This is a genomic window from Noviherbaspirillum galbum (assembly GCF_010974945.1).
Classification (GTDB): Bacteria; Pseudomonadota; Gammaproteobacteria; order Burkholderiales; family Burkholderiaceae_D; genus Noviherbaspirillum; species Noviherbaspirillum galbum.
On sequence record NZ_JAAIVB010000012.1, the window covers coordinates 283,421 to 335,342 of the forward strand.

Annotated in this window: 60 protein-coding genes and 1 pseudogene (1 of these 61 only partly in view); 22 read left to right on the forward strand and 39 right to left on the reverse strand. The window is 65.2% G+C overall.

All coding sequences use genetic code 11. The features are described from left to right. From G3574_RS05330 to rpsP, 8 genes are all read right to left on the reverse strand, one after another. A protein-coding gene (locus G3574_RS05330; RefSeq protein ID WP_163960962.1) for an EAL domain-containing protein crosses the window boundary here: on the reverse strand, positions 1–1,786 show its 5' portion. The gene continues 1,478 nt to the left of window position 1, outside the view; only the first 1,786 of its 3,264 coding nucleotides appear in the window; the start codon lies at positions 1,784–1,786; its stop codon lies beyond the left edge, outside the window. Between the two features lie 165 nt (positions 1,787–1,951). Next, on the reverse strand, positions 1,952–2,296 hold the full coding sequence (locus G3574_RS05335; protein WP_163960963.1) for a DUF3579 domain-containing protein: 345 nt from the start codon (positions 2,294–2,296) through the stop codon (positions 1,952–1,954). Between the two features lie 223 nt (positions 2,297–2,519). After that, positions 2,520–3,470 (reverse strand): CobD/CbiB family protein, encoded by a 951-nt coding sequence (locus G3574_RS05340; protein ID WP_163960964.1) that lies wholly within the window; start codon positions 3,468–3,470, stop codon positions 2,520–2,522. Between the two features lie 99 nt (positions 3,471–3,569). Then, positions 3,570–4,238, reverse strand: coding sequence for a CoA pyrophosphatase (locus G3574_RS05345; protein ID WP_163960965.1), 669 nt, complete (start codon positions 4,236–4,238; stop codon positions 3,570–3,572). A 138-nt stretch (positions 4,239–4,376) separates the two neighbouring features. Beyond that, the gene (gene rplS / locus G3574_RS05350; protein ID WP_163960966.1) at positions 4,377–4,760 is read right to left on the reverse strand and encodes a 50S ribosomal protein L19; all 384 of its coding nucleotides are present in this window, start codon (positions 4,758–4,760) and stop codon (positions 4,377–4,379) included. A gap of 118 nt (positions 4,761–4,878) precedes the next feature. Next, a complete protein-coding gene (trmD, locus tag G3574_RS05355; protein WP_163960967.1) occupies positions 4,879–5,628 on the reverse strand; it encodes a tRNA (guanosine(37)-N1)-methyltransferase TrmD in 750 nt (249 codons plus the stop codon). 18 nt (positions 5,629–5,646) lie between these two features. Beyond that, a complete protein-coding gene (gene rimM / locus G3574_RS05360; protein WP_163960968.1) occupies positions 5,647–6,171 on the reverse strand; it encodes a ribosome maturation factor RimM in 525 nt (174 codons plus the stop codon). A gap of 49 nt (positions 6,172–6,220) precedes the next feature. Then, complete coding sequence (gene rpsP, locus G3574_RS05365; protein WP_163960969.1) at positions 6,221–6,475, reverse strand: 30S ribosomal protein S16; 255 nt, start codon at positions 6,473–6,475, stop codon at positions 6,221–6,223. A 187-nt stretch (positions 6,476–6,662) separates the two neighbouring features. Here rpsP and G3574_RS05370 point away from each other — a divergent pair, with 187 nt between their 5' ends. After that, entirely contained in the window at positions 6,663–7,085 is a 423-nt protein-coding gene (locus G3574_RS05370) for an NINE protein (RefSeq protein ID WP_163960970.1), read from the forward strand. A 20-nt stretch (positions 7,086–7,105) separates the two neighbouring features. Here the strand turns inward: G3574_RS05370 and G3574_RS05375 are convergent, their stop codons facing one another. The 10 genes from G3574_RS05375 to ugpQ form a co-directional block, all read right to left on the reverse strand. Beyond that, entirely contained in the window at positions 7,106–7,324 is a 219-nt protein-coding gene (locus G3574_RS05375) for a DUF1059 domain-containing protein (RefSeq protein ID WP_163960971.1), read from the reverse strand. Positions 7,325–7,504: 180 nt separating this feature from the next. Beyond that, positions 7,505–7,933, reverse strand: a complete 429-nt coding sequence (locus G3574_RS05380; RefSeq protein ID WP_163960972.1) for a DUF4864 domain-containing protein — start codon at positions 7,931–7,933, stop codon at positions 7,505–7,507. A 143-nt stretch (positions 7,934–8,076) separates the two neighbouring features. After that, complete coding sequence (locus G3574_RS05385; protein ID WP_163960973.1) at positions 8,077–9,867, reverse strand: acyl-CoA dehydrogenase; 1,791 nt, start codon at positions 9,865–9,867, stop codon at positions 8,077–8,079. A gap of 180 nt (positions 9,868–10,047) precedes the next feature. Further along, the gene (locus G3574_RS05390; protein WP_163960974.1) at positions 10,048–10,977 is read right to left on the reverse strand and encodes an electron transfer flavoprotein subunit alpha/FixB family protein; all 930 of its coding nucleotides are present in this window, start codon (positions 10,975–10,977) and stop codon (positions 10,048–10,050) included. Between the two features lie 24 nt (positions 10,978–11,001). Further along, a complete protein-coding gene (locus tag G3574_RS05395) occupies positions 11,002–11,751 on the reverse strand; it encodes an electron transfer flavoprotein subunit beta/FixA family protein (RefSeq protein WP_163960975.1) in 750 nt (249 codons plus the stop codon). 306 nt (positions 11,752–12,057) lie between these two features. Then, positions 12,058–12,285 (reverse strand): sulfurtransferase TusA family protein, encoded by a 228-nt coding sequence (locus G3574_RS05400; protein WP_163960976.1) that lies wholly within the window; start codon positions 12,283–12,285, stop codon positions 12,058–12,060. A gap of 109 nt (positions 12,286–12,394) precedes the next feature. After that, positions 12,395–12,904 (reverse strand): NUDIX domain-containing protein, encoded by a 510-nt coding sequence (locus tag G3574_RS05405; protein ID WP_163961043.1) that lies wholly within the window; start codon positions 12,902–12,904, stop codon positions 12,395–12,397. Between the two features lie 45 nt (positions 12,905–12,949). Further along, the gene (gene alaS, locus G3574_RS05410; RefSeq protein ID WP_163960977.1) at positions 12,950–15,577 is read right to left on the reverse strand and encodes an alanine--tRNA ligase; all 2,628 of its coding nucleotides are present in this window, start codon (positions 15,575–15,577) and stop codon (positions 12,950–12,952) included. A 183-nt stretch (positions 15,578–15,760) separates the two neighbouring features. Continuing rightward, positions 15,761–16,345: a hypothetical protein gene (locus G3574_RS05415; RefSeq protein WP_163960978.1), complete on the reverse strand. Its 585-nt coding sequence runs from the start codon at positions 16,343–16,345 to the stop codon at positions 15,761–15,763. 109 nt (positions 16,346–16,454) lie between these two features. Next, a complete protein-coding gene (ugpQ, locus tag G3574_RS05420) occupies positions 16,455–17,219 on the reverse strand; it encodes a glycerophosphodiester phosphodiesterase (protein WP_163960979.1) in 765 nt (254 codons plus the stop codon). Between the two features lie 128 nt (positions 17,220–17,347). Between ugpQ and G3574_RS05425 the strand changes: the two genes are divergently transcribed. From G3574_RS05425 to G3574_RS05445, 5 genes are all read left to right on the forward strand, one after another. Beyond that, entirely contained in the window at positions 17,348–19,600 is a 2,253-nt protein-coding gene (locus G3574_RS05425; RefSeq protein WP_163960980.1) for a sensor domain-containing protein, read from the forward strand. After that, the gene (locus tag G3574_RS05430) at positions 19,582–20,853 is read left to right on the forward strand and encodes a CaiB/BaiF CoA transferase family protein (protein WP_163960981.1); all 1,272 of its coding nucleotides are present in this window, start codon (positions 19,582–19,584) and stop codon (positions 20,851–20,853) included. Before G3574_RS05425 ends, G3574_RS05430 begins: the two co-directional genes overlap by 19 nt. A 50-nt stretch (positions 20,854–20,903) precedes the next feature. Then, the gene (locus G3574_RS05435) at positions 20,904–21,392 is read left to right on the forward strand and encodes a DUF2306 domain-containing protein (RefSeq protein ID WP_205609667.1); all 489 of its coding nucleotides are present in this window, start codon (positions 20,904–20,906) and stop codon (positions 21,390–21,392) included. A gap of 88 nt (positions 21,393–21,480) precedes the next feature. Further along, positions 21,481–22,548 (forward strand): sensor histidine kinase, encoded by a 1,068-nt coding sequence (locus G3574_RS05440; protein ID WP_163960982.1) that lies wholly within the window; start codon positions 21,481–21,483, stop codon positions 22,546–22,548. After that, entirely contained in the window at positions 22,545–23,333 is a 789-nt protein-coding gene (locus G3574_RS05445) for a LytR/AlgR family response regulator transcription factor (protein ID WP_163960983.1), read from the forward strand. The genes G3574_RS05440 and G3574_RS05445 overlap by 4 nt, the downstream gene beginning before the upstream one ends. Here the strand turns inward: G3574_RS05445 and G3574_RS05450 are convergent, their stop codons facing one another. After that, entirely contained in the window at positions 23,334–23,750 is a 417-nt protein-coding gene (locus tag G3574_RS05450; protein WP_163960984.1) for a hypothetical protein, read from the reverse strand. A gap of 518 nt (positions 23,751–24,268) precedes the next feature. Here G3574_RS05450 and G3574_RS05455 point away from each other — a divergent pair. Beyond that, a complete protein-coding gene (locus G3574_RS05455) occupies positions 24,269–26,008 on the forward strand; it encodes a glutamine--tRNA ligase/YqeY domain fusion protein (RefSeq protein ID WP_163960985.1) in 1,740 nt (579 codons plus the stop codon). A gap of 52 nt (positions 26,009–26,060) precedes the next feature. Then, complete coding sequence (locus tag G3574_RS05460; RefSeq protein ID WP_163960986.1) at positions 26,061–26,948, forward strand: HDOD domain-containing protein; 888 nt, start codon at positions 26,061–26,063, stop codon at positions 26,946–26,948. A gap of 28 nt (positions 26,949–26,976) precedes the next feature. Here the strand turns inward: G3574_RS05460 and G3574_RS05465 are convergent, their stop codons facing one another. Beyond that, complete coding sequence (locus G3574_RS05465; protein ID WP_163960987.1) at positions 26,977–27,675, reverse strand: UdgX family uracil-DNA binding protein; 699 nt, start codon at positions 27,673–27,675, stop codon at positions 26,977–26,979. A 57-nt stretch (positions 27,676–27,732) separates the two neighbouring features. Continuing rightward, positions 27,733–28,269 (reverse strand): hypothetical protein, encoded by a 537-nt coding sequence (locus tag G3574_RS05470; protein ID WP_163960988.1) that lies wholly within the window; start codon positions 28,267–28,269, stop codon positions 27,733–27,735. Between the two features lie 278 nt (positions 28,270–28,547). Here G3574_RS05470 and G3574_RS05475 point away from each other — a divergent pair, with 278 nt between their 5' ends. Next, positions 28,548–28,901, forward strand: a complete 354-nt coding sequence (locus tag G3574_RS05475; protein ID WP_163960989.1) for a HopJ type III effector protein — start codon at positions 28,548–28,550, stop codon at positions 28,899–28,901. Between the two features lie 36 nt (positions 28,902–28,937). On the opposite strand, the gene G3574_RS05480 is transcribed toward G3574_RS05475, so the two are convergent. Together G3574_RS05480 and G3574_RS05485 are read right to left on the reverse strand one after the other, a co-directional pair. After that, complete coding sequence (locus G3574_RS05480; RefSeq protein ID WP_163960990.1) at positions 28,938–29,477, reverse strand: hypothetical protein; 540 nt, start codon at positions 29,475–29,477, stop codon at positions 28,938–28,940. A gap of 4 nt (positions 29,478–29,481) precedes the next feature. Continuing rightward, positions 29,482–29,730, reverse strand: a complete 249-nt coding sequence (locus G3574_RS05485; protein ID WP_163960991.1) for a hypothetical protein — start codon at positions 29,728–29,730, stop codon at positions 29,482–29,484. 294 nt (positions 29,731–30,024) lie between these two features. Here G3574_RS05485 and G3574_RS05490 point away from each other — a divergent pair, with 294 nt between their 5' ends. After that, positions 30,025–30,438 carry a DUF2237 family protein gene (locus tag G3574_RS05490; protein WP_235953037.1) on the forward strand — a complete coding sequence of 138 codons (414 nt, stop codon included), beginning with the start codon at positions 30,025–30,027 and terminating at the stop codon, positions 30,436–30,438. Positions 30,439–30,454: 16 nt separating this feature from the next. Here G3574_RS05490 and G3574_RS05495 read toward each other — a convergent pair whose 3' ends face one another. Next, positions 30,455–31,291, reverse strand: coding sequence for an acyl-CoA thioesterase (locus G3574_RS05495; RefSeq protein ID WP_163960992.1), 837 nt, complete (start codon positions 31,289–31,291; stop codon positions 30,455–30,457). 178 nt (positions 31,292–31,469) lie between these two features. On the opposite strand from G3574_RS05495, the gene G3574_RS05500 reads away from it, so the two are divergent. Continuing rightward, the gene (locus G3574_RS05500) at positions 31,470–32,177 is read left to right on the forward strand and encodes a hypothetical protein (RefSeq protein ID WP_163960993.1); all 708 of its coding nucleotides are present in this window, start codon (positions 31,470–31,472) and stop codon (positions 32,175–32,177) included. A 328-nt stretch (positions 32,178–32,505) separates the two neighbouring features. Next, positions 32,506–32,958, forward strand: a complete 453-nt coding sequence (locus G3574_RS05505) for an Lrp/AsnC family transcriptional regulator (RefSeq protein ID WP_163960994.1) — start codon at positions 32,506–32,508, stop codon at positions 32,956–32,958. Positions 32,959–32,960: 2 nt separating this feature from the next. On the opposite strand, the gene G3574_RS05510 is transcribed toward G3574_RS05505, so the two are convergent. The 7 genes from G3574_RS05510 to G3574_RS05540 form a co-directional block, all read right to left on the reverse strand. Beyond that, complete coding sequence (locus G3574_RS05510; RefSeq protein ID WP_163960995.1) at positions 32,961–33,608, reverse strand: DsbA family oxidoreductase; 648 nt, start codon at positions 33,606–33,608, stop codon at positions 32,961–32,963. A 49-nt stretch (positions 33,609–33,657) separates the two neighbouring features. After that, the gene (locus tag G3574_RS05515) at positions 33,658–33,987 is read right to left on the reverse strand and encodes a hypothetical protein (RefSeq protein WP_163960996.1); all 330 of its coding nucleotides are present in this window, start codon (positions 33,985–33,987) and stop codon (positions 33,658–33,660) included. A 192-nt stretch (positions 33,988–34,179) separates the two neighbouring features. Continuing rightward, entirely contained in the window at positions 34,180–35,232 is a 1,053-nt protein-coding gene (locus tag G3574_RS05520) for an HDOD domain-containing protein (RefSeq protein WP_163960997.1), read from the reverse strand. A 105-nt stretch (positions 35,233–35,337) separates the two neighbouring features. Continuing rightward, a complete protein-coding gene (locus tag G3574_RS05525) occupies positions 35,338–36,186 on the reverse strand; it encodes a MipA/OmpV family protein (RefSeq protein ID WP_163960998.1) in 849 nt (282 codons plus the stop codon). 49 nt (positions 36,187–36,235) lie between these two features. Next, entirely contained in the window at positions 36,236–37,816 is a 1,581-nt protein-coding gene (locus G3574_RS05530) for a thioredoxin family protein (protein ID WP_163961046.1), read from the reverse strand. A 135-nt stretch (positions 37,817–37,951) separates the two neighbouring features. After that, on the reverse strand, positions 37,952–40,312 hold the full coding sequence (locus G3574_RS05535) for a penicillin-binding protein 1A (RefSeq protein ID WP_163961047.1): 2,361 nt from the start codon (positions 40,310–40,312) through the stop codon (positions 37,952–37,954). 169 nt (positions 40,313–40,481) lie between these two features. Then, positions 40,482–40,922 carry a hypothetical protein gene (locus G3574_RS05540; protein WP_163960999.1) on the reverse strand — a complete coding sequence of 147 codons (441 nt, stop codon included), beginning with the start codon at positions 40,920–40,922 and terminating at the stop codon, positions 40,482–40,484. A 152-nt stretch (positions 40,923–41,074) separates the two neighbouring features. On the opposite strand from G3574_RS05540, the gene G3574_RS05545 reads away from it, so the two are divergent. Beyond that, entirely contained in the window at positions 41,075–41,584 is a 510-nt protein-coding gene (locus G3574_RS05545; protein ID WP_163961000.1) for a DUF1993 domain-containing protein, read from the forward strand. A gap of 70 nt (positions 41,585–41,654) precedes the next feature. On the opposite strand, the gene G3574_RS05550 is transcribed toward G3574_RS05545, so the two are convergent. After that, the gene (locus G3574_RS05550; protein WP_163961001.1) at positions 41,655–41,840 is read right to left on the reverse strand and encodes a hypothetical protein; all 186 of its coding nucleotides are present in this window, start codon (positions 41,838–41,840) and stop codon (positions 41,655–41,657) included. Between the two features lie 111 nt (positions 41,841–41,951). On the opposite strand from G3574_RS05550, the gene G3574_RS05555 reads away from it, so the two are divergent. Then, positions 41,952–42,260: an HNH endonuclease gene (locus tag G3574_RS05555; RefSeq protein WP_163961002.1), complete on the forward strand. Its 309-nt coding sequence runs from the start codon at positions 41,952–41,954 to the stop codon at positions 42,258–42,260. A gap of 30 nt (positions 42,261–42,290) precedes the next feature. Here G3574_RS05555 and G3574_RS05560 read toward each other — a convergent pair whose 3' ends face one another. The 5 genes from G3574_RS05560 to G3574_RS05580 all read right to left on the reverse strand — a co-directional run bounded on the left by G3574_RS05560 (position 42,291) and on the right by G3574_RS05580 (position 44,447). Next, entirely contained in the window at positions 42,291–43,241 is a 951-nt protein-coding gene (locus G3574_RS05560; protein ID WP_163961003.1) for a PA2778 family cysteine peptidase, read from the reverse strand. Between the two features lie 41 nt (positions 43,242–43,282). Beyond that, the gene (locus G3574_RS05565; protein WP_235953039.1) at positions 43,283–43,696 is read right to left on the reverse strand and encodes a PA2779 family protein; all 414 of its coding nucleotides are present in this window, start codon (positions 43,694–43,696) and stop codon (positions 43,283–43,285) included. 67 nt (positions 43,697–43,763) lie between these two features. Continuing rightward, a complete protein-coding gene (locus G3574_RS05570; RefSeq protein WP_163961004.1) occupies positions 43,764–44,024 on the reverse strand; it encodes a hypothetical protein in 261 nt (86 codons plus the stop codon). A 9-nt stretch (positions 44,025–44,033) separates the two neighbouring features. Beyond that, positions 44,034–44,225 carry a hypothetical protein gene (locus G3574_RS05575; RefSeq protein ID WP_163961005.1) on the reverse strand — a complete coding sequence of 64 codons (192 nt, stop codon included), beginning with the start codon at positions 44,223–44,225 and terminating at the stop codon, positions 44,034–44,036. Positions 44,226–44,264: 39 nt separating this feature from the next. Continuing rightward, entirely contained in the window at positions 44,265–44,447 is a 183-nt protein-coding gene (locus G3574_RS05580; protein WP_163961006.1) for a hypothetical protein, read from the reverse strand. A 129-nt stretch (positions 44,448–44,576) separates the two neighbouring features. Between G3574_RS05580 and G3574_RS28295 the strand changes: the two genes are divergently transcribed. From G3574_RS28295 to thpR, 3 genes are all read left to right on the forward strand, one after another. Further along, positions 44,577–44,990 (forward strand): hypothetical protein, encoded by a 414-nt coding sequence (locus G3574_RS28295; protein ID WP_235953041.1) that lies wholly within the window; start codon positions 44,577–44,579, stop codon positions 44,988–44,990. Positions 44,991–45,107: 117 nt separating this feature from the next. Then, positions 45,108–46,034: a metallophosphoesterase family protein gene (locus tag G3574_RS05590; RefSeq protein WP_205609668.1), complete on the forward strand. Its 927-nt coding sequence runs from the start codon at positions 45,108–45,110 to the stop codon at positions 46,032–46,034. Between the two features lie 155 nt (positions 46,035–46,189). After that, positions 46,190–46,753 carry an RNA 2',3'-cyclic phosphodiesterase gene (gene thpR / locus G3574_RS05595; protein ID WP_163961007.1) on the forward strand — a complete coding sequence of 188 codons (564 nt, stop codon included), beginning with the start codon at positions 46,190–46,192 and terminating at the stop codon, positions 46,751–46,753. Between the two features lie 29 nt (positions 46,754–46,782). Here the strand turns inward: thpR and tcdA are convergent, their stop codons facing one another. Continuing rightward, a complete protein-coding gene (gene tcdA, locus G3574_RS05600) occupies positions 46,783–47,595 on the reverse strand; it encodes a tRNA cyclic N6-threonylcarbamoyladenosine(37) synthase TcdA (RefSeq protein ID WP_163961008.1) in 813 nt (270 codons plus the stop codon). 117 nt (positions 47,596–47,712) lie between these two features. On the opposite strand from tcdA, the gene G3574_RS05605 reads away from it, so the two are divergent. Further along, positions 47,713–48,885: an MFS transporter gene (locus G3574_RS05605; RefSeq protein WP_163961009.1), complete on the forward strand. Its 1,173-nt coding sequence runs from the start codon at positions 47,713–47,715 to the stop codon at positions 48,883–48,885. Positions 48,886–48,997: 112 nt separating this feature from the next. Beyond that, a complete protein-coding gene (pdxH, locus tag G3574_RS05610) occupies positions 48,998–49,633 on the forward strand; it encodes a pyridoxamine 5'-phosphate oxidase (RefSeq protein WP_163961010.1) in 636 nt (211 codons plus the stop codon). Between the two features lie 54 nt (positions 49,634–49,687). Here the strand turns inward: pdxH and msrA are convergent, their stop codons facing one another. Continuing rightward, positions 49,688–50,224 carry a peptide-methionine (S)-S-oxide reductase MsrA gene (gene msrA / locus G3574_RS05615; protein WP_163961011.1) on the reverse strand — a complete coding sequence of 179 codons (537 nt, stop codon included), beginning with the start codon at positions 50,222–50,224 and terminating at the stop codon, positions 49,688–49,690. Positions 50,225–50,366: 142 nt separating this feature from the next. On the opposite strand from msrA, the gene G3574_RS05620 reads away from it, so the two are divergent. The 3 genes and pseudogenes from G3574_RS05620 to G3574_RS28930 all read left to right on the forward strand — a co-directional run. Then, positions 50,367–51,134 carry a helix-turn-helix domain-containing protein gene (locus tag G3574_RS05620; protein ID WP_163961012.1) on the forward strand — a complete coding sequence of 256 codons (768 nt, stop codon included), beginning with the start codon at positions 50,367–50,369 and terminating at the stop codon, positions 51,132–51,134. Positions 51,135–51,203: 69 nt separating this feature from the next. After that, positions 51,204–51,749: a flavin reductase family protein gene (locus G3574_RS05625; protein ID WP_235953043.1), complete on the forward strand. Its 546-nt coding sequence runs from the start codon at positions 51,204–51,206 to the stop codon at positions 51,747–51,749. 28 nt (positions 51,750–51,777) lie between these two features. Then, positions 51,778–51,922 (forward strand): annotated as a pseudogene (locus G3574_RS28930) (acyl-CoA dehydrogenase); the annotation flags it as partial.

Genomic DNA, 51,922 nt, shown 5'->3' on the forward strand with positions numbered 1-51,922 from the left:
ACAGGCGGGCCACGGTATCGGTTTCGCGCACCGCATCCTGCATCCGCTGTGCCATCGTCTTGAGCAGCTGGTCGCCCGCCTTGTGGCCCAGGGTGTCGTTGATGAACTTGAAGCGGTCGAGGTTGATGAACAGCAGCCAGACCGGCTGGCCGTAGCGCTGGCTGAAGGCGGTCGCCTGCGCGAGGCGGTCGCGCAGCAGGTTGCGGTTGGCCAGGCCGGTGAGCGTGTCGCGGTTGGCCTGGAACTCGAGCTCCGCCTGGTAGCGCTTGGTGGCCGAAATGTCCATCAGCGAGACGACGAAGTGGCTGGGATTCCCGGTCTCGTCGCGCACCGGAGCAACGTGGATGTGGCTCCAGAACTGGTCGCCGCTCTTGGTGTAGGTCCGCAGGATGGCATGCGAGTCGCGCAGTTCGCGCACCGCCGCCCGCAATTCGGTGAGCTCCGGCTGGTCGTGGTCGTCGCCCCACAGCATGTTCATGCTGCGGCCGATGGTGTCGGCCGGCCCGTAGCCGGTGATGCGTTCGAAGGCGGGGTTGACGTATTCGATCGGGAACAGCGGCGCTTCGGCGCTGGTCAGGATGACGGCGTTCGGACTGGCTTCGATGGCGCGGTGCCGCAATTGCAGGCCCTCTTCCGCACGCTTGCGGGCCGCGATGTCGTCGATGAGCATGGCGTTCGCCTCGCTCAGCTGCGCGGTGCGCTGCTCTACCAGGTCCTGGACCTGGCGCGAACGCCGCGCGATGGCGTGCAGGTAGGCGGCGAGCAGGATGCTGATCAGGATGCCGCCGGCGAGCGCATAGCTGGAACCACGGGTCTTGACCGGGATGGCCAGGTGGTCTTCGCCGACCTGGATGGTCCACCGTCTTCCGGCGACGTCGAACTGGTGCGTCAGCAGCTGGGGCTTCCTGGCCAGCAGCTGCAGCCATTCCGCGCCCGGCGAGGCCGCCGGGCTGGCCGGACGGCTGCCCGACCGGAAGGCCAGCGCGTCTTCGTCCGGCTTGTCCGCGGCGTAGACATGCATCGTGATGGAAGGGTCGTCGAGCAGTTCGTTCTGCGCGAGGATCTTGTTGATCAGGCCGGACGCGTTAAACACGGCTGCCGTGTCGCCGACCATCGCCGCGCGCCGCTGCTCGACGGTGTCGAGCGGCATGCCGGCGCGGTAGACCGGCATCACTACCAGGAAGCCGCGCACCCGTCCGCCGCCCTGAACCAGGGTGAGCAGCCGGGTCGCGGCCGCTTCGCCGCTGTCGGTGGCGCTGCGGACCGTTTCCATGAGGGTGGCATTGTTGAAGACGTCGAGACCCAGCGCCGCCTCGTTGCCCGGCAAGGGTTCGATGTAGTCGACCACGTAATGCCGTGGCCGCGCCGGCGCGGGATTCAGGGTATCTCCGGACATTTCCATCATCCGGGCCGCCGGGATCAGGCGCTGCAGTTCCTGCTCGTAGGCGGCGCGCTGCTCTTCCGGGATATAGCGGTGAAAGTTGAATGCCTGGATGTAGGAATGCCGCTTGACCAGGGGCAGCGTGAATTCGTGGAATTGCTCTCGAGAAATGGGCTGGACGGTGTAGAAAAGCTTGTTCAGGATCTTGACGACCTGCACGGTGTCATCGAGCTGCTGCTGGACGACGCGGATCCGGGTCTCGGCGCGCTGGCGGAATTCGAAGTTCAGCCGGTCCTGCTCCAGGCTGCGCAGCCCCAGGAACACAACGGTCGTCGCAACCATGCCGCTTGCCAATGCCATCACGGCGGACAGGGAGAGAAAAAGTGGCGATCGGCGGTGATTCATTGGACTCTCGAGGCATCGGGACGCGCGGGCAGGATGCACCCTGTCACGACGAATGGTCCTAAGAGTAACGGATTTATTGCCGTGGGAAAAGCTCGATCGATTCTTCGGCGCCAGGATGTGGATGCGGGAACCACACTGCGGCTTTTCGGCCGGACGGTGCCGGGCTCAATCCTTCTTGGCGGGCGGTTCTGGAAGCAGGCAGGCGTCGACGATCTGCAGGTCGTTGTCCTTGGCGAAGTTGAGGACGAAATGGTAGGCGAGCGGCTCGAGATCCCGCAGTTCCTCGCTGACGATCACCGATTTCACCCCGCCGAGCACCGTTGGCCTGACGTAGGGCGAGTACTGGAGATGGGCATGGCGGCCGCCGCTGCCCTCGGGACGGAAGCAGGACATCACGCCGCACAGGCGCTCCGCCCAGTCGCTGGGACGGAACTGGCGGCCGTCGCTGGTCAATCCCTGGATGAAGAATTCCTTGGCGGGCGGTTTGCGATCGGAGGTGGAATCGGCCATGTGTCGGCTTGCCTATCTAGCGGTTGCTGCTCCCGTCATGCGCCTTGGTGGGGCGAACGACACCGGTGTACGGGATGAATCGGGTTCATTCCGTCACACTGTTGCTGGCCGCTATTATGCAGCGCCAAGCTTTCAGTATTCTTGCATATTATATCTTATAGAAGACTTGGCGTGAAACAATATTTCGCATTGTGAGAAACACATCATCTTTCACGGAGGAAAATCAGCCCAGCCAGACCGCCGTGGAAAGCAGCAGCAGCATGAGCATCCAGAGCAGCAAGGCGCGCCAAACTAGGCCGACCGTGCTCTGCAGGGCGCGGGTTCCAGCTTCTTCGCCGGGGAAGGGATCGAATTCGGCAACGCCGTCGATGGTGACCGCGTCCGGGGCCGACATGGTCGCGGCGGTCTTGCTGGTGTCGCCGAGGCGCAACCCCATTGCGCCGCCGCCGGCCGCGAGAATGATGCCGACGGCCTTGTCGTTCCAGCGATCCGCGAAGTTGCGCCAGGCGTAGACCGCGTCCTCGAAGTTTCCGACGACCGCGAAGGCGCTGGCCGTCAGGTGTGCGGGAATGAAGTCGATGTAGTAGAACGCCTTGGCGGCGAAGACGCCGAAGGCTTCGTTGCGCATGTGCTCCGGCTCGTTCCAGGCGCGGGCGAGGTATTCCGCCACCCGGTACATGACCGCGCAAGCCGGTCCCAGCGGCATCAGGAACCAGAAGAACACGCCGAACACGTTGCGATGGGTCGTCACCAGGGCCTTTTCCACGGCCACCCGGGCGATTTCCGAGGCATCCATGGCGGAAGTGTCCTGCTTGGTCCATTCGGCCAGCAGCTTGCGCGCCGCCGCGTCGTCGCCGCTGCTCAAGGCGATCTGGATGGAAGTGAAATAGTGCGAGTAATGCCGGAAACCGAGGGTCAGGTAGACCACCAGGATATTCCATGCGAGCGCGGCGAAGGGCAGCTTGGTGCAGAGCCAGTAGATCAGCGCGGTCGGCACCATCAGGGCCGCCATGATGACCAGCCAGGCAAGCCTGCCGTGGCTCTGCTGGCCGGCATTGAAGGAAGCCTCCATCCGCGCGGCGAATTGCTTTACCCAGGCGTAGATCATGTTGTCCGCGCGCAGGGGCTTGAGCTGCTCGATCAGCAGCGCGCAGAGAATCGAAAGGAAAGTCATCAGGAAACCCGTGGAGACGTATAGCCGATACGATAACGCAGGGCAACGCTGGAATCAAACGGCTTGCCTGCGCTTGGTGGCCTCATGGGCGGCGTTGGGTCAGGCGCGCAGGAAATGAAAGAGGTTGCGCAACATGCCGGCGGTCGCGCCCCAGATGAAGAAGCGGTCGTAGGGCATGCTGTAGAACACCCGCGTTCCGCCGCCCGGAAACTCGATGGCGCGGCGCTGGTGGTTGGCGCCATCCATCAGGAAGGACAAGGGGACCTCGAAGATTTCCGCGACCTCGAAGGGATCCGCCCTGAGTTCGAAGGGCGGTTCGACCAGGGCCACCACCGGCGTGACCTGGAATCCGGTGCCGGTAAAGTAATCCGGCAGCGTTCCGAGGATGTCGATATGGCGGCGATGCAGGCCAACCTCTTCCTCGGTTTCGCGCAAGGCCGTTTCGAAGACCGTTGTGTCGGATTCATCCACGCGTCCGCCTGGCAGGCTGACCTGGCCGGCATGGTCGTTCAGATGCGCCGTGCGCTGGGTCAGCAGGAGGGTCATGCCCTCCTCGCGCTGGACGATGGGCATCAGCACGGCCGCCGGCGTCGGCTTGACGTCGGCCTTGCGCATGCGTTGTTCGTCGGAGACTTCCGGCGTCCATGCGGGCTGCGCGGCGAAGTGGCGCCGCAGGTAGTCGGCGGCAAGGCGCTCCGGAGGCACCGCGGGCTCGCCGGCGGTCGCCATGACGGGCAAAAGTTCAGGGTCGAAATGCAGTTTGGACAAGACGGTAATCCGGGGACGCAGAGGGGGAAACCACGATTTTATCGTGTCGGGATGAATCACGCCGAGGTTGGCGCATGATGAAAAAAAGGCACCCGAGGGTGCCTTTCAATGCAATTGCCGGCGATGCGGCGAAAGCGATTACTCTGCAGCCTGCCCGGTCACGCGGCGGGTCGGCAGCTTTTCCTTGATTCGCGCGGACTTGCCCGAACGCTGGCGCAGGTAGTACAGCTTGGCGCGGCGGACATCGCCGCGACGCTTGACTTCGATCGAGGCGATCAGCGGGGAATACAGCTGGAAGGTACGCTCAACGCCTTCGCCCGAAGAGATCTTGCGGACGATGAAGTTGGAGTTGAGGCCGCGGTTGCGGCGGGAGATCACGACGCCTTCGTAAGCCTGTGCGCGCTTGCGGGTGCCTTCCACGACGTTGACGTTCACCACGACGGTGTCGCCCGGTGCGAAGTCGGGAATGTTTTTGCCCAGACGGGCGATTTCTTCTTGCTCGAGTTTCTGGATCAGATCCATGCTTGGCTCCTGGAACCATCTTGCCGGCGCGTTTTATGTAATGCCCGGTAGAGGATGGGGTTGAACATGCAGCAGGCCTCGTTGGAGACGCTGTTGCGCGATACTGCGTACTGCCTGGTTACTGCAAACTGCTCAAAAACTTTTCATCGGCCTTCGTCAGAAGACCCGCCGCGCGGGCGCTGGCGATGAGGTCCGGCCGCTTCTTCAGGGTTGCAAGCAGTGCCTGCTGGCGACGCCACTTCCCGATCTCCGCATGATTGCCGCCCATCAGGACCGGCGGCACCGCAACGCCCTCGTACACGTCCGGCCGGGTGTAGTGCGGACAATCCAGCAAGCCGTTGACGAAACTGTCCTCGACCGCGGAACCTTCATCGTTCAGCACGCCGGGCAACTGCCGGACAACTGCGTCCATCAGCGCCATCGCCGGCAACTCGCCGCCGGAAAGCACGAAATCGCCAAGGCTGATTTCCTCGTCCACGCGCCGGTCCAGCAATCGCTGGTCGACGGCTTCGTAGCGACCGCACAACAGGACCAGTCCAGACTCCTTCGTGAGCTCCATCACCCGGCGATGCGTCAACGGCGTGCCTTGCGGGGACATGTAGATCACCCTTGGCTTGCCCGGTCCTCGCTCGGCCTGGCGCTGCATGGCCGCGTCGATCGCGGCTTCCAGCGGCTTGGCCAGCATGACCATGCCGGGCCCGCCTCCGTACGGCCTGTCATCCACCGTACGGTAGTTGTCTGTGGTGAAATCCCGGGGATTCCACAACGACAAGGCGCATCTCTTCTGCTCGAACGCCCGGCGGGTGATGCCCGACTGGGTGATCGCGGCGAACATGTCGGGGAAAAGCGTGACGACGTCAAATTCCATCTCGGTCCATTTCCCGACTTAGAAGTCGAGGCCCCAGTCGACCGTGATCTTTTTCGCTTGCTGATCTACCGTCTTGACGAACTGGTCGACGAAGGGAATCAGCCATTCGCGGGCCTTCTCCTCGCCTGTCACTGCAAGCTGCACCCGGAGGATGGGATGCGCGCCGTTGTCCATGAGGTCCGCCACCGTGCCCAGCGACTCGCCCTGCAGGTTTTCGACGGCCAGGCCGAGAAGATCGATCCAGTAGAACTCGTCGTCCTCGAGCGGCGGGAAGTGGCTGCGGCGGACTTGCACGGTGGCGCCTTTCAGCGCTTCCGCGGCATCGCGGTCAGCCACGCCCATCAACTGCGCCACGACATCCTCGCCGTGAGTCTTGGCCTGCATCATGTCGACGTCCCGCAGCGCGGGTTTGTCGAGCCACCATGTCCTGGCGTGAAGCAAGGCGTCGGCATCGGAGGAATAAGGACGGATGCGTACCCAACCCTTGATGCCGTAGGCGCCGATGATATGTCCTACCAGCACCAGATCCTCAGGGATGGCCATCCCTGACATGCTATTCATGTTCGAGGGTAAACCTCAGTGAAGCGGTGAATCAGGCGGCGGCTTTCTTGCCGGCTGCCTTGACCAGGCGGGCGACCGTCGGGGAAAGCTGGGCGCCGACGCCTTGCCAGTGTGCCAGGCGGTCCTGGGCGATGCGGAACGATTCTTCGTTGCCGGCGGAAACGGGGTTGTAGAAACCAATGCGCTCGATGAAGCGGCCATCGCGGCGATTGCGGGAGTCAGCGGCAACGATGTTGTAGAAGGGGCGCTTCTTTGCACCGGCGCGGGTAAGACGGATAACGACCATAATCTGCTTCCAAAAAATTGTTCGAGGGCGGAAAAAGCCGGGAATTATAGCTTGCTTTCCGCACTTTGGGCAAGATTGGCGTTCCTTTGGTTTGGCCGGATTGCAATCGGGCACCGTGTAGGGCACACTACGCGCGCCCGTCGCCGGCGGGCAGCCGCCGCATTATTGCACGACCGGATTCCAGCCCATGCAGACCGCCCCCCGCCACAAGAACAAGACGCTCGCCACTTTCCTGGCCGCCCTGCTGGGCGGCATCGGGGCGCACCGATTCTACCTGTACGGGCCGCGTGATTTCTGGGGCTGGATCCATGCCGCCTGCCTGCCCCTGGCGACGCTGCTGGTCATCGCCTATCCCGGCCAGCCGCGGCTTTACACCGGCGCACCGCTGGTGGTGTCGGTACTGGCAGGCCTGATCGAGGCGCTGGTGATCGGCCTGACGGCGGACGACAAATGGGACTCCCGCTTCAACCCGGCGTCGGGCCGAAGTTCGCGTTCGGGCTGGCCGCTGGCCATCCTCCTGGTGCTGACGCTGGGCTTCGGGGCGATCGCCCTGATCGCGGCGATCGCCCGGGCCTTCGACCTGCTCTACACCGGGGGCGCGTACGGCTGATCCGAGGGCAGGAAAGCTTCCTAGTGGGCGTGCGCGGCTGGCGCTTCGACGGGAGGCGTGCCTTCATGGAAGAGCTGCCGTATCTGTTCGCGCAGTTCCGGCGTGTCCTGGTGCTGGTGCACCGTCACCGCATGCTGAACGGCGGCCTCGATCAATTCCTGGTCATCATCGGCGGCGATCGCGACGGTGCAATGCATGTCACTCGGAAATTCCCTGCAATCGATGTATTTGCGGTTCATGATGCCCCTCCTTCGAGAGTCGGCGCCGGGATGCCGGAACGGCGGCAGGCACCTGCCGCGCCAAGAGTGTTATAGGCGCGCGGCGGGCGAGACACAAGAGGGTTGGCGCGTCGGGACTTGACGCAGATCGAACCGCGGGCCGCATCGCTTCCCCGGAGGAAATCCAGGATGGGAGACGTCTCAGGTGGAAATGCTGCTGGTCTCGAACAGCTGGCAGCCATCGACCTTCCAGCTGCTGTCGTCTTCCTGCTGCATCCAGAAAACCGCTACCCAGACCTTGCCTTCGCTGTCGGTCACCCGGACGATCTGGATCGGCTCGCCCTCGATGACTTCCGGCCGCATGAAGATGGTGTTGCGGTAGCGGTAGATGGGGTTGTACTGCTCCTTGATGAGGCGCAGGAAGCGGTCGGCGGAGCCGAGGATCATCCGCTTTTCCGGCGTGGCGAGTTCGAAGGCGCTGTTGGCATCGTCGTTGGCGAATGCTTCGAGCTGGGACTCGACGACTTCGTGGATCGCAATGGCGTCCGCCGTGGTGATCGCATCCATCGCCCTGCAGAGCGGCGCGGCGAGCGCCGACAGCAATCCGGCCATTACCAGCAAACGTTTCATGACACCCTCCGAGACGCCAAGCAAACGCCAACATTGCGCTTACTGGAGAGAGTCTGGCGGCGGCCCGGAGTTCACTCGTTCAAGGAAAACGGGCAGCCTCGCGGCCGCCCGTTTCACCAAGTGTTGCACTTCGTCAAATCGACCTAGAACTGGTCCTCCGCCAGGGCCAGCACGCCGGCGCTGCCCTCGACGATGGCGGTGCGCAGTCCCGGTGCCTGGGTCAGGAAGTAATCGGCAAAGAAGCGCGCCGTGGCGATCTTGGCCGCGTAGAACCTGGCGTCACCCTCCCCTGCCTTGATCTTGCGTTCGGCCACGAGCGCCGCGCGCGCCATCTGCCAGCCGCCGAGCACGATGCCGGCCATCTTCAGGTAGGTGACGCTGCCGGCGAAAACGCCCTTGATGTCCGACCGCGAATGCGCGACCACGAAATCCACGACCTCTTCCAGCGACTTCGACGCGGCCGCGAGTTGGTTGCGGATCACCGCCAAATCGCCCGACGCATACGCCGACAGTTCTTCCTCGGTGCGTCGCACCTGCGCGAGGATGCCTTTCGCCGTGGCGCCGCCGTCGCGCGCCGTCTTGCGGCCGACGAGGTCGTTGGCCTGGATCGCCGTGGTGCCTTCGTAGATCGGGAGGATGCGGGCATCGCGGTAGTACTGCGCCGCGCCGGTCTCCTCGATGAAACCCATGCCTCCGTGCACCTGCACGCCGGTGGAGGTGACGTCGATGGACAGTTCGGTAGACCAGCCCTTGACGATGGGCACCATGTATTCGTAGAACGCCTGGTTGGCCTTGCGCGCGGCGTCGTCGGCGTGGTGATGGGCCGCATCGTAAGCCGCGGCCGTGACGTAGGCCAGCGCGCGGGCGGCCTCGGTCTGGGCGCGCATGGACATGAGCATGCGCCGCACGTCCGGATGATGGATGATCGCGACCGGGCCGCTCGATCCGGCGAGGTCGCGCGACTGGACGCGGTCGCGGGCATATTGCACGGCCTTCTGGTAGGCGCGTTCCGCCACGCCAACGCCCTGCATGCCGACGGCGAAGCGGGCGGCGTTCATCATGATGAACATGTACTCCAGGCCGCGGTTTTCTTCGCCCACGAGGGTGCCGATGGCGCCGCCATGGTCGCCGAACTGCAGCACGGCGGTCGGGCTGGCCTTGATGCCGAGCTTGTGCTCGATGGACACGCAGTGCACGTCGTTGCGCTCGCCCAGCGAGCCATCCTCGTTGACGAGGAACTTCGGCACGACGAAGAGCGAAATGCCCTTGACGCCTTCGGGCGCGTCGGGCGTCCGTGCCAGCACGAGATGGACGATGTTTTCCGCCATGTCGTGCTCGCCGTAGGTGATGAAAATCTTGGTGCCGAAGACTTTGTACGTGCCGTTGCCTTGGGGCACGGCGCGGGTGCGCACCAGCGCGAGGTCGGAGCCGGCCTGGGGCTCGGTGAGGTTCATCGTGCCGGTCCACTTGCCCGAGACGAGGTTGCCGAGGTAGATCCGCTTCTGCTCATCGCTGCCGGCCGTCAGCAGCGCCTCGATGGCGCCGTCGGTCAGCAGGGGGCACAGGGCGAAGGAAAGATTCGCCGAGTTGAGCATTTCGATGCAGGGGGTCGCCACCAGCTTGGGAAGGCCCTGGCCGCCGAATTCGACGGGGTGCTGCACACCCTGCCAGCCGGCTTCGGCGAAGGCCTTGTAGGCATCGCGGAAGCCCTTGGTGGTGGTGACGGTGCCATCCTTCCAGAAGCTGGGTTCCTTGTCGCCCGCGACGTTGAGTTCGCCGACCACTTCGCTGCAGTACTTGGCGTTTTCTTCGAGGACCGCTTCCACGGTTTCGGGGCTGGCGTCTTCGCAGCCAGGCAGGGCATTCACTTCGGACAGGCCGGCCAGTTCGTTGATCACGAACAGCATGTCCTTCAACGGGGCGACGTAGCTCATCGGGGTCTCCAGATAAGAGAGAGGCAGGAATACCGGGATTGTCCGGCATGATGGAAGAAATTCCTGTCAGCCTTGCGACAATCCCGGCATGCCCGCCCGGTTTTCTTGACGTATTTACTGCGGCGGGATGGCCTCGTGGCCAACCCTTTGTTGTTTGCGCGTGAAACCGCGCTCAGGTCATCAGCCCAGCTGGCTGACGAGCTGCGGCACGAGCTCGAACAGGTCGCCGACGATGCCGTAGTCGGCCACCGAGAAGATCGGCGCTTCCGGATCCTTGTTGATGGCGACGATGGTCTTCGAGTCCTTCATGCCGGCCAGGTGCTGGATCGCACCGGAGATGCCGACCGCGATGTACAGCTGCGGAGCAACGATCTTGCCGGTTTGGCCGACCTGCCAGTCGTTGGGCACGAAGCCGGCGTCGACGGCCGCGCGGGACGCGCCCATGGCGGCGCCGAGCTTGTCGGCCAGCGGTTCGAGGATCTTGAAGTTCTCGCCCGAGCCCATGCCGCGGCCGCCGGAAACGATGATCTTGGCGGCGGTCAGTTCCGGACGGTCGGACTTGGCCAGCTCGCGGTTGACGAAGGACGACTTGCCGAAGTCAGGCGCGGCGGAAATGGTTTCCACGGCGGCGTTGCCGCTGGCGGCGGCGGCGTCGAAGCCGGTGGTGCGCACGGTGATGACCTTCACCGGGTCGACCGATTGCACGGTGGCAATCGCGTTGCCGGCGTAAATCGGACGCTCGAAGGTATCGGGCGAATCGACCTTGATGATCTCGGAGATCTGGCCGACGTCCAGCTTGGCGGCTACGCGCGGCAGGATATTCTTGCCGTAGGCGGTGGCGGGCGCGAGGATGTGGCTGTAGGCGGAGGCGATCGCCAGCACCTGCTCGGCGACGTTCTCGGCGAGGCCGTCGGCGAAATGCGCGGCGTCGGCCAGCAGCACCTTGGAGACGCCGGCGATCTTGGACGCGGCTTCGGCGGCGGCGCCGGCATTGTGGCCGGCAACCAGGACATGGACGTCGCCGCCGCACTGGGCGGCCGCGGTGACGGTGTTGAGGGTGCTTCCCTTGAGCGAAGCGTTGTCGTGTTCAGCAATGACGAGTGCGGTCATGGTGGAAATCCGTATCTGAATGAGTTAGATGACTTTGGCTTCGTTCTTGAGCTTGGAGACCAGCTCGTCGACCGTCTTGACCACGATGCCGGCGGAGCGCTTGGGCGGCTCGGCGACCTTCAGGGTCTTCAGGCGCGGCGTGACGTCCACGCCCAGGTCGGCCGGCTTGACGTTTTCCAGCGGCTTCTTCTTGGCCTTCATGATGTTAGGCAGCGTGACGTAGCGCGGCTCGTTCAGGCGCAGGTCGGTGGTGACGATGGCCGGCAGCTGCAGGGCCACGGTTTCCAGGCCGCCGTCGACTTCGCGGGTCACGGTTGCCTTGTCGCCCTCGACGGTGACCTTGGAGGCGAAGGTGGCTTGCGGCCAGCCCAGCAGCGCGGCAAGCATCTGGCCGGTCTGGTTGCAGTCGTCGTCGATGGCCTGCTTGCCGAGGATGATGAGCTGGGGCTGTTCCTTGTCGGCCACGGCCTTGAGCAGCTTGGCCACGGCCAGCGGCTGCAGTTCCTCGGCGGTCTCGACCAGGATGCCGCGGTCGGCGCCGATGGCCATCGCGGTGCGCAGGGTTTCCTGCGACTGGGTCGGGCCGGCGGACACGGCGATGATCTCGGTGACCTTGCCGCCTTCCTTCAGGCGGGTAGCTTCTTCGACGGCAATTTCATCAAAGGGATTCATCGACATCTTGACGTTCGCGATGTCCACGCCGGTGCCGTCGGACTTGACGCGGACTTTGACGTTGTAGTCCACCACGCGCTTGACTGGTACCAAAACTTTCATAGCTGTGCCCTTGTAAAAAACAATTGACGTTAACGTAAACCAAACCGTGATTATAAAGAGAACTTATCCGTGCGAAAGAATTTAGCACGACCGTTCGTTTAATTGGATGAGAGTATGCCTCATATTGGGGGCGTTGGTCAAAAAAACCGAGTAGAGAATGTCCTCGGGGACCAGGATTGGCGCTGCCCGGACAGCAAAACGGCAAAGGATGGCGTAAACGAAAAAACGCGCCATGCGGCGCGTCAATGGGGAGGATTCCGGCAGGCATCCCTTGTTCGGAAGACCAAGCCTTTCCAGCGAGGAATCTTATTTTCTCTGCATGAAGAAGGTGAACTCGTCGTTGTCCTGGCTTTGTCCGACGAGGACGTTGCCGGTCTGGCGGGCGAAGGCCTGGAAATCCCTGACCGAACCGGGATCGGTGGCGATCACCCGGAGGATCTCGCCGGTCGACATGTCGGCCAGGGCTTTCTTGGCCTTCAGGATGGGCAGCGGACAATTGAGTCCGCGGGCATCCAGGTCTTTGTGAAATTCCATGTTCGTCGTTCACTGCCAAAGAGGTGGGAAAAATTCTACCCTAAATATGGGAGTGCTTGTGCGACGCAACAAGTTAGTAAGTGGAATTTATTAAGATAGTCAGTCTGGCTCAAGACCAGTCAAGGAATTCAACCGGCAATCCGCGGGCTTCCATCCAGTCGGCGACGGCATAGCCGGTCCCGGCCCGCCAGGGTCGAAGTTTCTCGGGCGCAACGAGCCGGTAATCCACCAGTTCCTCGGAAAGCCGGATCGTGCCCGAGGCCTTCACGTGGTAGGCGAGGATGACTTCGTTCTTGCGGACGAACTCATAGACGCCGATGAGCGAGACGGCATCGGCGTCGAGGTTGGTTTCTTCCTTGAGTTCGCGGGCGACGCCCTGCTCCGGCGTTTCGCCGCGCTCCATGAAGCCGGTGATGAGGGCGAACATCTTTTCCGGCCAGGCGGCATTGCGCGCCAGCAGGATACGGCTTTCACCCGATGCGTGGTCACCGATTTCCACCAGGGCGGCGAGCACCGGCAGCGGGTTGTCCCAGTGCGTCCAATGGCCGTCGGGGCAGGCAAGGCGAAGCTTGCCGGCCTCTCCGGTGTCGGCGCGCTGCACCAGGGGCGCAGCGCACATCGGGCAATAGCGGTACTGGAGGGAATCCAAGGCCGGCTCCCGTGATCAGGCGCGCTCGCGAACCCAGCCGGCGACGCCTTCCAGCGCCTTCGGCAGGCCGCTCGGATCGGTGCCGCCCGCCTGGGCCATGTCGGCACGCCCGCCGCCCTTGCCGCCGACCTGCTGCGCGACGAAGTTGACCAGCTCGCCTGCCTTGACCTTGCCGGTCGCATCCTGCGTGACGCCGGCGATGAGGCTGACCTTGCCTTCGTTGACGGCGGCAAGCACGATCGCCGCGGACTTCAGCTTGTCCTTCAGCTTGTCCATGGTCTCGCGCAGCGCCGGCACGTCGGCGCCGTTCAGCGTTGCCGCCAGCACCTTGAGGCCATTGATGTCGACCGCCTTGGCGACGAGCTCATCGCCCTGGCTGGAGGCGAGCTTCGACTTGAGCGTGGCAAGCTCCTTCTCGAGGTTGCGGACCTGGTCCTGGACCTGGGTGATGCGCGCCGACATTTCGGACGGCGTCACCTTGAGGGCGCTGGCCGCGCGGCTGACGGTCGATTCCAGCGACTGCAGGTAGGCCAGCGCATTGTCGCCGGTGACCGCTTCCACGCGGCGCACGCCGGCGGCCACGCCGCTTTCCGATACGATCTTGAAAAGGCCGATGTCGCCGGTGCGCTGCACGTGCGTGCCGCCGCAGAGTTCGCGGCTGGAACCGATGTCGAGCACGCGCACGCTGTCGCCGTATTTCTCGCCGAACAGCATCATCGCGCCGCTCTTCTGCGCCTCGTCGATCGGCATCACGCGCGCCTGGGTCGGATGATTCGACAGGATCTCGGCATTCACCAGCTCTTCGACCTTGCGGATCTGCTCGGCGGTCATCGGGCCGTTGTGGGCGAAGTCGAAGCGGGTGCGCTCGGCGTTGACGAGCGAGCCCTTCTGCTGCACGTGCGCGCCCAGCACTTCGCGCAAGGCCTTGTGCATGAGGTGGGTGGCGCTGTGGTTGCGCACCGTCTTCGCGCGCTTCTCGGCGTCGACCTTGGCATTGACGGCGTCGCCGACCTTCAGCGTTCCCTCGACGATGCGTCCGTGGTGGCCGAACACGTCGGCCTGGATCTTGATCGTGTCTTCCACGAGGAAACGGGAGACGGCATTGCGCAGCTCGCCGGTGTCGCCGACCTGGCCGCCGCTTTCGGCATAGAACGGGGTGTGGTCGAGCACCACCACCGCGTCGTCGCCGGACTTCGCTTCCTGGACCGGAGTGCCGTCGACATAGAGGGCGACCACCTGGGCAGTCTCGTGAATGAGCTTTTCATAGCCGTGGAAAGTGGTCGCGCTGCCGCTGTATTCCAGGCCCTGCGCCATCTTGAACTTGCCGGCTTCGCGCGCGCGCTGGCGCTGCTCGTCGAGCAGCTGGTTGAAGCGCGCCTCGTCCACCGTCACGCCGCGTTCGCGGCAGACGTCGGCGGTCAGGTCGACCGGGAAGCCATAGGTGTCGTGCAGCTTGAAGGCGGTATCGCCATCGATCTGCTGCGCGCCGGTCGCCAGGGCGCGCTCGAGGATTTCCATGCCGTTGGCGATGGTGCGGAAGAAGGCTTCCTCCTCCTGCCTGAGCACCTCGGTCACGCGCTGCCCGCTCTGGCGCAGCTCGGGATAGGCATCGCCCATTTCCTTGACGAGCGCGGGAACCAGCGCGTGGAAGAAGGGCTTGCGCGCGCCCAGCTTGTAGCCGTGGCGGATGGCGCGGCGGGCGATGCGGCGCAATACGTAGCCGCGTCCGGCGTTGCTGGGGATGACGCCGTCGACCACGGTGAAGCTGCAGGCGCGGATATGGTCGGCGATGACCTTCAGCGACGGCGACTCCTTGTCGCAGTCGCCCGCGCCGGCGGCATCGACCGCCTGCTTGGCGGCTGCCAGCAAGTTGACGAAGGTGTCGATTTCATAATTGCTGTGGACGTGCTGCAGCACGGCGGTGACGCGCTCGAGGCCCATGCCGGTGTCGACGCTGGGCTTGGGCAGCTTGTGCATCACGCCCTGCTCGTCGCGGTTGAACTGCATGAACACGTTGTTCCAGATCTCGATGTAGCGGTCGCCGTCCTCGTCGGGAGAGCCGGGAGGGCCGCCGGCAATCTCGGGGCCGTGGTCGTAGAAGATCTCGGTGCAAGGGCCGCAGGGGCCGGTGTCGCCCATCATCCAGAAGTTATCGGAAGCGTAGCGCGCGCCCTTGTTGTCGCCGATGCGGACGATGCGCTCGGCCGGCACGCCGACCGTCTTGTTCCAGATCTCGTAGGCCTCGTCGTCCTCGGCATACACCGTCACCCAGAGCTTGTCCTTGGGCAGCTTGAAGACCTCGGTCAGCAGCTCCCAGGCAAACTGGATCGCATCGTGCTTGAAGTAGTCGCCGAAGCTGAAATTGCCCAGCATTTCGAAGAAGGTATGGTGGCGCGCGGTATAGCCGACGTTTTCCAGGTCGTTGTGCTTGCCGCCGGCACGGATGCACTTCTGCGCGGTGGTCGCGCGCGTATAGGGGCGCTTGTCGAAGCCGAGGAACACGTCCTTGAACTGGTTCATGCCGGCATTGGTGAACAGCAGCGTCGGATCGTCGCCCGGGACCACCGGGCTGGACGGAACGATGGCATGGCCCTTCGATTCGAAGAACTTCAGGAATTTCTCGCGGATTTCAGACGATTTCATGTGCGATCACGGGTGGGTGTGCGATAAACGCCTGATTATACGTGATCGGCCCGCCAGGTCATCAGCCGCTGCGACTTGCCTGGATGGCAAAAGCCCCCGGGGCGGAAGCGGTCCGGGGGCAGGAACAAGGGGGATGCGGACCGGTTCGCCGGCCCTGCGGTCAGCCGCGCAGCTGGACGGGCATCAGCCGTGGTGTTGGGCGTCGTGCTTCTCGCGGTGGATGCGGCGCGACTGGCGGTTTTCGTTCTTCTGGATGCGGGTCTGCTCGGCGGCGCCCACATGGCCATCGCTGCCGGCGCGGGCTTCCTGGCGCGCGGTGCGGGCCTGGCCGTTCTCGAGCTTCGCGGCTTCGTGATTGGTCAGGGAGCCGTTGTTCACGCCGGCTGCGATGCGTTTCTGCTGGTTGATGTCGCGCTGCACGTCCGCCTGCATGCGCTGGCTGGAAGCGGATTGCGGATTGCCGGTCTGGGCGTCATGCTTTTCGGCACGGATGTCGGCGCTGACGCCGTTTTGCATGCGGGTGATGCGGGCCTGTTCGGTGGCGCTCACCGTGCCGTCGCGCATCGCGCGGGATTCAGCCTTGTCGACGGCGGCTTCGCGACGTTCCAGGCGGGCCGCTTCACGGGTGGTCAGCTGGCCGGACTGCAGGCCAGATTCGATGCGGGATTGCTGGTTGATGTTGCGGTTGACGTCTTGCTGCGCGTTCTGCGCGAATGCGGGTGCGGCGGCGACGGCAATGAGGAGGGAAATGGCGCGTACAGTCTTCATGATCTTTCCTTTCGTTGTGGTTGGGGGCATGGGACTGACCCATGCCGCCTACAACGCCGGGACTACGGGAGCGCCGACAAGGCAAATGTAATCGCTGTAACAGGGCGTGTCAGCCGAATTCCGGACCGATGAGATCGATGCGGTCGGTGCAGAAGGCATCGACGCCCCAGCCAAGGATCTCGCGCGCCCGCTCCGGCGTGTTGACGGTATAGCAGAACAGGCCGTAGCCATGCTCCTTGACCATCGCCACCTGGTCGGGCGACAGGTTCTTGTGATTGGTATGGATGGCAACCACGTCCAGCGCCTGCGCCTTGTCGAGCCAGCCCGGCGCCAGCTTGTCGAGAAGGAAGCCGCGGGGAATTTCCGGCGCCGCTTCCTTTGCCGCCATCAGGGCTTCGAAGGAGAACGACGAGAACAATGGCAGGCTGACATCGTTGGTGCCGCGGATGTGGCTTTGCGCTTCCTTCTGGAAAAGCTGGCGGGTCAGTTCGCCGACTACCTGGCCGGTCTCGACTTCATGCAGGGGCGCAGGCTTGATTTCGACGTTCATCCAGATCCGGTTTTCCTTGCAGAAAGCCACCACGTCCTCATAGCGCGGCACCGGCTCGCCGGCGAACGACGGACCATGCCATGCGCCCGCGTCCATGGCCGCGAGGCTTGCGGCGGTCGTGTCGGCGACATTGCCCGCGCCGCGCACCGTCCTGCCGAATTGCGGATCGTGCATCAATACCGGGATGCGGTCGGCGGACAGCATCACATCGAACTCGACGGCATGGAAGCCGTGCTGCAACCCGCAGCGCATTGCCGCAAGGGTATTCTCGGGCGCAAGGGTGCCGCCACCGCGGTGTGCAACGATTTTCGGATAAAACCACATGGCTTGATCTATCTCTTGGAATGAAGCTGGACAATACGTAGTCTAATGCCAATTCTAATCTGTAGGCGACGGCCTGACGGCGAAGGCTCCGGTTCGCGGATGGCCGGCTTGAAGGCGTCGTGCCATGCATGTCACGAGACCGCACCACCGCCCATTCCATCCAGCCGCCCTCCTTTCCGATCGCCGCCGGCGAGGAATCCATCGAGAGCGAACGCGCCCAGCAACTGTTCGATGCCCTGCCCGAGCCGCTCGCGGTCTGCGCGCGCGACGGTATGCTGCATTACGCAAACCCGCCCTTCGTCGAACTCATGACCGCCGGCGCCGGCCAGGACATCGGCAGCCAGCTGACCGCCCTGGTGCACCAGGATGACCACGACGCCCTGCTTGCCGCGCTGGAATCCGGCATGAACACGCGCATCGCCTTCCGGGTCCGGCGGCGCGACGGACGCTGGCGGCAGGTGGAAGGACGCTGCGGCGTGCTGCCCGGCGCCGAAGGCGCGGCCGTGCTGATCCTGCACGATGTCACCGAGGAACGCGAGGCGCTGGCCGGCGTGGAATCGGACAACCGGCGCCAGTTGCATTACCTCAACAGGCTGCTGCATCTCGCGCGCCGGCCGCCTTCCCATTTCGAGTCCGACCTCAAGCTGGTGCTGAAGTGCCTGACGAAGGCATTGGGCGCGCAGCATTGCGCCTACTGGGAGGTGGGCGACGATCCGCTGCTCACGCGCTGCGTACTGGCCTACGACGACGTGCAGCAAAACCTGCTCGGCGGCCCGGAACTGGAAAGCATTGAATCGCTGCATGCGCTGCTGGCGGACGTGGCGCGGGATGGCAAGGCGCTGGTCGCTGATAATGTCGACATGCAGCCGCGCACCGCCCTCGCCTTCGAATACTTCCACGCGATGGCCATCAAGGCCGCCGTATTGCATCCGCTCGAACCCGAAAGCGGCACCGCGGCCGCGGGCGGCGTGCTCATCCTGTCCGGCATGCACCAGGCCAGGCACTGGCGCAAGGACGAGGTCGACCTCGTCGAGCAGGCCGCGGCTATGCTGGCGTCGAGCATGGCGCGTTCGCAGCGTCCACGCAACGACAACCGCCATGGCGCCCACCGCGACCGGCTGACCGGCTTGCCGAACCGCCATTTCCTGCTCGACCACGCGGGCGACCTGTTCCCGCGCGTGAGCAACAGCTCGCACGCGCTGGCCGCCTTCCTGGTCGACGTCGACGGGTTCCGCAAGGTGAACGAAAGCCATGGCCACGCGGTCGGCGACGAACTCCTCCAGGCCATTGCGCTGCGCCTGAAGCACATCGTGCGCAAGGACGACATGCTGGTGCGCATGGGCAACGACCAGTTCATGCTGCTCGCGCGCAATCTCGGCGACATGCGCGTGGCCGACGACATCGGGCAGGAAATCGTCGACACGCTTCAGGATGCGTTCGCGCTTCAGGGTGGCAGCGTGAACATCACGGCCAGCGTCGGCGTGGCCCTGTATCCGCTCGACGGCAACGACTTCGACACGCTGCACAAGCATGCCCAGATCGCGATGGCGAACGCCAAGTCCGGCGGGCGCAACCGTTACCGCATGTACAGCCCGCGGCTTGCGCATCGCGTCGAGGGCAAGTCGGTGGCGGACAGCGAGCTGCGCCGCGCGATCCGCGAGAGCGAGCTGCAGCATTACTACCAGCCGCAGATCGACCTGCGCACGGGCCAGATCCGCTGCGTGGAGGCGTTGCTGCGCTGGCGCCATCCGGTGCACGGCATGATGCTGCCCGCCGGCTTCCTGCCGCTGGCCGAGGAGTCGGGCCTGATGCCGAACATCACGTCCTGGGTGGTGCGCGAAGCATGCGCCCAGCTGCGGCGCTGGAAGGAAGCGGGGCATGAACTCGTCATGGCGGTCAACCTGTCGACCACGCAGATGATCGACAAGGCACTGATCGCCACACTGGAAGACGCGCTGGAACGCAACAACCTCGCCGGCACGCAGCTCGAGCTCGAGATCAGCGAAAGCACCGCCATGCGCCAGGATGCGATGAGCACCGCGCTGCTGGCGCGCATCGCCGACATGCGCATCGGCCTGTCGATCGACGATTTCGGCACCGGCTACTCCAACATGGCGTACCTGAGGCGCTATCCGGTGCATAAGGTTAAAATCGACCGCAGCCTGGTGGACGGGCTGCCTGCGGCAGGGGATGAAAGCGCGGTGACCGACGCGATCATCTCGATGGCGCAGGCGCTCGGCCTGGAGGTGGTCGCGGAGGGTGTGGAATCGCAGGCACAGCTGGATTACCTGCGCTCGCATGGCTGCGGCATCGCCCAAGGCTATTATTTCACTCAACCGCTCTCGGAAGAACAATTCAACCCATGGCTGATTCGCCACTGAACTCGACGTTACCCGGGCTGCCTGCCGCGCCCGCCAGGGCCCTCGGACACATCCGCGTGCTCGACCTGACCCGCGTGCTCGCCGGCCCCTGGTGCGCCCAGAATTTCGCCGATCTCGGCGCCGACGTCATCAAGGTCGAGCGTCCCGGCGCCGGCGACGATACCCGCTCCTGGGGCCCGCCCTACCTGCGCGACGCCGAGGGACGCGACACCAGCGAAGCCGCCTACTACCTCGCCGCCAACCGCGGCAAGCGCTCGGTGACGGTGGACATTGCCACGCCCGAGGGCCAGGAAATGATCCGCTCGCTGGCACGGCAGTCCGATGTCGTGCTCGAAAACTACAAGGTCGGCCAGCTGAAGAAATACGGCCTGGACTACGATTCGCTGAAGCGCGAGAAGCCTGATCTCATCTACTGCTCGATCACCGGGTTCGGCCAGTCCGGACCCTACGCCCAGCGCGCCGGCTACGACTTCATCGTGCAGGGCATGGGCGGATTCATGTCGCTCACCGGGGAGCGCGATGAACTTCCCGGCGGCGGGCCGCAGAAGGCGGGCGTGGCGATCTCGGACCTGATGACCGGCATGTACGCCACCATCGCGGTGCTGGCGGCGCTGAGCCATCGCGACCGCACCGGCGAGGGCCAGTACATCGACATGGCGCTGCTGGACGTGCAGGTCGCCATGCTGGCCAACATGAACACCAATTACCTCGCCAGCGGCACGCCGCCAGTCCGCTGGGGCAATGCCCATCCGAACATCGTTCCCTACCAGACCTTCGCCACCGCCGACGGCCACATCATCGTCGCGGTCGGCAACGATGGTCAGTACCGCCGCTTCGTCGAGGCCGGCGGCTGCCCGGAACTGGCGGCGGACGAGCGCTTCGCCACCAATCCGATGCGGGTGCGCCACCGCAGCACGCTGGTGCCGCTGCTGGCCGAGATGGTCAGGCGCAAGACCAAGCAGGAATGGATCAGCCTGCTGGAGACCGCCGGCGTGCCATGCGGCCCCATCAACAACCTGGACGAAGTGTTCGACAATCCGCAGGTGCAGGCGCGCGGCTTGCGCGTCGACCTGCCCCATCCCTCCGGCGGCAAGGTCAAGCTGGTGGGCAGCCCCATGCGCATGTCGGCCACCCCGCCCGCCTACGACCGGCCGCCGCCGCTGCTCGGCGAACATACCGCGGACGTGCTTCGCGACCTGCTCGGCAAGGATGAGCAGGAGATTGCCAGCCTCAGGCAGCGCGGCATCGTCTGAACCGCGCCGGCGCGGCATCCATTCGCTCCGCATTTCGGCGGTTTCGCTCCATGCGCCGGGCGATTCGTCGCTCCCCGCTGGCTGGCGCCGGCGGGTTTCCCGACAATGTCTCCATCGCCATTCCCGCACCGGAGACCGCCATGCAAGCCAGCCTCGCCTTCACTCCCCTCATCCTGATCCACGTCGCGGCCGCCGGCGGCGCGCTGGTGCTCGGCGGACTGACCCTGGCGTTGCGTAAGGGCACCGCGATGCACAAGCTTTTCGGCCGGCTGTGGGTGGTGCTGATGCTGGTCGCGGCCCTGGTGTCGTTCGGCATCCAGCGCTCCGGGCATTTCTCCGCCATCCACGTGCTGTCGGTCATCACCATCGTGAGCGTCAGCGCGGCCATCGTCGCGGCGGCCCGGGGCCGCATCTCGGCGCACCGCCGCGGCATGACCGCGGTCTATGCCAGCCTCGTGGTTGCCGCGATTTTCACCCTGCTTCCCGGCCGTCGCCTCGGCGACCTGCTCTGGAACGCGGTCGTATTGGCGCAAGGTTGAGATACCATTGCTCCTGGCAAACCCCTGATCCTTGACGAGACGGCCCGCCGGGCGGGCCCGAACCGAAACCGAGATAGCGCCGCACACCATGTCCCCCCTCGACCTTGCCCACCCGCATCCGCGCCTGCGCCGCTTTGCCATCGACTTCGTGATTACCTGCGTCATCGACCTGGTGATCGCGATGGTGATCACCTACGTCGTCCATCCCGGCGGTTCCCTGTGGGGCAACTTCCTGGTGTCGTTCTGGATCGGCGCCTTCGCGGTCACCATCATCGACGGCGGGCGCCTGCTGTTCTGGGGCCTCGGGCGGCCGTCGATGGTGCCCTTCGTGTTCCTGCTTCTTGGCGGCATGGTGTTTTCCCAGCAGGCGGGAACCTACGTCGCCCTCAGCCTGCTCGGCGAAACGCCGGAGCGCCTCTCGCGCGGCCTGGGGGACAACGTCGTCGGGTACTTCCTGATCACCCTGCTGGTGGGGATTTCCATCACCTGGTTCTTCTGGAACCGCGGCACGGTCGCCTTGCTGCGGGCGCAGGCTGAGGCCGAGAAGGCGCGCGCCGCATCGATAGAGAAGCAAGCCCTGCAGGCGCAGCTGCAGATGCTGCAGGCCCAGGTCGAGCCGCACATGCTGTTCAACACGCTGGCGAACCTGCAGGGCCTGATCGCGATCGATCCGCCGCGCGCGCAGCAGCTGCTGGACCAGCTTATCCAGTACCTGCGGGCGACCCTGTCGTCCTCGCGCACGGAAAGAACTTCCCTGGCGCAGGAATTCATCCTGCTGGAAGCCTATCTCAGTCTGATGCAGGCGCGGATGGGCGCGCGCCTGTCGCATGCGCTCGATTTGCCGCATGAACTGGGAAGCTTCAAGGTGCCGCCGATGCTGCTGCAGCCGCTGGTGGAGAACGCCATCAAGCACGGGCTGGAACCCAAGGTGGAGGGCGGCAGCGTCAGCGTGCGGGCAAGGCGCGAGGATGGCATGCTGGTGCTGACGGTCGCCGACACCGGGCGCGGACTGGACGCCCCGGCGCAGGACGGCACGCGGGTCGGCGTCGCCAACCTGCGCGAGCGCCTGCAGGTGTTGTACGACAGTCGCGCCTCCTTTACTCTGGAACCCAACGCGCCGGAGGGCGCCATCGCCACCTTGAGGATACCCGCATGACCACATTCCGCGCCCTGGTCGCAGAAGACGAACCCATCCTGGCCTATACCCTGGTGCAAACGCTCGGCCGCCTGTGGCCGGAGCTGCAGATCGGCGGCGTGCTGGAAAACGGCATCGCCGCCGTGCGCGAAGCCCTGGCGCAACGGCCCGACCTGCTCTTCCTCGACATCAAGATGCCGGGAAAGACGGGCCTGGAGGCAGCCCAGGAACTGGCCGAGGACTGGCCGGAGGATGTGCCGTTTCCCTTGCTGGTGTTCGTGACCGCCTACGACGAATTCGCGCTGCAGGCCTTCGATCATGCCGCCGCCGATTACGTGCTCAAGCCGGTCAGCGACGCGCGTCTCTCGAAGACGGTGGAGCGCCTGAAGGCGCGCCTGCAGAAGAACGATGACCGCAATGCCGAGCTCGAGCGCATCGTGGGCCAGCTTCGCACGCTCATGCCGGCAGGGATGGCGCCGGAAAAGCTGACCGTCATCAAGGCCGCGGTGGGCAACCAGGTACGCATGATTCCGGTGGACGACGTGGTGTATTTCGAAGCGGCCGACAAGTACGTCAACGTGGTCACCCATGACAGCGAGTCGCTGATCCGCCTGAGCCTGAAGGAACTGCTGCCGCAGCTCGATGCCGAGCGTTTCTGGCAGGTCCACCGCGGCACCGTGGTGAACATGCGCTGCATCCAGTCGGCGGTGCGCGACGACACCGGCAAGCTCACGCTCAGCCTGCGCGGCAGGAAGGAGAGCCTGCCGGTCAGCCGCGTCTTCGCCCACCTCTTCAAGCAGATGTGATCAGGACGCGAAGCGGTAGGCGCCGAACAGCGCCAGGATGAGCGGCAAGGTGGCCATCGCGAGCAGGGCCACGGTCTGCAGGGACATCGCATGGCCATAGCGGCGCTTCCACGTCACCACGCTCGCCGTGGCGACGAGGTAGCAGAACGCACCGAGGGCCACCGGTCCGGCCAGGCCGGGCACGTGCCCGGCCACGACCACGACGCCGAACAGCGTGGCGGTAACGAACGCCAGGATGGCGGCGATGTAGATCAGCCAGGGAGTCAGACCTTGCCTCGGCTGGTGCATGGCAAGCATGGCCTCGCGGGATTGCAGCAGGTCGTGCTGCAACAAGAAGACCAGCAAAGGTTCGATCTGCCGATATTGCAGCAACCCGGCGCCTGCCGCGGCGACGAGGTCTTCGCGTCGAATTTTCATTGCTACTCCTGCGTGTTTTTGTTTTCTTCGGGACTGCGTGCGCAAGCGCGAAAGCTGCATTGGAAACGGCTTTGCGCCCGTTCAAGGAAGTCGCCCCTGCGTTTCACCGCGCTCATGAAGACCGTGGCAAAACCACGTTCTTGTCAAAAATGCACGGAATGATTAAATCGGTTTTCAAGCCGCGAGAAATAGATTTTGATCAAACGCGCCCGCATGTTCCTGATCTGAAAACAGCCTTATTCCATGCGGCTTAACCTGGAGCAAACCTTGTGTCGCGCGGCATCATTCCTGCGGGAAGCACTCCTTTCCGGCAGGCTACGCGGCGCTGAAAACGACAGGCGCGAAGCGCCCGTCCGGACATGTTTCTTCCGCGCCGCGCAAGGCAGCATCCGGCGCCGCCGGGACGCGGAAGAGGGCCGGTATCGGGGCGGCCCGGCGACGGCATGGAAGCTTGCGCGCGACCGACTACGGTAAAATGCCGGATCACTCATTCTCCAACGCGGTTCGCTCTCTCTTTCATGACTGATACGAAAAACACGGCGGACGCGACCGCCGGCTCCAACTTCCTGCGCGGCATCATCGAGGCCGACCTCGCGTCGGGCAAGCATGCTAGCCGCACCACCGTCAACGGCACGCCGCTGCCTCCCGTGGTCACCCGTTTCCCGCCCGAGCCCAATGGCTACCTTCACATCGGCCACGCGAAATCCATCTGCCTGAACTTCGGCCTGGCACGCGATTACGGCGGACGCTGCACCATGCGCTTCGACGACACCAACCCGACCAAGGAAGAACAGGAATACGTCGATGGCATCCTCGACGCGGTGAAGTGGCTTGGCTTCGACTGGAAGGACCAGTCGGGCGAGCACCTCTACTTCGCCAGCGACTACTTCCCGCAGATGTACCACATGGCCGAATACCTGATCCAGTCGGGACATGCCTACGTCGACAGCCAGAGCGCGGAACAGATGGCCGCCAACCGCGGCAGCTTCTCCGAGCCCGGAAAGAATTCGCCCTACCGCGACCGGCCGGCGCAGGAATCGCTCGACCTGTTCCGCCGCATGAAGGCCGGCGAGTTCAAGGATGGCGAGCACATCGTACGCGTGAAGATCGACATGGCTTCGCCCAACATGAACCTGCGCGACCCGGCGATCTACCGCATCCGCCACGCGCATCACCATCGCACCGGCGACGAGTGGTGCATCTACCCGATGTACGACTACGCGCATCCGATCGAAGATGCCATCGAACATGTCACCCACTCCGTCTGCACGCTGGAATTCCAGGATCACCGCCCCTTCTACGACTGGCTGCTGGAGCGGCTGACCGAGGGCGGCTTCTTCAAGCGTCCCCTGCCCTACCAGTACGAATTCGCGCGCCTCAACGTCACCTACGTCATCACCAGCAAGCGCAAGCTGCGCCAGCTGGTCGAGGAAAACATCGTGGATGGCTGGGACGATCCGCGCATGCCCACCATCGTCGGCATCCGCCGCCGCGGCTTCACGCCGGAATCGCTGCAGCTGTTCTGCGACCGCACCGGCACCACCAAGTCCGACGGCTGGACCGACTACGGCATGCTGGAAGCGGCGGTGCGCGACGACCTCGACCCCAAGGCGCCGCGCGCCACTGCGGTGCTGCGTCCGCTCAGGCTCGTGATCGACAATTTCCCGGAAGGCCTGTCGGAGGAGTGCAGCGCGCCGGTGCATCCGCACCATCCCGAGCGCGGCCATCGCCACTTCCCGATCACCAAGGAGCTGTGGATCGAGGAAGAAGACTTCACCGAGACGCCGCCCAAGGGTTACTTCCGCCTCTACCCGGGCAACAAGGTGCGCCTGCGCTACGGCTACGTCGTCGAGTGCACCGGCTGCGACAAGGACGAGCATGGCCGCGTGATCGCGGTACATTGCAATTACTTTGCCGATTCCAGGAGCGGCACGCCGGGCGCGGACAACTACAAGGTCAAGGGCAACATCCACTGGGTCAGCGCCAGCCATGCGCTGGAAGCGGAAGTGCGCTTGTACGACCGCCTCTTCACCGATCCGCAGCCCGACGCCGGCGGCAAGGACTTCAAGCTCGCGCTGAATCCCAAATCCAAGGAAGTCATCACGGCCTACCTCGAACAGGGCATGCGTGCCGCGCTGCCCGACGAGAAGTTCCAGTTCGAGCGCCACGGCTACTTCGTCGCCGACCGCGTGGATTCGACGCCGGGCAAGCCGGTGTTCAACCGGGTGGTGACGCTCAAGGACAGCTGGGGCAAGTAAGCCGATTCGACCCGGGCCGCCCGCGATCTTCGCCGGGCGGCCGCCTCATGCCATGACTGCCACCGCCAGCCACCTCGATACCTGGACCGCGTTCCTGACCGGGAAGGACATCCCGGTCATGCGCAGCACCGTGAAGGCGCTGGACGTCGCGCGCAAGCGCCTGCACCGCATCGGCGTGCGCGACATCGCCGACATCGTGCTGAAGGACCCGCTGATGACGCTGCGGGTGCTGCGCTTCGTCGGCCTGCGCCGCGGCAAGCGGCAGGAACAGGAACTGGCGAACGTCGAGCATGCGATCATCATGATCGGCGTCGAACCCTTCTTCCATCATTTCGCCAGGCATGACATCGTCGAGGACCAGCTCAAGCCGCATCCGCAGGCGCTGCTCGGCCTGCTGCGACTGGTGCAGCGCGCGAGGCGGTCCGCCCGCTACGCGCTGGACTGGGCGGCATGGCGACAAGACTTGAACTGCGAGGAAATCGCCGCCGCCGCGCTGATGCAGGACATTGCCGCGATGCTGGTGCACGCCCTCACCCCGAACAAGGCCGCGCAGCTCGACAATCTCGGCAAGACCCATCCGCAGGCCAGCGCGGCACAGCGAGAGCGCGCGGTGCTGGGCACGACGCTCGCCGAATTGCATGCGCGGCTGTGCCGCGAATGGAAGTTGTCGGCATTGCTGGCGAGCCTGGACGACCCGGGCTGCGCGGCGCAACCGCGCGTGCGCAACGTCAGGCTGGCGCGCGACCTCGCGATGCATGCGGCCGGCGGCTGGGACGATCCGGCGATACAGCCGGCGCTTGAACAGGATTTCCAGGCGATCGCGGCCCTGATGAGCATCGACGACGCCACGCTGCGGCTGCGTCTCGGCCTGCAGCCCCGCAAGGCCGTCGAGCCGGACACGCCGGAAGAGCCACGCCAGGCTCCCGGTCAAGGCACCTGATGCCGCATCGGGAGCCTGCGCCGCTCCCTCAATGCGGCATCGCGCCGCGCAGGAAATCGCCCGCCATCCGCAGGTCCTGCACGAAGCGCTCGAACGCCTCCTGCTTGTATTCGTCGGGAATGCGCAGCAGGTAGGAAGGATGCACGGTGATCACCAGCCTTCCCTGCTCGCCGAATGGCATGAACCGCCCGCGATTGGCTTCAACCGACGTGGCCTTGCCGAGCAGGGAACGGGCCGCGCTCGCCCCCATCGCCACCACCAGTTCCGGATGCACGATCTTCAGCTCGCGGTCCAGCCATTGATGGCAAGCCGCGATTTCCCCGTCGGCGGGCTTCTTGTGCAGCCGGCGCGTGCCGCGCATCTCGAACTTGAAATGCTTGACCGCATTGGTGACGTACACCGCGTCCCGGTCCACGCCGGCCTCCCGCAGGGCGCTGTCGAGCAGCTGGCCTGCCGGCCCGACGAATGGATGACCCTGCCGGTCTTCCTGGTCGCCCGGCTGCTCGCCGACCAGCATCACGCGCGCGGTCTCCGATCCTTCGCCGAAGACGGTTTGCGTGGCCGGCGCCCACAAGGGACACGCGGTGCAGCCTTCCGCGGCGGCACGCACGACTTCCAGCGAGCCGGATTCCGGCGCAATCTCGACGACGGGCTGCCTGGCTGTGCGCGGCTTGCGCGGCGTGGAAGACGGCTGCCGTGGCTGGCTGCCGGAAGGAATGGATGGCATGGGTAACTCCTGCGAATGCACGCGTTACCCATGAGATTGTGATGCGGGGAGTTTGTTTCAGTAATGCTTGCGCACGATTTCGCCGAAGGCTTCCTCTGCGCTCTTGCCCTTGCGCATGAGCTCGGTGATTTCCTCGGTGTGCTGCGAAATCGTGGGCGGCAGCGTGGCGCGGTTGTTCTTGAAGTATTCATAGCGCTGCGCCGCGAACTGCTCTTCGAGGCGGGCCGCCGCCGTGCGCGGGACACCGGTGGCGCCCGAAGCCGCGCGCGATGCCGGCCGCGCCGCGCGGGTGGTACCGGAGGTCAGGCGCATGCCGCTGATCGCGGACTTCACCTGCTCGATGGTGAACGTGCGCGTCGCGTTCGCGCCGGTAAATTCATCGCCTTCCGGCCGCCACAAGTGGTGGTTGCGGTCGAAGGACATTTTCTTGCCGTCCTGGTTGGTCAGCTGGTAGCAGGGTTCCGCACCGCCCGTCACGAGGGAAAACTGCACGTTCTCGCCATAGTCGCTCATTTTCTCCATGACGCCCTTCAGGAAGTCGACGGGGAGCGAATCGAAATTGCCGTTCCAGCGTTTGCCTTTGGATGAAGCCAATCTAGTCTGCCTTTGGAAAAATGGATTGCATGGATGCCGGCGGCGCGGGCGCATAACGTACGGCGCGGACAGCGGAACGCGCCGGGATGGCGCCGCAACAGGGCTGGTGGCGGCGCGCCTTCGGACATGGAATGGAATTCGCCATTTTACCGTTCGCGACAGGCAAGGACAATTGATGATTTGCGGCAAGGCACTGCGCATGATGTGTTCGCGCTTGCCTCCCCTCCGCTCCGGTGCCGGTATACTCCCGGCTCCCAACCTTCTTCATTGCCCTCCCCATGACGACACTCGACCAGTTTCTTCAACGCCTGGCGCAGTCCCCGGACAGCATCCAGTTCAGCGACACGATGGATGTCATCGCCGCGCACTACGATTACACGCCGGCCGCATTCAGCAACGGCGCCGTGCGCAACGAGGCCGGCCAGAACGCCGGCTCCTGCAAGATCCTCGCCTTCGGCTTGCTGACCCGCCTTCCCGAGCAGCAGGTGCTCGCCTGCTTCGGCGACTATTACCGCAAGGACGTGCTGCAGAACCCGGACGGCGCGGACCACCAGAACATCCGCAATTTCATGAAGTCGGGATGGGCCGGCGTCCGCTTCGACGCGCCGGCCCTGGCCGCCAGGGCAGCCTGATTCCGCCGGCGCGATGCCGGCGTCAGGATGGACCGTTCAGGGCACCCAGTTGGGGCCGGAACTCGGGCGCAACTCCGACAGCGCGGTATGCACGTTGGCCATGCGCAGGAAGCGTTCCTCCGTGGTCGGGTCCTGCAGGTGCAGCAGCTGGCCGGCCATGATGTCGTAGATCGGAATGTCGCCCGCGGGATGCGCGCACAGCCGGTACATCGGCCTGCCGGTCGCGCCCAGCACGTCGATGTTGGCGAAGGACGCCACCCGGATGCGGTAGCGCGTGCCGGTGCTTCCGCCGATCACGTGGAAATACCGCAGGGTGCGGAATTCCTGCCGCTGCTCGGTGTCGAGAAGCCCGGTCAGCAGGCCCAGCGCGCGGCGCTTGGCGCATCGCGCCCGGCGCGCTTCCTCGATGAGCATCTGCTCGTTGTGGCGCCGCGCGGCAAGCACCTGGTCGCGCAGCCATCCGACCAGCCGCGATATGCGGAAGGTCCCTGCCCTCTGGCAAGACGCGCCGTCATGCACGTGCGAGCGCGACAGGCGCTGGCGTACCGCGCGCCAGGCGCCATCCAAGGCCGGCATGGGCTCAGCCTCCGACGGTCTTGGGAACCATCACCAGCTCTTCCATGGTCGGGTCGAACTCTTTCATCGAGTGCTTCGCTTCAGCTTTCGTCGTCGAGCCGAACGCCGTATAGCCGTTCTTGACCAGCTCGTCGAAGGTTTCCTGCGCATTCAGAATTTCATCCAGCTTGGCCGTATCCCAGGTCAGCTGCTTGTGACCGGAGCGGTCCATGATATTCATCTCGCAGATCTTCGATGCGGGGGCCTTGTTCATCGCGTACTCCTTGCCGGCTGGCAGTTTGAGAATGAGGTGATCTCCCTGATTGATCTCCGTTTCCGGCAACCCACCGCAATCGCAACGTGCAGGATGCCCGATGCGGGTTGCCGTGATTCTCGTGCCTGTGACAGGAGTCGTGTTTCTTGTAGTGACCACAATTCACGCGACAAGATCGATGCGCCACGCCATCATCCGTGATCTAGATCAAGGGCCGGTGGAGCGGCCCGTTTCGCCGTGCATCCTGCCTCGACCTGCCGCGGCGGGATGCACGGCAGGGCGCGCGATCGTACAATGCATGGATCCTTCACCCATGCCACGACCATGCCGCCCTCCGCCCTGCCCGCCCGCAACGTCTACAACGAGCCGATCGTGCCCTGCTCCTTTTCCCCGGTGACAGGCTTCTTCCGGGACGGCTGTTGCCGCACCGGCGACGAGGACGTCGGCATGCATGCGGTCTGCGCCGTGATGACGGAAGACTTCCTGCGCTTCAGCCGCGAACGCGGCAACGACCTGTCCACGCCGAGGCCGGAATGGGGCTTTCCCGGGCTGAAGCCGGGAGATCAGTGGTGCCTGTGCACGGCGCGCTGGCATGAAGCCTTTCTCGCGGAAGTGGCGCCGCCGGTGGTGTTGGAGAGCACCAATCTCCAGGTGCTGGAAGAGATTCCCCTCGGGGTGCTTGAACGGTTCGGGGTCGAGAGGGAATGAGCGTCGCTGCTGCTCCTCAGTCCCGGAACCACACCATCTGGTGCGTCGTTGCCAGCAGGCTGCCGCGAGGCGACCACAGCACCGCCTCCTGGTCGTAATACCCTCGGTAGAAACCGTTCGCGCGCGACCGGCCGAACGCGGCGAGGCACTGCTCGTTCGCCAGCGCCTCCCCGTCGATGTGGAAGTTGATGCTCAGGCTGACGGTGGAAATCGGCCTGGGCGCGCCCTTGCGCACGAACAGGCGCGGCGCGAAGGAGTCGCAATAGGCTGCGAGCGAAGGAAAGTCGACCGGCCGCGGCGGCAGGTCGCTGATCCAGCACTGCGTGAGGCTGCTGTCGCCGCCCTGGAGCGGATGGGAATCGACGTAGCGCATGGCATACCGCTCCAGGAAGGGAACGTTGGCCGGCGGCGTCTGGCGCTCCAGCGTTTCCGGCGGCGGCGCGGCCGGCATGCGCGACTCGCTGTCCGACCAGGTGTCGCGGCGCACCGCGAATACCGCGGTGCCGGTCAGCAGCGGTGAATCATCGCCTTGCTGGCGGATGGACATGGCCCAGTGCTGCGTCGAGCGTCCGGTGCGTATCGGCGAGACCTCGACCAGCATCGGTCCCTTCTGGATCGGTCCGGCAAAATTGACGGTCATCGCCAGCGGATCGCCGAGGCGCTGCGGATGCTGCAGGATGGCATTGAGGACGAGCGCGACGGTGGTGCCGCCGAAGGGGGAGATCGCGTTCCAGTACGGCTCCGAGGTATGCGCCAAGTAGCGCATCGTTGCCAGTCCGCCCGACGGCGCGGACAGGTCGAGGGAATCGTCAGCCTGGAGCTGGATGGCGCGGTCGAAATCGTGGTCGTTCATGGGCAGGAATCAGGGCAGCGTGGTCGGTTAAAATCGTACGGTCGTACGTTTTTAATCATAACCGACTTCCGCGCCGCCTGCCCTCGGCATATCCAGCCCCTGCCACGGCTGGATATGCCGGGCAAGGGCGGCGATGCGCCTCGCGTGTCAGCGCCCGATGCCGTTGGTCGGACCTTGGTTGCCCGGGCCGCTGGGCGATCCGCTCGATCCGCTGCCCAGCGTGCCGGAACCCGGCGAGGTCGGACTGGTGCCGACGCCCAGACCGGAGGAGGTGCGGCCCGTACCGCTGGTGCCGCTGGTATTGCCCGGCATGCCGGATGCTCCCGCCGTCCCGGCGCCGCCGGTGGCATTCGTCGCGCCGGTGGTGCCCGCGGTGCCGGAGGCGCTCGCGCCGTTCGTGCCGGAGCCGCTGGTGGAGCCGACGGGCGCGCAGTCGCGGCTGCCCATTCCTGCGGATGCGGTCGTGCCGCTCGCGCTGCCCATGCTGCCCATCGATCCGGAAGAGGCGCCGGACATGCCGCTGGTCCCGGTCGGCCCTCTCACCATGCCGGCAGGGCAATCCGAACTCGCCCCGGACGCCGAGGTGCCTTGCGTGCTCGAGGTGCCCGACGCGCTGGAACCGGTTCCGCCGCCCGTGGCAGCGTTGCTGCTGGAACCGCTGGGCGCGGCCGCCGCCGGCGTGGTGGGTTCCACGCTGCTGCCGGTGCCGCGCGTGGCGGAACTGATGCCCGAGGTGCTGGGCGCGGTGCTCTGCGCCATGGCCATGCCCGCGCAACCGAGCAGCGCTGCCAGCAATGTCATGCTTGCCTGCGTCTTCATGCGTTTCTCCAGAAATGAGACCAAAGCTTGTGACGTCGCAAGGAGCATGCCATCAAGCCAATCATGACCGGATCATGCGGCTTCGGGCGGAGCGCATGGCGCGGGATGCCCGGGGCGAAGGCGGAGGGAACCGGCGGCATGCAAAAGCTGCACCCGAGAAGATGATTTTTCATGGTGTGGAACACGATGGACCTGCCGGCTGACGGCAGCGATGACGCCCGGAAAGCGGCTTCGCTCACAGTGTTGTCAATTCGGTACAGGCCGGAGCAACTTTCCTTGACCCATCGAATGACCTCCCGTAGTTTCCCTAGTCTGGCTTTCCCCCTTACATCTCCGCCTTGGGCGTCACCTGCACGGCATCCGCGACAAGGCACAAGCGCATTTGCTTCTGGCTCATGAAAACAAGATTTGAAGCAGACCCGATCGACTGGAAAATTCTCGCCCTGCTCCAGCGGGATGCCAGGATCACCAACACCGGGCTCGGCAAGGCGGTGGGCCTGTCTGCTTCCGCCGTGGCGGCGCGCATCCGGGTCATGGAGGAAGCGGGAGTCATCGAAGGGTACTCGGCGCGCGTGAATGCGCGTGCCCTGGGCCAGGAAATCACCGCCTTCATCCGCGTGCGCACGCCGCATGACAAGATCAAGCAATGCCTCAAGGCCTTCGCGGCCATGCCCGAAATCCTGGAAGCCCATCGCATTGCGGGCGATGACTGCTTCATGGTGAAGGCGAGCTTCTCCGAGATGCCGCACCTGGAAGCCACGCTCGACGCGCTTGCGCGCTTCGGTCCCGTGACGACGTCACTGGTGCTGGATTCCTATCCCCCCAAGCCGCTGCAAGCCCGCAAATAGGCTCAGTCTTCGGACGCGATTTGCCGCAGGGCGTGCTCGAACGCCTCCACCGGCTGGCCGCCCTGGATGAGGTAACGGTCATTGACGATCACCGCGGGCACGGAATGGATGCCCTGGTCGAGATAGAACTGTTCCTGCTCGCGCGTCTGCTCGGCATAGGCATCCGATTCGAGGATTTCCTTCGCGCGGGCGACGTCCAGCCCCGCTTCGCCGGCCACCCTCAGCAGCACCTCATGCGCGCCCGGGTTCTCGCCATCGGTGAAGTAGGCCTTGAACAAGGCGTGCTTCAATTCCTTCTGCCGGCCTTCCTCGTGCGCCCAATGCAGCAGCCGGTGCGCATCGAAGGTGTTGTAGATGCGGCCGCGCTTGCCCATGTTGAACCGGAAGCCGACGCTTTCGCCGCGCTCGCGGATGGCTTCGCGATTGCGCGCCGCCTGCTCCGCGCTGGCGCCATACTTGGCGGCGAGGTGCTCGTCGATGTCCTCGCCCTCCGGCACCATGTTGGGATTGAGCTCGAAAGGCTGGAAGTGGATGTCGGCACGCACCTCGTCGCCGACCCGGTCCAGCGCCTGCTCCAGGGCATGGAGGCCGATCACGCACCATGGACAGGAAACGTCGGAAACGAAATCGATTTTCATGGGCTTGGTCATGATGCCGGCTCCTTGTGGTCACGCCTGTCCGGCGGCATGCCGGACCAGCTCACTGTTCATCTTCCCCCAGGTCCACCGCGGCCTTGATGCGCTGCAGCCGGGCGTATTCCTCGGGATCGTCCTGCGCAAGCCTGCCCTCGCGCCACTTGTAGAATACCGCCAATCCAAGCATGGCGGCGGCACCCATGGCGAGCTTGCCCTTGTGGTTGGCCAGAGTGTCGGCGAGGGTATCGGCCAGGCTGGCGCTGCCTACAGGGTCATCCGCTTCCTCGCCGGCGGCGGATGGCATGTCGGACATGTCTGGCGCGCCGGCCGGCAAGTCGCCTTGCTTGAGAGCCTGCGCTTCCTGCTTCGAAGATGAGGACGAGAAGAATGCCATGGCGGGTTCTTTCCTGTGAACAAGCGTTGGGGTGCGTTATCACTTAGTCATTATCACCCGTAACTTAGTTCACGTACTGCAAGCCATTTGCTTTGCCTCATTAAAAATGCGGAACTTGCCAATCAATATCAAGCGGCGCGCATTTTTTCCCGACCGTATCAACGCATTACGCGGTTCGACACGCGGCCTTTTTCAACGCACCCCGGTGGCAGCCATGGCCGCCCAGTCCTTTTCCTCCATGTCGCCCAGCGCGTCGAGACAGGCGATTTCCTTTTCCGAGAGGTCTTCGGTGATGGCCCGGTCGCGGCGGTCGATGCGGTCGTTGCGCACCAGGATGTCGATCTTGCTGAGGTAGTCGCCCATCAGCAGGATGCGGCCGAGGGCGGACACCTTGGGGTCGCGCGGGTCCGACGATTGTTCGAGGATGGCCTTGCTGACGGCTTCCGGAAAATGCCATTCGCGGGCGATGTTGACAGCCAGCGTGCGTCCCTGCATCGCGAGGGCGTTGCAGAAGGTCGGCGATCCGACCGGCAGGCGGTTGTCGGACATCTGGTCGATCACCCGCAGCGATACCGTCAGGCCGACGTTCTGGATGAGACCGACGAGGAAGGCATCGAGCGGATCGACCGGCAGGCCGGCCGCAAGCGCGCGGCAGGCGAATGCGCAGCGCTCCGACTGTACCCACAACCGGGGCGCGACCATGCGCGTGAAGGTGCCGGACTTGAGGTTGATGATGGGCTTGAAGGCAACGCCGGTGATGAGCTGGCGCAGGCCATTCTGGCCGAGCAGGAGGATGGCGTTCTCGATGCTGCTGATCGGCGCGGCCGGACTGTAGGCCGCGCTGTTGGCCATGCGCAGCACCTCGGCCACCAGTACCAGGTCGCCGGAAATCGTGCGCGCCACCTCGGCGCCGGAGAACTCGCTGTTGCGCAGGGTCTGCAGCAGCTGCGGAATGACCCCGGGAATGCGGCGGACCATGTGCGCGCCGGACTGTTCCGACTTCACGGTCTCGTCCAGCGCGGCGAGGATGTTTTCTTCGTTCTTGTTGGTGAACACCTCGACCTGCTGCTCGGCGTCGAACAGCCAGCTGTTGAAGGTGTAGTCCACCTGGTCGCGTTCACGCCAGGGCACGGTGCCGACCGAGGCGGTTTTCTTCGCCGTTGCAGGGGAAGGGTTCGCGGCGGCGCGATGCGCCACCGGCACGGCGGCTTCGTCGCTGAAGAGTTTCTTGAGCCAGGTAAGCATGGTGATGAGGATGACGGGATGCGATTGACGTTTCTTCCTGTCATCATTTAAGCACGTTGCCGTGCCGGCGTCGATCACGGCGTGGCGCGGGCGACGCGCCGCCGCTCACTCCTCGGCGTTCACCAGCGTCGACGACTTCCCGAACACCCAGATCACCGCCAGTCCGGCGGTGACGCCCTGGTTCTGCCTGACCAGCGGACTGTCGCGGAAGACGGCGCCATTCAGGCTGTCGACGCGGACGAAGGCGCCGGTCCAGAAATCCCCGAAGCGGCGCGACAAGGTGCCGGTGACCTGCATGCCGCTGTAGCCGCCGCTGGCGGCGTAGGCGGGACGCGCGGCCGTGGCTTCCGACGGCCGCACGCCATAGGTGTAGTCGTGCCAGCGCCGGTCGGCGAATTGCGGGCCGCCCTGCAGGCTGAGGCCGAGGCCCGGCATGCCGCCGAGGTCGTGCAGCCGCAGCCGCAGGTTGGGCGCGAGCAGCCAGCCGACGTGGCGCGGCGACGACTCGATGGTGAACCCGGCCCGGAGCGGCACGCGGAAGTCGAGGTCCGCGCGACCATCGGCGGAACGCCAGAGGCTGAAGTCGGCGGTCGGGCCGAGTTCCGCCACCGGCCTGAGCGACTCCATGCCGCGCCGCGCCGGATCATCGTTGGTCGTGCGGTACAGAGAAAGATTGGCGCTGACGTTGAGCTCGAACAGGTCGTTGCGCAGCAGCTCGGCACGCACGCCGCCACGATCAGCTTGCAGGCGCTCGCCGCGGTACACCACGTAGGGCGCGGGAAGGACCTCGCTCCGCTGGACGTCGGAACCGCGGTAGCTAGGCAGGCTGATGCCCGCGGCGCCCAGGCCGAGCTCCCATTTCGGCAAGGCTTCCGCGCCGGCGGGCATCGCCGGCAGGCAGGCGCACAGAAAGGTCAACACTGGCATGGCGGTGCTGGCGAGGCGTGTCTTCATCGGCTGGCTCTGTCAGGGTAAAGACTGTGTTGTGGGCGGGACGCCGCGCTTACGAACGGGCTTGCGTGGTCTGCATGATGCCGTCGCAGGCGGCCTTCTGCCCGTCGTTGCCCGGCAGCTTGTCGCAGATGCCGGCGAGCTGGGCCGTCATCCGCTGCAGCGACGCGCCATGGCCGTTGCCGCCATTCCATTTGGCCAGCTTCTTGCCCAGTTTTTCGAGGGACGCGCGATTACGTTCGTAGAAGGCGTTCGGTGTAGCCGCGAGTTCGGTGAACAGCGTGCCGGCGGTGGCTTCGATGCGGCTTTCGTCGTTGGGTGCGAGGTCGAGCAGGCCGTTGAGGTAGGCCACGCCCCATTGCAGGCGGGTGGCCGGTCCCTTCGCTGCCTTGTAGGCCTGGTCGTACCAGTCGAGCGCGGCTGCCTTGTCGCCGCGCTTCTTCGCATTGGCGGCAAGTCCCAGCATGAAGTAGTAGGGCGAATGCGAGCGCTTGAGCTCCGCCTTGAGCAGGGCGTCGGACTCGTCCAGCAGGCCGGCCTCGGTGTAGGCATCCGCGGCGGCGCTGATGACGGCCTGGCGTTCATAGGCGTCGGTGGTTGCCTTGTCCATCTCCGCGACCTGCCTGCGCACCGCGTTCAGGAGCGCCGGATCGACCGGGCCCTTCTTGTCGTCGATGCGGGCCAGCTGCACCTGGGCGACGAGCGCGGTGAGGCGATCGGCGCGGGAAAGGCCGGCATCGGCGGCGAGCCGCTGCATGTCCTTGCCCCAGGCGTCGGCCAGTTGCCGGCGCTGGGCGGAACCCGGCGCGGTCAGGTATTCCACCACCTGGGTGGCATAGTTGGCGAGCAGGTCCATGTTGGCGCGCGCGGCCTTGGCGTCTGCGAGGATCTGGTTCACCTTGCGCAGTTCGGCCTGGCGCGACGCCTCGTTCTTAACGCCTTCCCTGGTTTCCTTGCCGTCCTTCTCCTGGCTGTCCATCGCCGCGGCAACGATGGCCTTGAGGGTCAGGCGGCGCGCGTTCTCGCCGGCCGGGCAGGCCGCAGCGAGGCGCTGCAGGGTGGCCGCGAGTTCCTTCTTCTGCACCAGCTGCTGCTCGTCGGTGTCCCAGGAATAATCGGCGAGCAGGCGCCAGTCCTGCGCGCCCAGCCGGGAAGAACCCGACAGCGCCGCCTGCAGCAGCTCGCGTACCGGCCTGGTGGCATTCATGGACAGCTTGAGCACGTGCATGTAGCGGTCGGCGTCCACTTCGCCCGGCAGGCGGGTGATTTCCGTGCCGTCCGGCCGGAACAGGATCATGGTGGGATAGCCGCGGACCTTAAATCGCGCGCCCAGCTTCTGCCCGTCGGGACTGTCGCCGTCGAGGTAGACCGGCACGAAGGCACGCGAACGCTCGATGAAGCTCTGGCGGTTGAAGATGGTGGCCTTGACCTGGTTGCAGGGCGGGCACCAGACCGCGCCCCAGTAGAGAAAGACCGGCTTGCTGGCAGCCTTGGCCTCGGCGAACGCGCTGTCGACGTCTCCCTGGTGCCAGGCGATGCCGGCATGCTGGCCGGGGGCGGACGTTGGGCCGGAAGTTGAGGCAGATGCCGCCGCCTGCGCCACGGAGGCCAAGGGGGAAATGATCGCCAGCATGGCGGCAAGGGTGGCTTGGGCGGCGTTCAGAGGTTTCATGACGATGGCCGGTGAGGGTTGACAGGCTATTATCGCAAGGCTGCGGTCATGCTGCTTGGCAAATCGCAATCGATCCCGTTCGCGCGGGCCGCTTCGTCAGTTACGGTAGCTCATGTCCCCCGTTGCCGGCGCGACCGGAGCCGGCGCGGGACGCGCCGGGACAGGACCGCCGGGCGCGGCGGGAACGACGGGAGCCGGGGCCGAGGGACCGCCGCCGAAGATCTTTTCCCACCAGCTGCGGTTGTCTTCCTGCTCGGGCGGCCTGACGACGCTGGTGCCGACGAACTCCTGGTACATCCAGTCTCCATCTACCTGCACCACGCCCGCCGGCGGGATGCGCTGCACCTCCGGGCGTCCGCGCAGGGCGACGCGCATGTAATCGATCCAGATCGGCAGCGCCACCGTGCCGCCGTACTCGCGTCCGCCCATGGAACGCGGCTTGTCGTAACCCATCCACGCCACGCCGACGACGTCGCCGCCATAGCCGGCGAACCAGCCATCGATGGCATCGTTGGTGGTGCCGGTCTTGCCGGCGAGATCGTTGCGCCCGAGGCGCTGGGTAGCCATGGCGGCCGTGCCCGAGCGCGCGACGTCGCGCATCATGCTGTCCATGATGAAGGCGTTGCGCGGATCAATCACCCGGCCCGGTTCCTCCACCTTGATCTCCTGCAGAATGTTGCCGCGCGCATCGGTCACCTTTCGGATCAGCGCGGGCAGCACGCGGTTGCCGCCGTTGGCGAAGACCGCATAGGCCGCGGCCATCTGCACGGGCGTGGCCGCGCCGGTGCCCAGCGTGAGCGTGAGGTTGGAGGGATGGCGTTCGGTATCGAAGCCGAAGCGGCCGAGGTACTCCCTGGCATAGGCCGGGGTGATGGTCTGCAGGATGCGGATCGAGACCATGTTCTTGGAGCGCTTCAGGCCGGTGCGCATCGTGACCGGGCCGTCGTATTTTCCATCGTCGTTCTGCGGTTCCCAGGCCTGGCCGTTGCCGGCGTCGATGCTGATCGGGGCGTCATTGATCACGGTGCCCGGCGCGAAGCCCTTTTCCAGCGCGGCGGAATAGACGAAGGGCTTGATGCTGGATCCCGGCTGGCGCCACGCCTGGGTCACGTGGTCGAGCTTGCTCTGGTTGAAGTCGAAGCCGCCGACGAAGGCGCGGATGTTGCCGTCCAGCGCGTCGAGCGACACGAAGGCGGCCTGCACTTCCGGCAGCTGGGAGATGGTCCACTTCTTCCTGGCATCGCGCGCCACGCGGATCACGGTCCCCGGACGGATGCGCTCGGCGTTGCGGGCCTTCGACGACAAGGCATTGGCGGCGAAGCGCAGGCCGTCGCCGCTGACCTCGACCACCTCGCCGGAAAGCAGTTCGGCGCGCACCAGCTTGGGCGACGCGCTGGTGACCACGGCGGCGAGCAGGTCGTCGCTGTCGGGATGCTTGAGCAGGATGTCCTCGATGGCATCGCGGCGGTCGTCGGCGGCCTTGGGCAGGTCGATGAAGTCCTCGGGCCCGCGGTAGCCGTGGCGGCGGTCATAGTCGAGCACGCCGCGGCGCAGGGCCTCGTAGGCGGCATCCTGGTCGGCCTTGCGCAGGGTGGTGTAGACGTTGAAGCCGCGGGTGTAGATGTCGTCCTTGTAGATGTTGTACATCAGCTGGCGGACCTGCTCGGCGGCATACTCGGCATGCGTGGCGTAGCGCAACCGGTAGCCGAGCACGTTGAGCTTCTCGGCCGCAGCCTTGTCGTACTGCACCGGGCTGATGTAGCCGAGGTCGCGCATGCGCTTGAGCACCTGCATCTGGCGCTGGCGGGCGCGGGCGGGGTTGACGACCGGATTGGCCGCGGCGGGCGACTGCGGCAGGCCGGCGAGCATGGCGGCCTCGGCGATGCTCAGGTTCTGCACCGGCTTGCCGAAATAGATGCGCGCCGCGGTGCCGAAGCCGTACGCCCGTTCCCCGAGGTAGATCTGGTTCATGTACAGCTCGAGGATCTGGTCCTTGCTGAACTTTTCCTCGATGCGGAAGGCGAGCATGATTTCGCTCAGCTTGCGCGCATAGGTCTTCTTGCGGCTGAGGAAGAAGGCGCGCGCCACCTGCATGGTGATGGTGGAGGCGCCCTGCGAGCGGCTGGAACGCAGGTTGGCCAGCGCCGCGCGCAGCACGCCGGGGTAGTAGACGCCGTGGTGTTCGTAGAAGTGGTCGTCCTCGATCGCGATGACGGCCTTCTTCATCAGGTCGGGCATCTCGCGTATCGGCACGAAGTCGCGGTGTTCCTCGCCGAACTCGCCGATCAGGACGTTGTCGGCGGTGTAGACCCGCATGGGCATCTTGGGCTGGTAGTCCGCCAGCGCATCCAGCGCCGGCAGGTTGGGAACGACGACCAGGTAGGCATACAGCGTGACGAGCACCGCGCCTAACATCGCCGCGCCGGCCGTGGCCAGCGCAGCGTAGAAGACTTTCATGCCAAGCGACAGCCGCGACCACCTGCCCTGCCTGGCCGGTTTCGCGGAACCACCCGATCGACGCGCCACACCCTTCTCCTCTTCCAAATTCAATGACTCGGACTCTAGCAGAAGCGCAATGCGGCGTTGTGAGATTGTGAAACAGCTTGCCGGCCGGTCTTGCCCGGAATCAGGAAATCATCGTGCCGGAACTCTCTTCGGGAACCGGCATGCCATGCTCGGCGGCGAAGATGCGCTCGATATGATGGTAGAAGGTGGAGTCGCTGTACTTGCGGTGGAACCAGCGGAACCATTCCGCGTCGCGGCGCAGTTCCTGGATGTGCTGCTCGGCTTCCTGCAGGCGCTGGGCCTGCTCGGCCTGCCGTGCCTGCAGCGCTTCGTCCTCGGCGGGCGCGGGCACAGGGGCCGCGGCGGGAGCCGGGACCGGCGCCTCGGAGGCGACGGCGGGAGCGATGGCAGCAGCGGCGGCGGCCGCGTTCTCGATTTCGGCCAGTCTTGCCTTCAATGCGGTGTTTTCCGTCTGCAGGCGTTCGATGGTGCGGGCGGCCTGCTCCACCAGTGCCACCATTCCTTCCAGCGTCATGGCGGCACGCTGTTGTTCGTCGGTCATGATTTCCTCGTTTGTTACCTTGCGGAATGCATCGCACGCATTTCCGCATGCCAGTTCCGCGCCAAAGGTATCACAAAACGCCGTCGCCGCAGCGGCAGGAAATGCGGACGATGGCTATAATTTTCCGCTTCGCCAATAACCTGGAAACGATCATGCCGATTTCAATGTACGAAGCTTCCGTGCCGGTCCTGAAGCAATTCCTTGGCTCCTTGAGCGGCATCCTGTCGAAGGCGGAACAGCATGCCGCCGAGCGCAAGCTCGACCCCGATGCCCTGCTGCAGGCGCGGCTCTTTCCCGACATGTTCGCGCTGACGCGGCAGGTGCAGATCGCGGCGGACTTCGCCAAGGGCATCGCCGCGCGCCTCGCCGGCGTGGAGGTGCCGTCCTTCGAGGACAACGAGGCGACCTTCGCCGAACTCCGCGCCCGCATCGACAAGACGCTGGCCTTCATCGACGGCATCCGCCCGGAGCAGATGGAAGGCAGCGAGACGCGCCAGATCACGCTCAATCCCGGCACGCCGCGCGAGCGGTCGTTCAACGGCCAGGTTTACCTGACCCAGTTCGGCCTGCCGCAGTTCTTCTTCCATGTGACCACCGCCTATGCCCTGCTGCGGCACAACGGCCTGCCGATCGGGAAGAAGGATTACATCGGCAACGTGTAATTCCGCCTACCAAGGGGCGTCGCCGGCAAAGCGCCGGCCACGCCCCCGCCATCGATGATGGCGTTCGCGCTCAGTGATGGCGTTCCTGTTTCTTGCCGCCGCCCGCGCCCTCCTGGGAATTCGCCTTGGTGTGGCTCTTGGCGTCGTGGCTGCTCTGGTTGCCTTGATTGCCCTGGCCCGAGCGGCCGTCGGCGGACTTGGCATCGGCCTCGGTGCGCGACTTCGATTCCTGCTGAGGTGTCTTTTGGTTCGACATGGCTTGCCCCTTGCTAATGTGACGTTAATGTGATGGAGATCAGCGTAGACCCTCGCGCGGCGGGAAATATCCCCGATATCCCCCTGCGCGGGCGTCCCGGGGAGAGGTGTGATGCATGGCAAGGAAGAGCCGGATAGGCAGAACGTTTGCCCGCTGTGCGGCAGGCAGCTGCCCGACGACACCACGGTGAACGAGCATCACATGGTCCCGCGCAGCGAGGGCGGGCGCGAGACGGTGCGCATGCACCGGATCTGCCACAACAAGATCCATGCCGTGTTTTCCGAGCGCGAGCTGGCCCTGTATTACCACACCGTGGAGCGGCTGCTGGAGAACGAAGAGATCCGCAAGTTCGTGCGGTGGGTGCGCAAGAAGCCGCCGGCCTTCAACGACAAGCACCTCTCGCGCCTACGGCGGCGCTGACGCCATCCGGCCAAGCGTTGCCGCTTCCCGTCACCTTCCCGACGCGGCCGGTTTGCCGCCCTGCCCGGCCTCGATCTCGCGCAGCGTCGCCTCGGATTGCGCAAGCCACGGTCCGCCGAGTGCGACAGCCTGGCGCGCCGCCTCGCGCGCCTCGCTTGCCCGGCCCATTTCGGCCAGCACCGTCGCCAGGTTGTTGAACGCCGGCGCGCTCCGGGGGTGGTCGGCGGCCGCCTGCCTGAAGGCTTCTGCGGCGGCGGCCCGGTCGCCCATGGCATAGGCGGCGTTGCCCGCGCCGAGCCGCAGCGCGAGGTTGCGCGGGAAGCGCACCAGCGCGGACTGGTAGGCGACGTAGGACTTGCCGGGAGGCGCGGCCTTCTCGAACGCCACCAGCGCCTCGACGGCAACGTCTTCCTTGACGGTACGGGGCATGCTCCCCGGCGCGGGCGCGACCATGCCCCAGTCGTCGCCGCGCGCCCAGGTATGCTCGAAGGTCGACATGGACATCACTTCGCGCCGCGTGGTCCCCGAACGCAGCACGATCTCTTCGGTATCGAGGTTGTAGCCGACAACGACGGCGTAATGCCAGAGCGGGGCGATCGGCAGGCTGAGGTTTTGCAGGACGAGAACCGGCATGCCGGACGCGACCTCTTCCAGCAAGGCGTCGAGGCGCGGCGGGATGAGCATGGCCGGCGCGCCCTGGCGCCGCGCGGCCGCAAGCATTTCCGGCTGCAGGCTGCCCTCCCGCGCGGGCACGTAGACCTGCGCCACGAGGGCGTCAGGCGTGCCGGGCAGGCCGGACGCGTTCAACACGGTGGCCAGCGCCGCCGGCCCGCACTGATAACGTTCCTGCGGGAAGAAAGGCGTGGCATCCAGCTCGGCATGGCGCGGCAGGCCGCCGGCGGCCTGCCTCAGCTGCATGGTCTGCGTCGCGCATCCGCCCAGGATCAGGCAGGCGAGCGCGCACGCCAGCAAGGCGCTCATCCACCGCGGCCAGGGCCGCCCTGCCTCCCGCGCAAGCCGCATCAGCGATGCCGGGTGAACGGATATACCCTGGTCAGGCCGAGCAGGTCGGTCACCAGCAGCAGCACGAAGATGAAGACCAGCGCGCCGACCACGTCGCCGCCGGCGGGCATGCTGTCGATGCGCTGCGCGAGCTGCGCGGCCTCGGCGTCGCTCAGGGCGGCTACCCGCGCCTGCGCATCTTCCTTGCTCACGCCGAAGCCTTCCAGCTGGCGGGCCACTTCAGGCCGGTCCAGGGCCGCGGCGATGCGCGCCCGCTGCTGCTCCGCGACGGCGGCCGACGCCACCTGGTCGGTGCCGATCATGGCGGCCTGCGTGGTCTGCGCGAAGCCGGCGAAAGTCATGGATGCGAGCGCTGCGTAGACGCAAGCCCGTTTGATGCGTGTCACCATCTTGTTCTCCTTGTCAGTGGTCATGCTGCTCGCCGCGCGTGCGCGGCACCGTGCTACTCCGCGATGCGGTCCCTGCGTTCGAAATCAGGATTCAAGGCCATGGCGCCGGACTGACCGGGACGAATTGCGGCGCATCCACCGGCAGGCCGGGCGCGGTATTGCCTTCCATGGATTCCACGTCGGCCAGGCGCGGCCCCGCGATGTGCGCGATTTCGCGGCGGGCTTCCTGGAAGTCCGCGTCCATCAGCGGGAAGCGCTTGTCGGGCCAGTTCGCGGTGGCCCAGCGCGTGAATTCGTCGAAGCGCCGGTTCAGTTCCTGCGCGTAGCGGTCGCATTCTTCCTTGCTCGCCATGCGCTCTCCTCAGGAACGGTTGTCGGTGCGAGTGCTGTCCGGCGTCATGCGGCCAGGGTCCTTCAGGTCGTCGTCCGTGACTTCGCGTCCCGGCGGGTCGATGCGCTTGGCGAGGTTTTCCAGGCGGCTGTCGGAAGGACTGGGATTGCGGTTGGCATGATGGTCATGCAGCTGATCCGCCGGCTTCGGTTGGATGGGCATCGCCGCTCCTTGAAAAAACTTGAGAAAGCTTGAGAAAGATTAATGGGTAGACGGGTCGTTCGCCTTGCCGGGTTCCGGGCGGATTTCCTCGGGCCGGGTGGCATCCTCGGGCACGATGTCTTCCGGCAACCCGATGTCGTCGGTGCCTAACGCATGCTCGGGCGTGCGCGCCTCGTCAGGCTTGCCGGGATCGATCTCGATGGTCTTGCGCTGGTTTTCCATGTCGTTCTCCACGTGGGTTGAAGGCCTTTCCTGTTTAGACGCGTGTTGTCAGGATGGTTCGACATGTGCACTTGCAGAACTATCCATGTTCCGCTTCATCATACGAAGACAATCAAAGGAGGACATCGCATGGCACAGCATGGCAATTTCATGAACGAACCCGACATTGGCAGCGGCGAGAAAACCCCCGGACAGATCGACGTGGAAAACGACGTCCGTTCGGTCAACGGCACGATTCCCGGCGAGCCGCTGGACGGGCGGCAATACGTGCAGGTAGTCGAGGAACAGCACCATGCCAACATGCGCCCCGGACCGGAAGGCGCATCGCAGGGGCGCGTCCTGCAGGAAGGCGACCACATCGCGCGCATCGTCGCGCAGCCCCTGAGCGACGACAGCTTCGAGGCGCAGGTATATGTGCGCCTCGCGCGCGAACCCGACATCGCGGAAACCTACATTCCGGCAGGCACCTTCCAGAGCGAGGACGAGGCATGGAAGGCAGCGGAGGAACGCGCCCGCCGCGCGCTGCGAGAACGCGAGTTCTGAGGGTCGGACCCGCCGTTGCGCAGGACTGCACTACAATGACCGCCGTTGCCGCGACGGCGGGCCGGCACGCCTGTGTCCTCTGACCCGCCATGCAAGCGGATCGGGGAGCACGGCATCTTGGACGGCAGGAAAGGATATTTCGCGGCGATCGTCATCGCGGCGCTGAGCGGCTGCATCGCCAACCAGCAGCTGCAGACCGCGCAGGCACGGGAAGTCTTGCGCAACGACAAAGGAGTGACGGTGTATGCGGCGGGCGATGTCGCCGACTGCAAGGGCGGCAGGCCGGAACGCAGCGGCGCGGCGAAGACGGCGGCATTGATCGAGGCCGGCCTCGCGGCCGATCCGGCGGCGCGTGTGCTGATGCTCGGCGACGCCACCTATCCGGTAGGAACCCTGGCCGAGTTCACCGGCTGCTACGAGCCGACCTGGGGCCGCTTCAAGCAGAGTACCCTGCCCGCCCCGGGCAACCATGAGTACTACACGCCGCAGGCGGTGGGCTACTACACCTACTTCGGCGACATCGCCGGCCCGGAAAGACGCGGCTACTACAGCTTCGACCTCGGGCCCTGGCATGTGATCTCGCTCAACAGCTACCTCAAGCCCGAGCCGTATCGCGCCCAGCTCGAATGGCTGGCGCGCGACCTCGCGCAGCACAAGACCCGCTGCACCCTGGCCTACTTCCATCATCCGCGCTTCAGTTCCGGCGGGCACGGCGACAATCCGCAGATCGACGACATGTGGCGCATGCTGGCACAGGCCGGCGTCGACCTCGTGCTCGCCGCGCACGACCACAACTACGAGCGCCTCGCGCCGAAGAATGCCGACGGCAACCGCGATGATGCGGCGGGCATGCGTTCCTTCGTGATCGGCACCGGCGGCGCCAAGCTGACCCTGCTGCGCTTCCGCGGACTCGACAGCGAAGTGGTCGACAACTCGACGCATGGCGTGCTCAAGCTCGCGCTGAAGCAGCAAGGCTACGAATGGGAATTTCTGCCGGTCAAGAAGGACGGGTTTACCGACAGCGGCGCGGGTCTGTGCCATTGAGACGCTGCAATCGACGTGCCGCCAAGGGTGCTTATGGGTGCTTATTAATGAAAGGCTGATCCGCCTCACTGGTTGCCGCATTGCGACGTGCTAATGTGCTTTCCGGACCTCGCCGTCCCGTGATCAAGGCAAACGAAACAAGGAGCAAGCGCCTGATGAATGCGACCAGTTCCGAGACCATGCGGCTGTTCTATGCGCTGTGGCCCGACAATCCCACCCGCACGACGCTGATGCAATTGCAGGCTCCGCTGCATGGACGCATGATTCCCTACGAGAACCTGCACCTGACCCTGGCGTTTCTCGGCGAGCAGCCGGTATCGCGGCTGCCCGCGCTCAAGGAAATCCTGCTGCGCCTGAACGCGGCGCCAGGCGAACTGGTGCTGGACCGCGTCAGCTACTTCACCCGCAACCGCATCGTCTGGGCCGGCGCCAGCGAGACGCCGCCCTTCGTCCTCACGCTCTACCGCGAACTGAGCGAGGCGCTCATGAACCAGGGCGTGGCATTCAACGAGCAGCACGCCTTCAAGCCGCACATCACGCTCGCGCGGGACGCCTCCTCGCCACCCGACCTAGCGTTCGCGCCGATCCGCTGGCGGGCGCACAAGGTCGCGCTCGTGCGCTCGGAAAACGCGCCGCAGGGCAGCCGCTACGAGGTGCTGGCCTCGCGCTCGCTCGACGAGAAATGGGTGCTGAAGGATCTGCCGGGCGGCGGCGCCTGAGCGGGCGCGCACCTGCCCGCCATCAAGGCTTACATTCCCGCGAGCTTCTTCAGCGCGTGCGAAGCAGCCACCAGGCCGAATGAGGCCGTGACCACCATCGACGAACCGAAGCCGGCGCAGTTCAGGCCGGTGATGCCGGCGTTGTCCGGCGCGCAGCTCAGGGTTTCCGGAAAGCGCAGCGGCTCCGTCGAAAACACCGCATCGATCCCGAACTTGCTTTTCTCGCCGCGCGGGAACCGGTGCTCCTGCCGCAGGCGCTTGCGCACCTTGGCCAGCAGCGGTTCCTGCTCGGTGCGGGCGAGATCGCGGATTTCGATCTTCGTCGGATCGATCTGTCCGCCCGCGCCGCCGATCGTGACCAGCGGAATGCCGCGGGCGCGGCAATGGGCGATCAGGGCTGTCTTCGCGCGCACGTTGTCGATGGCGTCGATGACGTAGTCAAAGCGGCCTTCGACCATCATCTCGCCGATGTTGTCGGCGCTGATGAAGTCTTCGACCTCGGTGACTTCGCAGAAAGGGTTGATCTGGGCGATGCGCTGCGCCATCGCGGTCACCTTGGCCATGCCGAGGGTATCGGTCAGCGCATGGACCTGGCGGTTGACGTTGGACTCGGCCACGTTGTCGAGGTCGATCATGGTGATGCGGCCGATGGCGCTGCGCGCCAGCGCCTCGACGATCCATGAACCAACGCCGCCGACGCCGATCACGCATATGTGGGCCGCGCGGAAACGCGCCAGCGCCGCCTCTCCGTAAAGACGGGCGATGCCTCCGAACCGGCGCTCGGCGTCGATATCGTTGACAGAAGAATCAGCTTGTGGGGCAAGGGCAACAATCGCATTCATTCCCGCATTTTAACGGAGAGTAAGCCGCAATATTTTCTTCTAGAATGAATTTTCGACGGGAAAAGATGCTTCTTGTCAGCCTCTCATTATCAATCGCATCAAGACAGTGACTTCGTCATGCTTCCTTCCTTGGCTTTGCTGCAACTGATTGCCGTTTCGCTCCTGGCCCACGTGGCCCTGGCCGGCTCCCGGGTCACCACGTCGCTGTATGCGATTTCCCTGCATGCTTCCGAATTCACCATCGGCAGCCTGATCGCGCTGTACTCGCTGTTCCCGATGCTGCTGGCGGTGCCGGCGGGCCGGGCGATCGACCGCATGGGCATGCTCAGGCCCATGCTTGCCGGCGCGGCGGCGGTCGCCCTGGGTTGCGCCCTGCCCGGCCTGGTGGGCGGGCTCGCCATCCTCTACGTCGCCAGCGTGCTGATGGGGACCGGCTTCATGGTGATCCAGGTGGCGGCGCAGCACAGCGTGGGCGTGATGAGCAACGATGCCCAGCGCGCGTCGAACTACAGCTGGCTGGCGCTGGGCTTCTCGATCTCCGGCTTCTGCGGCCCGGTCACGGCCGGCTTCATCATCGACCATGCGCGCCATGGCGTGTCCTTCCTCGGCTTCGCCTGCGTGGCGCTGTGCAGCCTCGCGCTCATCGGCTGCGGCCCCCTGCGCCGCGCGGGCCAGGCCGACGCGTCGGAACATGCGCGCCCGTCCGCCGGCGGCAGCGCCATGGAACTGCTTCGCGACGGGGACATGCGGCGCATCTATTTCGTCGGCACCCTGCTGTCCTCGGCCTGGGACCTGTTCACCTTCGTCACGCCGATCAACGGCACGCGGCTGGGCTTCTCGGCATCGACCATCGGCCTCATCCTAGGCAGCTTCTCGGCGGCCACCTTTGCCGTGCGCCTGATCATGCCCTGGGTGTCGAAGCGCCTGTCCGAATGGCAGATCCTCACCGCGGCGCTGTCGCTGGCGGTGCTGTGCTACCTGATGTTCCCCTTCATGCATGCCGCGCACTCGGTCATGCTGGTCGCGGCCCTGCTCGGCTTCGCGGTGGGATCGGCTCAGCCCAACATGCTGGCCCTGCTGCACCATACCTCGCCGCCGGGGCGCGCCGCGGAAGCGGTCGGCATGCGCGTCACCATCGGCAATGCCTGCCAGGTCGTGCTGCCGCTGGCCTTCGGCGGGGCCGGCGCGGCGCTCGGCCTGCAGGCGGTGTTCTGGGGCATGGGCGCCATGATCGGCGCCGGCGTGCCTACCGCCTGGCGCAAGGCCCACCGGCCGCTCGGAAAATATTGACCTGGAACAAGGACGGCCTGGCCCGGCTGCGGCATCGTGCCGCCTGCAACATGAGGCAGGACGTACAATTCGACGTCCGGAACCCATTCCTTTTCCATCCGCAGGAACCGCCATGTCGATTGCCGACCTTCGTATCGATTACCGCCGCGCCAGCCTGACCGAGGCCGACGTGCTTTCCAATCCCATCGAACAGTTTTCAAAGTGGTTCGCCGAAGCCCTCAACGCCGAGGTGCCGGAAGCCAACGCGATGAGCGTGTCCACCGTCAGCGCGAACGGCCGGCCCTCCTCGCGCATCCTCCTGATCAAGGACGTCGACGCCCGGGGATTCACCTGGTTCACCAACTACGACAGCCGCAAGGGGAGCGAACTGGCGCAGAACCCGCACGCGGCCCTGCTGTTCCACTGGATTCCGCTGGAACGGCAGGTGCGCATCGAAGGCCGGGTGGAACGCATCGCCGCCGAGGAGAGCGAGGCCTACTTCAACAGCAGGCCGCTGGGCAGCCGGATCGGCGCGATCGCCTCCGCGCAGAGCCGTCCGGTGGCGGACCGGGCTGCGCTGGAAGCGAAATACGCGGAGGCGGAGAAGCAATCCGGCGAGCAGCCGAAGCGGCCGGAGCATTGGGGCGGGTACCGGCTGGTGCCGGATTACCTGGAATTCTGGCAAGGACGGCCGTCAAGGTTGCATGACCGGATTGCGTACCGGTTGCAGGGGGATGGCACGTGGGTGCGGGAGCGGTTGCAGCCCTGAAGGAGCTTCCTCGTACTTCTCCCTCCCCTTCAGGGGGAGGGAACGAAGCAGTCATCACGCCGCGCTCTTCACCCGATCCGAAAACGTTTTCCTGAACTTCGACACCTTCGGCGCCACCACGAACGCGCAATACCCCTGCAGCGGATGCTGGCGGAAATAATTCTGGTGATACTCCTCGGCCTTGTAATACTCAGGCACGGGCTTGAGTTCGGTGACGATCGGCGCATCCCACACCGCGCCCATGCAATTGATCACCTGCCGGGCGACGCTTTCCTGCTCGGGGCCATGGTAGAAGATCACCGACCGGTACTGCGTGCCGACGTCGTTGCCCTGGCGGTTGAGGGTGGTGGGGTCGTGGATGGTGAAAAAGATTTCCAGGATCTCGCGGTAGCTGATCACCTCGTTGTCGAAGCGTACCTGCACTACCTCGGCATGTCCGGTGCTGCCGTCGCAGACCTGTTCGTAGGTGGGGTCCGCCACGTGCCCGCCGGCATAGCCGGATTCCACGTGCTCGACGCCCTTCAGTTCCTGGTAGACCGCTTCGAGGCACCAGAAGCAGCCTCCGCCCAGTGTTGCAAGTTCGGTTGCCATCGTTTGCTCCAATCGTTGCTTGATTCACTTTAGCCCAAACCTTGGGCACTGCCTATCGGAATCCGCTGATGCGCGGCCGGCGTTGCGGCGAATCAACGGGCCTGGTGTATCATTTTTTCATGATTTCCCAGGAGCCGGTCCCATGGCGCAAGCCCTTGCCCTCGTCGATGCGCTCAAGCGCGAACTCAAGTCCCGCGGCATCACCTATGCCGACCTGGCCGGCCGCATCGGCATGTCGGAAGCCAGCGTCAAGCGCATGTTCTCGCAAAAGAACTTCACGCTGCAACGGCTGGACGACATCCTGAAGGCGACCGACATCCGGCTGGGCGACATCGCGGCCCAGGGCGGCGAGGAAGCCGTCCTGATCTCGGAACTCAGCCACGCGCAGGAAAAGGAGATCATGGGCGATCCCCTGCTGCTGCTGGTCGCGGTGTCGGTACTCAACCAGCTCAGCGTGGCGCAGATCGTCGACAGCTACCAGGTCAGCGAGGCGGACGTGGTCAGGCAGCTCGCGCGGCTGGACCGCATCGGCATCCTGGAACTGCTGCCCAACAACCGCATCAAGCTGCTGGTGTCCCGCACCTTCCGCTGGCTTCCCAACGGCCCGATCCAGGCGTATTTCCGCGAGCAGGCCTTCGGTGATTACCTCGATTCGCACTTCGATGGCGAGCATGAGTCGATTCGGCTGGTGAACGTCATGCTGTCGCGCGAGTCCATCGTGTCCCTGCTCGGCAGGCTCAAGCAGGTGGCCAAGGAATTTGCCGACCAGCACCGCGCCGATGCCCGCCTGCCGTTCGACGAGCGTTTCGCCATGTCGTTCATGCTGGCGGCGCGGCCCTGGATGCCGCGGCAATTCAAGGCGATGCTGCGGCAGAAACCTCCGGCCTCGCGGGTGGTGCGCGGCAAGTAGCGGGCTGGCACGGCGCCCTGCCCGGGGATCGGTTTTTCGGCATAATGTGAAAAATTCAGCAGGTTTTCGATGTCCAAAAAAGATCCCAGCGCCGAAGCCGGCACGCCCCCCAGCGCCATGCCGCCCGAATTCGATGCGCGCCACTTTCGCAATGCGCTGTCCCAGTTCGCCACCGGGGTCACGGTCATCACGACCTGCCTGCCGGACGGCACCTTCCTCGGCCTGACGGCGAGCTCGTTCAATTCCGTGTCGCTTGACCCGCCGCTGGTGCTGTGGAGCCTGTCCAAGACCGCCAGCAGCCTGCCGGTGTTCACCGGCAATTCGCATTACGTCATCAACATCCTCGCCGGCGACCAGGCGGCCCTGGCGGAGCGCTTCGCGATGCGCATCGACAACCGCTTCGAAGGCGTCGATTTCGAACTCTCGCGCACCGGGCTGCCCATCCTCAAGGGCGTGGCGGCCTGGTTCGAATGCCACAACCGCAGCCGCTATCCCGAGGGCGACCACGTGATCTTCGTCGGCGAAGTCGAAAACTGCGAGGTCCAGCCCAGCCCCGCCCTCGTCTTCCACGGCGGGAAATTCGTTACCACCAACCGAACCGGCAACGCCGGATAACTCCCGCAGGCCCGCCATGACCGCATCCATGCCCTCCCAAACCAAGGCGCAATTCCACTGGGACGACCCGCTGCTGCTGGACCAGCAGCTCACCGACGAAGAACGCATGGTGCGCGACGCCGCCCAGGCCTACTGCCAGGACAAGCTGCAGCCGCGCGTGCTCGAAGCCTTCC

Excerpts from the sequence above, each read along its gene's own strand:
- G3574_RS05335 (WP_163960963.1), bottom strand. The coding sequence starts at position 2,296 with ATGGCCGATTCCACCTCCGATCGCAAACCGCCCGCCAAGGAATTCTTC.
- G3574_RS05340 (WP_163960964.1), bottom strand. The coding sequence starts at position 3,470 with ATGACTTTCCTTTCGATTCTCTGCGCGCTGCTGATCGAGCAGCTCAAG.
- rplS (WP_163960966.1), bottom strand. The coding sequence starts at position 4,760 with ATGGATCTGATCCAGAAACTCGAGCAAGAAGAAATCGCCCGTCTGGGC.
- trmD (WP_163960967.1), bottom strand. The coding sequence starts at position 5,628 with ATGGAATTTGACGTCGTCACGCTTTTCCCCGACATGTTCGCCGCGATC.
- rimM (WP_163960968.1), bottom strand. The coding sequence starts at position 6,171 with ATGGCCATCCCTGAGGATCTGGTGCTGGTAGGACATATCATCGGCGCC.
- rpsP (WP_163960969.1), bottom strand. The coding sequence starts at position 6,475 with ATGGTCGTTATCCGTCTTACCCGCGCCGGTGCAAAGAAGCGCCCCTTC.
- G3574_RS05370 (WP_163960970.1), top strand. The coding sequence starts at position 6,663 with ATGCAGACCGCCCCCCGCCACAAGAACAAGACGCTCGCCACTTTCCTG.
- G3574_RS05375 (WP_163960971.1), bottom strand. The coding sequence starts at position 7,324 with ATGAACCGCAAATACATCGATTGCAGGGAATTTCCGAGTGACATGCAT.
- G3574_RS05380 (WP_163960972.1), bottom strand. The coding sequence starts at position 7,933 with ATGAAACGTTTGCTGGTAATGGCCGGATTGCTGTCGGCGCTCGCCGCG.
- G3574_RS05385 (WP_163960973.1), bottom strand. The coding sequence starts at position 9,867 with ATGAGCTACGTCGCCCCGTTGAAGGACATGCTGTTCGTGATCAACGAA.
- G3574_RS05390 (WP_163960974.1), bottom strand. The coding sequence starts at position 10,977 with ATGACCGCACTCGTCATTGCTGAACACGACAACGCTTCGCTCAAGGGA.
- G3574_RS05395 (WP_163960975.1), bottom strand. The coding sequence starts at position 11,751 with ATGAAAGTTTTGGTACCAGTCAAGCGCGTGGTGGACTACAACGTCAAA.
- G3574_RS05400 (WP_163960976.1), bottom strand. The coding sequence starts at position 12,285 with ATGGAATTTCACAAAGACCTGGATGCCCGCGGACTCAATTGTCCGCTG.
- G3574_RS05405 (WP_163961043.1), bottom strand. The coding sequence starts at position 12,904 with ATGTGCGCTGCGCCCCTGGTGCAGCGCGCCGACACCGGAGAGGCCGGC.
- alaS (WP_163960977.1), bottom strand. The coding sequence starts at position 15,577 with ATGAAATCGTCTGAAATCCGCGAGAAATTCCTGAAGTTCTTCGAATCG.
- G3574_RS05415 (WP_163960978.1), bottom strand. The coding sequence starts at position 16,345 with ATGAAGACTGTACGCGCCATTTCCCTCCTCATTGCCGTCGCCGCCGCA.
- ugpQ (WP_163960979.1), bottom strand. The coding sequence starts at position 17,219 with ATGTGGTTTTATCCGAAAATCGTTGCACACCGCGGTGGCGGCACCCTT.
- G3574_RS05425 (WP_163960980.1), top strand. The coding sequence starts at position 17,348 with ATGTCACGAGACCGCACCACCGCCCATTCCATCCAGCCGCCCTCCTTT.
- G3574_RS05430 (WP_163960981.1), top strand. The coding sequence starts at position 19,582 with ATGGCTGATTCGCCACTGAACTCGACGTTACCCGGGCTGCCTGCCGCG.
- G3574_RS05435 (WP_205609667.1), top strand. The coding sequence starts at position 20,904 with ATGCGCCGGGCGATTCGTCGCTCCCCGCTGGCTGGCGCCGGCGGGTTT.
- G3574_RS05440 (WP_163960982.1), top strand. The coding sequence starts at position 21,481 with ATGTCCCCCCTCGACCTTGCCCACCCGCATCCGCGCCTGCGCCGCTTT.
- G3574_RS05445 (WP_163960983.1), top strand. The coding sequence starts at position 22,545 with ATGACCACATTCCGCGCCCTGGTCGCAGAAGACGAACCCATCCTGGCC.
- G3574_RS05450 (WP_163960984.1), bottom strand. The coding sequence starts at position 23,750 with ATGAAAATTCGACGCGAAGACCTCGTCGCCGCGGCAGGCGCCGGGTTG.
- G3574_RS05455 (WP_163960985.1), top strand. The coding sequence starts at position 24,269 with ATGACTGATACGAAAAACACGGCGGACGCGACCGCCGGCTCCAACTTC.
- G3574_RS05460 (WP_163960986.1), top strand. The coding sequence starts at position 26,061 with ATGACTGCCACCGCCAGCCACCTCGATACCTGGACCGCGTTCCTGACC.
- G3574_RS05465 (WP_163960987.1), bottom strand. The coding sequence starts at position 27,675 with ATGCCATCCATTCCTTCCGGCAGCCAGCCACGGCAGCCGTCTTCCACG.
- G3574_RS05475 (WP_163960989.1), top strand. The coding sequence starts at position 28,548 with ATGACGACACTCGACCAGTTTCTTCAACGCCTGGCGCAGTCCCCGGAC.
- G3574_RS05480 (WP_163960990.1), bottom strand. The coding sequence starts at position 29,477 with ATGCCGGCCTTGGATGGCGCCTGGCGCGCGGTACGCCAGCGCCTGTCG.
- G3574_RS05485 (WP_163960991.1), bottom strand. The coding sequence starts at position 29,730 with ATGAACAAGGCCCCCGCATCGAAGATCTGCGAGATGAATATCATGGAC.
- G3574_RS05490 (WP_235953037.1), top strand. The coding sequence starts at position 30,025 with ATGCATGGATCCTTCACCCATGCCACGACCATGCCGCCCTCCGCCCTG.
- G3574_RS05495 (WP_163960992.1), bottom strand. The coding sequence starts at position 31,291 with ATGAACGACCACGATTTCGACCGCGCCATCCAGCTCCAGGCTGACGAT.
- G3574_RS05505 (WP_163960994.1), top strand. The coding sequence starts at position 32,506 with ATGAAAACAAGATTTGAAGCAGACCCGATCGACTGGAAAATTCTCGCC.
- G3574_RS05510 (WP_163960995.1), bottom strand. The coding sequence starts at position 33,608 with ATGACCAAGCCCATGAAAATCGATTTCGTTTCCGACGTTTCCTGTCCA.
- G3574_RS05515 (WP_163960996.1), bottom strand. The coding sequence starts at position 33,987 with ATGGCATTCTTCTCGTCCTCATCTTCGAAGCAGGAAGCGCAGGCTCTC.
- G3574_RS05520 (WP_163960997.1), bottom strand. The coding sequence starts at position 35,232 with ATGCTTACCTGGCTCAAGAAACTCTTCAGCGACGAAGCCGCCGTGCCG.
- G3574_RS05525 (WP_163960998.1), bottom strand. The coding sequence starts at position 36,186 with ATGAAGACACGCCTCGCCAGCACCGCCATGCCAGTGTTGACCTTTCTG.
- G3574_RS05530 (WP_163961046.1), bottom strand. The coding sequence starts at position 37,816 with ATGCTGGCGATCATTTCCCCCTTGGCCTCCGTGGCGCAGGCGGCGGCA.
- G3574_RS05535 (WP_163961047.1), bottom strand. The coding sequence starts at position 40,312 with ATGAAAGTCTTCTACGCTGCGCTGGCCACGGCCGGCGCGGCGATGTTA.
- G3574_RS05540 (WP_163960999.1), bottom strand. The coding sequence starts at position 40,922 with ATGACCGACGAACAACAGCGTGCCGCCATGACGCTGGAAGGAATGGTG.
- G3574_RS05545 (WP_163961000.1), top strand. The coding sequence starts at position 41,075 with ATGCCGATTTCAATGTACGAAGCTTCCGTGCCGGTCCTGAAGCAATTC.
- G3574_RS05550 (WP_163961001.1), bottom strand. The coding sequence starts at position 41,840 with ATGTCGAACCAAAAGACACCTCAGCAGGAATCGAAGTCGCGCACCGAG.
- G3574_RS05555 (WP_163961002.1), top strand. The coding sequence starts at position 41,952 with ATGCATGGCAAGGAAGAGCCGGATAGGCAGAACGTTTGCCCGCTGTGC.
- G3574_RS05560 (WP_163961003.1), bottom strand. The coding sequence starts at position 43,241 with ATGAGCGCCTTGCTGGCGTGCGCGCTCGCCTGCCTGATCCTGGGCGGA.
- G3574_RS05565 (WP_235953039.1), bottom strand. The coding sequence starts at position 43,696 with ATGACCACTGACAAGGAGAACAAGATGGTGACACGCATCAAACGGGCT.
- G3574_RS05570 (WP_163961004.1), bottom strand. The coding sequence starts at position 44,024 with ATGGCGAGCAAGGAAGAATGCGACCGCTACGCGCAGGAACTGAACCGG.
- G3574_RS05575 (WP_163961005.1), bottom strand. The coding sequence starts at position 44,225 with ATGCCCATCCAACCGAAGCCGGCGGATCAGCTGCATGACCATCATGCC.
- G3574_RS05580 (WP_163961006.1), bottom strand. The coding sequence starts at position 44,447 with ATGGAAAACCAGCGCAAGACCATCGAGATCGATCCCGGCAAGCCTGAC.
- G3574_RS28295 (WP_235953041.1), top strand. The coding sequence starts at position 44,577 with ATGGCACAGCATGGCAATTTCATGAACGAACCCGACATTGGCAGCGGC.
- thpR (WP_163961007.1), top strand. The coding sequence starts at position 46,190 with ATGAATGCGACCAGTTCCGAGACCATGCGGCTGTTCTATGCGCTGTGG.
- tcdA (WP_163961008.1), bottom strand. The coding sequence starts at position 47,595 with ATGAATGCGATTGTTGCCCTTGCCCCACAAGCTGATTCTTCTGTCAAC.
- G3574_RS05605 (WP_163961009.1), top strand. The coding sequence starts at position 47,713 with ATGCTTCCTTCCTTGGCTTTGCTGCAACTGATTGCCGTTTCGCTCCTG.
- pdxH (WP_163961010.1), top strand. The coding sequence starts at position 48,998 with ATGTCGATTGCCGACCTTCGTATCGATTACCGCCGCGCCAGCCTGACC.
- msrA (WP_163961011.1), bottom strand. The coding sequence starts at position 50,224 with ATGGCAACCGAACTTGCAACACTGGGCGGAGGCTGCTTCTGGTGCCTC.
- G3574_RS05620 (WP_163961012.1), top strand. The coding sequence starts at position 50,367 with ATGGCGCAAGCCCTTGCCCTCGTCGATGCGCTCAAGCGCGAACTCAAG.
- G3574_RS05625 (WP_235953043.1), top strand. The coding sequence starts at position 51,204 with ATGTCCAAAAAAGATCCCAGCGCCGAAGCCGGCACGCCCCCCAGCGCC.